The organism is Streptomyces sp. NPDC059895 (genome assembly GCF_042731035.1).
Lineage (GTDB): Bacteria > Actinomycetota > Actinomycetes > Streptomycetales > Streptomycetaceae > Streptomyces.
Genome location: NZ_JBHWKO010000002.1, coordinates 115344 through 173014, shown reverse-complemented (window position 1 = coordinate 173014; position 57671 = coordinate 115344). Strand labels below are relative to the sequence as shown.

Here is a 57671-nt window from a genome sequence, read left to right as displayed (position 1 = left end):
CCGTCATCGCGCTGCCGTTCCCTGCTCACCCGTGCGGCGCTCCGACCGCGCCCGCTTTCGAACGGGGAAGTCTACGGAGCGCCGGGCCACACCTCCAAACCCGCGCGGGTCAAGAGCCGCAGGCCGTGATGAGCGTCTCCATCTCCGTGGTCAGCGCCCGCGCGAACCGGTCGAGGTCGGGCACCGCCTCGGCGTCGGCGACCAGACCGTAGTGGACGCGGCCGCGGAAGGTGGAGACGGCGACCGCCAGGGCCTGGCCGCGGGCGAGCGGGGCGTACGGGTAGACCTCGGTGACCGGGTTGCCGCCGAGCTTCAGGCCGAGGCCGGGCAGGGGCACGCTGGTGACCAGGATGTCGAACCAGAGCCGGGCGGCCTGGCCGACCAGGGGCCCGCCGAGGCGGTGGCCGAGGGCGGGGACGTGGTCGGCGAGCAGGGCGACGGCGCCCGCGCCCCGGCCCGGCCCGGCGTCCTTGTTGCGGTTCATGGCGGCACGGACCGCGGCGAGCCGCCCGAGCGGGTCCGGGTCGTCGACGGGGAGCCGCACCAGGTATCCGGAGAGCCGGTTGCCCTGCGGGTGGGCGGTGCGCGGACGGCGCCGGGAGACCGGGATGAGCGCGCGGGGCGCCACCCCCTCGCTGCCGTCGCCGCGCTCGTCGAGCCAGTGGCGCAGGGCGCCGGCCACGACCGCGATGAGGACGTCGTTGACGGTGCCGCCGACGACCTTGCGCACGCGGTGCACGTCGTCGAGGTCGAGGGTGACGCCGGCGGTGCGGCGGGTTCCGGTGGGTCCGGCGGTGAGCGCGGCCGTCGACTGCCGGCCCAGGGTGTGCACGGCGACGGAGGCGCCGATGTCGAGGGCGCGGCCCACGTCCGACAGGGCGCCGCGCAGCAGCCCGGGAAGTCTGCGCACGTCGGGCAGCGTCGGACGGTCCGGTTCGGCAGGCCGGGGCCGGGGCGCGGGCAGGTCCAGGTCCAACGGGTCCAGCACGGCCGCGGCGAGGGTCAGGGCACGCAGGCCGTCGGCGAGGGCGTGGTGGAACTTGAACAGCACGGCGAAGCGCTCACCGCCCTCCTCCGGCAGGACGTGGGCCTCCCAGAGCGGGCGGCCGCGCTCCAGCGGGGACTCCATGAGCCGCCCGGCCGCGGCCTGGAGGTCGGCGGCCGGCGCGTGCAGCCGGACGTGGTGGAGGGGGTCGAAATCCGGGTCGGGCTCGCGCACCGCGCCGCCGAAGGCGAGGGGCTGCCAGATGTCCCGGATCCGCATGCGCAGCCCGGGGACGGCGGCCGCGCGGGCGGCGAGCAGATCGGCGGCGTGGGCGCCCGCGGAGGGGGAGGGCGCCGTGAACACGCCGAGCGCGCCGAGGTGCATGGGGTGCGCGGGCGACTCGATGTTCCAGAACGCCAGGTCGAGGGGTGCCAGCAGATCATCAGCAGTCACGGGCTTGCCTCGCGTCGATGAGGGGTGAGGCAGCAGTCAATCGCCTTGGGGCGATTACGGTCAAGCACCGTCACGTTACGCACAGTAAACAACTGGTGAAGGAGACAGTGCGTCCTCGACGACAGGGCCTCTAGGACACCCGCTGCCCCTTCCCGAGGGCGATCACCCCGCCCTTGGACACGGAGTACAGCTCGGCGTCCCGCTCCGGGTTGACCCCGATGGTGGCGCCGGGCGGCACCTCGACGTTCTTGTCCAGGATCGCCCCGCGCACCACCGCGCCGCGGCCGATGTGGACGTTGTCGTGCAGGACCGAGCCCTGGACGACGGCCCCGGGATCGACCACGACCCCCGGTGAGAGCACGGAGCGGGTGACCTGCCCCCGGATGAGGCAGCCCGCGCTGATGATCGACTCGCCGGCGATGCCGCCCGCGTTGAAGCGGGCCGGGGAGAGCTGGTTGGAGTGGGTGTAGATGGGCCAGCTGCGGTTGTACAGGTTGAACGCGGGGCGCTCGGCGATCAGGTCCATGTGGGCGTCGTAGTACGCGTCGAGCGTCCCGACGTCCCGCCAGTAGCCCTGGTCGCGGGTGGTCTCGCCGGGGACGTGGTTGTCGCCGAAGTCGTACAGGCGGGCCTGGCCGCGCCGGGTGAGCTGGGGCAGGATGGAGCCGCCCATGTCGTGCACGGAGGCCCCGTCCTCGGCGTCGCGGTGGAGCGCCTCGACGAGGGCCTTGGTGGTGAAGACGTAGTTGCCCATGGAGGCGAACACGCACTCCGGGTCGTCGGCGAGGCCCGGAGGGTCGGCGGGCTTCTCCAGGAAGCGCTCGACCGTCTGCCCGTCCGAGCCCGGGGTGATGACGCCGAAGGACGGCGACTCGGAGCGCGGCACCCGGATCCCGGCCACCGTGACGCCCGCCCCGCTGTCGATGTGCTGGGTGAGCATCTGGCGCGGGTCCATGCGGTAGACGTGGTCGGCTCCGAACACGGCGACGTACTCGGGCTGTTCGTCGTGGATCAGGTTCAGCGACTGGAGGATGGCGTCGGCGCTGCCGAGGTACCAGCGCGGGCCGAGCCGCTGCTGGGCCGGGACCGGGGTGATGTAGTTGCCGAGCAGGCTGGACATCCGCCAGGTGGTGGTGATGTGCCGGTCCAGCGAGTGCGACTTGTACTGCGTCAGGACGCAGATGCGCAGGATGTCCGCGTTGACGAGGTTGGACAGCACGAAGTCGACGAGCCGGTAGGTGCCGCCGAAGGTGACCGCGGGCTTCGCGCGGTCCGCCGTGAGGGGCATCAGACGTTTGCCCTCGCCGCCCGCCAGTACGATTCCGAGAACCGAAGGCCCACCACGACGCATCTCGCCGCTCCCCTCACCCAGGTCGTGCACCATGGTTGCCCCGTACGGGCCGCACTACGCCTGTTTGACGATCTCCTCGTACAGCCGGACCGTGCGCCGGGCCACCGCGTCCCAGCCGAACTCGCCCACCGCGCGGGCCCGTCCGGCCTCGCCCATACGGCGTGCGGCCTCCGGGTCGCCGAGGACGGAGTCCAGCGCCCGGGTGAGACCCGCCTCGAACTCCTCGTCCCCCTCGCCCAGGGGGACCAGCAGCCCGGTCGCGCCGTCCTCGACGACCTCGGGGATGCCACCGACCCGCGAGGCCACGACGGGGGTGCCGCAGGCCATCGCCTCCAGGTTGACGATGCCGAGGGGTTCGTACACCGACGGGCAGACGAACACGGCCGCGTGCGTGAGGAGTTGGACGACCTCCGGGCGCGGCAGCATCCGCGGGATCCAGTGCACGCCGTCCCGGGCCCGGCTCAGCTCCTCGAACAGCTCACGGAACTCCCGGTCGATCTCGGGCGTGTCGGGCGCGCCCGCGCACAGCACGACCTGGGCCGCCGGGTCGATGTCCCGGACGGCGCGCAGCAGATGGGGGACGCCCTTCTGCCGGGTGATCCGGCCGACGAACAGCACGTACGGGCGGGACGGGTCGAGGCCGACGCGGGCGAGGGCGTCGGTGCCGTGGTCGGGCCGGTACAGGGCGGTGTCGATGCCGTTGTGCACGACGTGGACCCGGTCGGCGTCCAGGGCCGGGTAGCAGGCCAGCACGTCCTCGCGCATCGCGCCGGAGACCGCGATCACCGCGTCGGCGGCCTCCACGGCGGTCCGCTCGGCCCAGCCGGAGAGGGCGTACCCGCCGCCGAGCTGCTCGGCCTTCCAGGGGCGCAGGGGCTCCAGCGAGTGGGCGGTCAGCACGTGCGGGACGCCGTACAGCTCCTTGGCGAGGTGACCGGCCAGGTTGGCGTACCAGGTGTGGGAGTGGACCAGTTCGCGGCCTTCGAGGGCGGCGGCCATGGCGAGGTCGACGGAGAAGGTGCGCAGGGCGTCGTTGGCCCCGTCGAGGGCGGACCAGGGGCGGTGGCGCAGCACCCCGGCCGCCCGGTCCGCCGAGGATGCCTCGCCCCAGCAGTGCACGTCGAGGTCGACCAGGCCCCGCAGCTCCCGGGCGAGGAACTCGACGTGGACGCCCGCGCCGCCGTACACGTCCGGGGGATACTCCCGGGTCAGCAGTCCCACTCGCACCCGTAACCCCCCAATCGTCGCGGCCGGTTCCCTCATGGTCACCCAGACGGGGCGCGCGGGGAAGAGCGCGGGGGCCGCGGGAAGCGACAGTCCCCGCAGACGCCCCCGCCGGGCACCCGGTAGTACAGGCAGCAGCTGCGGCGCCGGAAGGCGGTGCCGGCCCGGCGCGGGCCCACGGCCGTAGGGACGTCGTGGCCCGCTCCCGCGCCCTGACCGCGGCGCTGCCGAGCGCCACCGGCCACAGCCGGGCCGCCAGTCCCTGCTGCGCCACGGAGGCGGCCGTACGGGTCCATGGCCGCGGGTGGTGTGGTGGTGCGGTGGTGCGGTGGTGCGCGGGACGGGGAGAACCGGGGAGCCTCCGGCAATCCGCCGGCAACCGGTGGTGGACGGCGACAACCGGCGACAACCGGTGGCATCCGGCGAGTATCACCCCCCTTGGGGAGGACTGAGGTCCCCTCGTACTCCATCGGCAGTAGGACCCATTGAGTGCTCAGGTACGACGACGGGAACAGATCGACAAGGCATCGTGTTGGGTATGGAAGCCGATCGTTCGCCGCGCCGGGCCTCCGGCCCCCGCCTCGCGCAGAGGAGCAGCTCATGAGCGCCCTCGCGTTGTCCGTGGTCCTGTCACTCGTGTCCGCGGTCGCCTACGCGGCCGGGGCGATCGTGCAGGAGCAGGTCGCGGTCTCCTCCCCCGCCGAGCAGTACGCGCCGCTGCGCCGGCCGGCCTGGTGGGCGGCGGTCGGGCTGAACGGCCTGGGCGGGCTGCTGCACGTCGTGGCGCTGGCCTACGGTCCCCTCAGCCTGGTCCAGCCGCTGGGCGCGCTGACGATCGTGGTCGCCCTGCCGATGGCCGCCCTCTTCGTGGGCCGCAGGGCCGGGGCGACGGCCTGGCGGGGCGCCGTCATGGCGACGGTCGGTCTGGCCGGTCTGCTGTCCGTGGTCGGCACGGCCGACGCGCAGTCGCTCAGCACCCCGCAGCGGGTGGGCGCCGCTGTCGTCACCGGCGGCGCGGTGGTGGCCCTGATGGCCGCCGGGCGGGCGGCGCACCGGCACCCGGCGGTGCGCAGCACGCTGCTGGCGACCGCGTCCGGCATAGCCTTCGGCATGTCGTCGGTGTTCACCAAGACCGTGGCCGTCGACTGGGCCGGTGGCGTCTCGGCGGCCGACCTGCCGTCCCTCGCCGTGATCGGTGTGCTGGCCACGGCCGGCATGCTGCTGTCCCAGGCCTCCTACAAGGGCGGCGGCCTCGCGGCCCCGCTGGCCACGCTGACCGTGGTGAACCCGGTGGTGGCGGCCGCGGTCGGCATCACGATGTTCGGCGAGACCTTCCGCTACGGCAGCACGGGCACCGTGCTCGCGCTGGGCTGCGGCGTGGTCGCGGCCGGTGGCCTGATCCTGCTGACGACCGAGCGGCTCGCGGGCCCCGGGCCGCAGCCCCGGACCGAGCCGGAGCGGATGCCCGCGGCCGCGGGCGGGCTGCCCGGCGGTTCCCCGGAGCCGCAGGTCGCGCGGCGACGGGAAGAGGCTCCCCGGGAGGCCGGGGCGGGCGGCGTCCACGAGGGCGCGTTCGTACCGGCCCAGACCCGGGGCGAGCCGGTGGTGGCGGCGTCCGACGACGCCGCCGAACCACCGGCCGCCGGGTACGTACCGGTCTACGGCGGCCCGTACGTCCCGATGCCCGTCCTCGTCCGGCAGCGCGTGCGGATCAGATCGTGACGCCGCCGGCCCGCAGGTAGGCCACCGGATCGATGTCCGTACCGAACCCCGGCCCGGTCCGCACCTCGAAGTGCAGGTGCGGGCCCGTGCTGTTGCCCGTGGAGCCGGAGCGGCCGATGCGCTGACCCGCGCCGACCGACTGCCCCTCCCGCACGGAGATCGCCGACAGGTGCGCGTACTGCGAGTAGCGGCCGTCGGAGTGCCGGATGACGACCTGGTAGCCGAACGAACCCTCCCAGCCGGCGCTCACCACCTTGCCCGCCGCCACGGCCTGCACGGACGTGCCGGTGGCGACGGGGAAGTCGACGCCGGTGTGGTAGCCCTTCGACCAGGAGGAGCCCGTCGCGTGGTACGGCGTGCCCGTGGCCGCGCTGACCGGGGCGACGAGGGAGTGACCGGTCGACGACTTCTTCTTCCCGGTCGCCTTCTTCTCCGCGCTCTTGCCCGCGTCGTTCTTCTGCTGGGTGCTCTTCGCCTTGCCGCCCTGCTTGCCGGCCGTCGCCTTGCTGCTCGCCCCCTCGGTGCCCGAGGAGCCCTGTTGCAGCTTCAGCCGCTGGCCCGGCACGATCAGGTCGGGGTCCGCGCCGATGGTCGCCCGGTTGCCGGCGTACAGCCGCCGCCAGCCGCCGCCGACGTCCTGTTCGTCGGCGATGCCGGAGAGGGTGTCGCCGCGCACCACCGTGTACATCTCGGCGGTGCCGGCCCGAGACTGGGGCGTGGCCTGCGGCTGGACGTCCTTCAGCGAGTTCCCGGCCGTTTTCCCGGCGGATTTCCCGGCGGATTTCCCGGCGGTTTTCTTCGCCGTGCCGCCGGGGTCGATGTCGGGGGTGTCGCCGCCCCGGGTCAGTCCGGCGCGGACCGAACAGGTCGGCCAGGCGCCGGGGCCCTGGCCGTCCAGCACCTTCTCGGCCACGGCGATCTGCTGGTCCTTGGTGGCGAGATCGGCGCGCGGCGCGTACCGGGTGCCGCCGTACGCCTCCCACGTGGACTGGGTGAACTGCAGCCCGCCGTAGTAGCCGTTGCCGGTGTTGATGTCCCAGTCGTTGCTCGACTCGCACGCGGCGACCTTGTCCCAGGTGTCCACGTCGGCTGCCTGCGCGGCGCCGGTTCCGATGAGCGGGAGGGCCATGCCGGCGCCGCCCGCCGTGACGGTGAGCGAGGCGCGGTTGATCCTGTTCGGCTGATACCGGCGGTGCCGGCCGCGTACGGCCATGGAGATCCCCCTCGACATGCGTCAGGAGGGGCAAAAGTAAGGGCTGTCAAGCGGCCGGGACAAGACGACTATCGGTCGCCCTGTCTCAACTCGACCGGTACGCGCCCCCTGTTGCGCGACGGTGGGACACCGGAGGCCCGCGAGCCGGGTCCGCGTCGGCCGGCGCGTGCGAGGGACGGGCGTACCGCCGTGTCAGGACGTGCGGGCGGCCCACCGTCAGGCCAGGATGGTCGGCGGTGCAGGACCGACGGAGAACGAGCGGCACGGAACCGGCGGGAACGAGCGCGACACGACCGGCGGACGACGCACGGCACGAGAGCGGCGGGTAACAAGCGCTACGACCGGCACCACCGAGCACAGGACCACCAGACCACGAGAACCTCAAGAACCACGAGAACCACGAGAACCACGAGAACTACGAGAGCACGAAAGCCAGCAGAACCAGTAGAACCAGCAGAACCATCAGACCCACGAACCACCAGAACCACCATGACCACCAGGACCCCTGAGGAGCCAACAGCATGAGCACGTCAGCCCAGATCGGCGTCACGGGACTCGCGGTCATGGGCCGCAACCTCGCCCGGAACTTCGCCCGCAACGGCTACACCGTCGCCGTGCACAACCGGACGGTGGCGCGCACGCACGCGCTGGTGAAGGAGTTCGGGCACGAGGGCGACTTCGTGGCGGCCGAGACCGCGGAGGAGTTCGTGGCGGCGCTGGAGCGGCCCCGCCGCCTGGTGATCATGGTCAAGGCCGGAGGGCCGACCGACGCGGTGATCGAGGAGTTCGCCCCGCTCCTGGAGCCCGGCGACATGATCATCGACGGGGGCAACGCGCACTTCGCCGACACCCGGCGCCGGGAGCGCGAACTGCGCGAGCGGGGAATCCACTTCGTCGGCACGGGCATCTCCGGCGGCGAGGAGGGCGCCCTGCACGGACCGAGCATCATGCCGGGCGGCTCCACGGAGTCGTACACGTCGCTGGGCCCCCTGCTGGAGAGGATCTCCGCGAAGGCGGCGGACGGGGCGCCCTGCGTGACCCACGTCGGTCCCGACGGCGCCGGGCACTTCGTGAAGATGGTCCACAACGGCATCGAGTACGCGGACATGCAGCTGATCGGCGAGGCGTACCAACTGCTGCGCGACGTCGCCGGATACTCCCCCGCCGAGATCGCGGACGTCTTCCGCACCTGGAACACCGGCCGGCTCGACTCGTACCTCATCGAGATCACGGCCGAGGTGCTGTCGCACGTGGACGCGGCGACGGGGGCGCCCTTCGTGGACGTGGTGGTGGACCGGGCGGAGCAGAAGGGCACCGGGCGCTGGACCGTGCAGATCGCGCTGGACCTCGGCGTACCGGTGTCGGGCATCGCCGAGGCCGTCTTCGCACGCTCGCTGTCGGGCCACGCGGAGCTGCGGGAGGCGTCCCGGGGGCTGGCCGGGCCGAAGCCGGCCACGCTGGACCGGGCGGAGGCACAGGCGTTCGCGGACCGGGTGGAGCAGGCGCTGTACGCCTCGAAGATCGTGTCGTACACGCAGGGCTTCCACCAGATCGCCGCGGGTGGCGAGGAGTACGGCTGGGACATCGACCTCGGTGGTGTCGCCGCGATCTGGCGGGGCGGCTGCATCATCCGGGCGGCCTTCCTCGACCGGATCCGCGCCGCGTACGACGCGCGGCCGGACCTGCCCAGCCTGCTGTCGGACGAGACGTTCGCCTCGGAGATCGCCGCCGCACAGGACCCGTGGCGCGAGGTGCTGGTGTCCGCGACGCTTCAGGGTGTGCCCGCGCCGGGATTCGCGGCGGCGCTCGCCTACTACGACGCGCTGCGCGCCGAGCGGCTGCCCGCGGCCCTCACCCAGGGGCAGCGGGACTTCTTCGGGGCGCACACGTACCGGAGGGTCGACCGGGACGGGGCGTTCCACACCCTGTGGGGCGGGGACCGGTCGGAGGTGTCGGCGTAGCGCCCGAAGGAGGTTCCAGCTGCTGTACGGCGGGGGCGCGGGTGCCTGTGCCCCCGCCGTCCGCGGTCATTCCCCGGCCTCCTCCCGCCCCCGGTCAGCTCAGCGGCGGTCCCGGTTCCGGGGCGGGGACCGGCTCGGGACCCGGCGGGATCGGCGACGGGGAGGGCTCCGGGGGTGGGCCCGGGTGGGGTGGGGCCGGGGAGGGGGTGGGTTCGGGATGCGGCGGAACCGGCGGCGGGGTGGGGGTCGGGCCCGGCGGCTCGGGGATCGGGACCGGGGTGGGATAGGGGTCCGGACCCGGTGCCGGCGGGGGCTGTACGGGGTCGGGCTGCGGGCTGGTCATGGTGTCCTCACGTCCTCCGGCCAGTGGTGCAGCGTGGCGCTGGACTACTCCTCCGCGTACCCGCGGGCCGCGCGGACAGTCACCCGCCGGTGGCAGCGGGTGCGCCCTCCGGGGCCTGCGCGCTCGTGTCCCCGTCCGACCGCGCCGCCCGCGCTCCCGCCGCCAGCCCCGAGCGGGGGCTGCTCAGCACCGGGACCGGGGTACGCGTGAGCCGCTGGGCCGGGGCCATGGAGCCCTGGGCGAGGAGGATGGCGTCGGCGTCCCCGACCGCGTCGGCCGCGTCGGCCACGAGGCGGGCGCAGCCCTCCGTGTCGCCGGCCGCGAAACGGGACCAGGCGCCGTCGACGAGCACCGTGCGGACGCTCACGGCGCGTTCCGCGCGGCGGGCCTCCTCCCTGACCAGCCCGACGGTCGGCTCGAAAGTGCTCTCCACGGTCGCGAGGACGACGACGCGCGGGCCGGCGGCGACCGCGGCGGCGGCCATCGGCCGGTCGGCGCGCACCACCGGCACCCGCGTCCCGGCCGCCTCCGCCACCGCACCGAGGGTCGAGCAGGTGCACAGCACCGCCCGTGCCCCCTCGGCGACGGCCTGGTCGAGCACGGCCCGCACGTCGGCGGCGACCGCGTCGGGACCGTGCGCGCGGGCCCGGGACAGCAGGTCCTCGTCGACGAAGTGCCGCAGCTCCAGGCCCGGGTGGTCCTCGTCGCGCAGGGCCTCGAAGACCGGGACGTGGAGCGGCGAGGTGTGCAGGAGGGCCAGCATCCTCAGAACCGTCCGGGGTGCGCGCGCAGCCAGTCCTTGGCCGCGGCGAGCAGCGCGGGGTCGGCCGCCGGAGCCTCCTCGGGGTGACGCTCGGCCCACTTCACGACGTAGGGGCACAGCGGCGCGACCGGTGTCTCCTCGCGTGCGGCGACGGCGTACAGCTCACGGGCGAGGGAGCCCGCGATGCCCTGGCCCTCGTGGGCCGGTTCCACGACGGTGTGCACCGGGACCAGGGCGCGGCCGGGCGACTCCAGCACGAAGTACTCGATACGGCCGACCACGTCGCCGCCCTCGTCGAGGGCCTCGAGGCGGCCGGCCGCCCGGTCGTCGCGGATCCGGATGTCACTCATGGGCAGGCTCCTGGTGCGAGGGGTGCGAGGGGTGCGATGGCCACGGTGGTCGCCGTGGCAGGGGCGGTCAGACCGACACGGCCTGCGGGCTGCGCTCCTGGTCGGAGCCCGGCACCGGCTCGGCGGGGTCGGCACCCAGGCTCACGATGCGGTTGTCGCGGTCCACGTGCACGACCCGCGGCTGCATGGTCCGTGCCTCGGCGTCGGTCACCTGAGCGTAACTGATGATGATCACCAGGTCTCCGGGGTGCACGAGGTGGGCGGCGGCCCCGTTGATCCCCACGACACCCGAACCACGCTCACCCTCGATGACGTACGTCTCCAGCCGCGCCCCGTTGGTGATGTCCACGATGTGGACCAGTTCACCGGGCAGCAGGTCGGCGGCGTCCAGCAGGTCCGCGTCGATGGTCACCGATCCCACGTAGTGCAGGTCGGCCTGGGTGACGGTGGCGCGGTGGATCTTGGACTTGAACAAAGTACGCAGCACTTTGGACTCCTGGAAGATGGCTCCCTGCCTGCTTTGTGCAGGTCAAGGGCGGTCTTCACTCTACACGGGCGCGCGTCGAAGTCGACGGTTGCGAGGAACATCGCTCCTCTGCGGAGACAAGGCTCCCTGCCTGGGCTTCCGAGCGAGCCAGGTTGTTGTGACATCGCAGACCGTGCACCCACTCAGACACTCTTCGCAGAATGCGCCAGGACGTAGATCAGCCTCGAGCGGTGGCCGGGTCTGTAGCAGGTCAGGGCGGCGATGGAGATGCCAAGATTTTCGTGAAGCGGTAACGAAGTGTCATGAGAGGAGTACCCGCTTGCACAGGAGCGGGAGCGAGGCCCGTCCATACATCTGTCGTTTCAGCATGTTGATCCGGTTGACGTGGCCTTCGACGGGGCCGCTGCTCCAGAGCAGGGTGAGACCTGCGATGACGGCGTCCATATCTCGTTCGAGCCCGTCGCTGAAGGCGTGCAGATGCGGTAGGTCATCGGCGCGGACGGCACGGATCCATGCCGGGAGATCGGTGCCGGTTCGGTCGCACATCATGCGGGCGAAGCGTGGACGTGGCTTCGGAGTGCGGTCAACTGCGGGCAGCGGGAGAGAAGATCGTCGAGCTGTTGTTCCTCCTCAGCACGTAGGTGTCCGGGGTGACGCGTGATCCACGCGCTGAGGTCCTGGGGCTTTGGCGGCGGTGCCGACGCCGTCTTCACGGTGCCGCGTAACGGGCGCAGAAGACGGCGGACCGCTTGTGGTGTGCGGCCTGGGTACCCCTGGGCCTGGATCTCCCGGAACGGTGGCCTGCCCCTGTCGGTCGTCATCTCCGCCGCAACCTCCACGACAGTCTGACCCTGATCCCGCTGGTGAGCGGATTCCGCCCATCCGTACCCATCGCGACCCGCGACGTCGACGGCCCGGCAAACTGCATGGCGGCAAGGGCTACGACTACCACCACCTGTGGCGATGGCTCGCTTCCCACGGCATCCGGCACCGCCTCGCGCGTAAGGGCATCGAGTCATCACGACGCCTTCACCACCGCTACGATCGCAAGCCGGAACACTTCCTCGCCTTCACTGCAAGCGCAGCGACCCTCATAAGGCCGCGGGTCAGAAGAGTGCACATAGCCGGCGTACAGCCCGACTCGTCTGCCGCTACCTGCGACTTACTGATCGTTTGTGAATGCGGCGTCGGACGGGCATTCGTCGTCGAGCCGCTGGAGAACCTGTGTGAAGTCGCCGTCGTCGAGGAGGCCGGCCAGCACCTGAGTCATGCTGTCGATGCCGGGATCCCGGACGATGAGGCCATCGGAGCACCAGAAGTAGCGGCCGCCCAGCGCCTCGCCAGTCGCCGTCGGTCCGGTGGCCGACCTCGCCCTTGATCACCGGGACACGGGCTTCGGGCCGAGCGAGGGTTGTCGATCCCGTGGCCAGGACGTTCACTGCCAGGGCGACGCCTCTCAGCCGTTGCGACGCACGAGGGCGGCCTTGCGGGCCTCGGCGAGCTTGCGGGCCTCGCCGGTCTTTCGGGACTTGCCGCCGGCGCCGCGGGAGGCGTCCTTGCTGGTGCCGAGGCCGCGGAAGGGAGCGTTGGTGTTCTTGGGCCGGGGGACGGCGGGCCCGCCGTCGAGCGGAATCCCGGAGGGAGCCTTGGCGCCGGTGATCCGGCTCAGCTCCGCCTCGCCCGAGCGCACCTTGGTGACGGCCGCCTCGATGCCGGCCCCGGCCATCATTCGGCTCGCCTCACGGCGCTGGCCCGCCAGCACGAGCGTGACCACCCTGCCGGACTCACCGGCGCGGGCGGTGCGGCCCGCCCGGTGCACATAGTCCTTGGGGTCGGTGGGCGGGTCGACGTTGACCACGAGATCGAGGTCGTCGACGTGCAGGCCACGGGCCGCGACATTGGTCGCCACCAGAGCGGTGATCTGGCCGTTCTTGAACTGCGCCAGGGTCCGTGTGCGCTGTGGCTGGGACTTGCCGCTGTGCAGGGCCCCGGCGTGCACCCCGCTGGCCCGTAGATGCCGGGTGAGCTGGTCGACGGCGTGCTTGGTGTCGAGGAACAGCAGTACGCGGCCGTCGCGGGCGGCGATCTCCGTGGTGACGGCGTAGCGGTCAGGACCGTGGACGACCAGGACGTGGTGCTCCATCGTCGTGACCGTGCCCGCGGACGGGTCGGCCGAGTGGACGACGGGGTCGTGGAGGTAGCGGCGGACCAGCTGATCGACGTCGCGGTCCAGAGTGGCCGAGAACAGCATCCGCTGACCGTCGGGGTGCACCTGGTCGAGGAGGTCGGAAACCTGCGGCAGGAATCCCAGGTCGCACATCTGGTCGGCCTCGTCCAGCACGGTGATCCTCACCCGTCCCAGGCGGCAGGCGTTGCGCTCGATCAGGTCGTGCAGGCGTCCGGGGGTGGCGACGACCACCTCGGCTCCCTGGCGCAGCGCGGCGACCTGCCGGCCGATCGACATGCCGCCGACGACCGTGGCCATCCGCAGCCCCAGTGCCTCGGCGTACGGCTCCAGCGCCTGGGTGACCTGTTGGGCCAGCTCCCGGGTGGGCACGAGGATCAGCGCGAGGGGCTGCTTCGGTTCGGCGCGCCGCCCGGCCGTACGTGTCAGCAGCGGCAGACCGAAGGCGAGCGTCTTGCCTGATCCGGTGCGCCCGCGCCCCAGGACGTCGCGCCCCTCCAGGGCATCGGGCAGCGTGGCGGCCTGGATCGGAAAGGGCTCGCGCACCCCGAGTCCGCTGAGTGTCCGCAGCACCTCCGCCGGCAGTTCCAGACCGGCGAAGGAGACAGCCGGGGGCGGCGCCGGGGTCGTGGCCGCTGGCTGGGCGGGGTCGCCGTGAGCCGTGCCGGAGTCATCGGGATGCTTCATGAACTGCCTTCCGCAGAGGAACGTACCGAGGAAGGCCCGGCGGGATCGAACAGCCCACGCACAAGCGGAACCGAACACGCAGAACCGCCCACCGCGACGACCACGCAAACGCGTGACACTAACACACGGCACAACATCGCGCCGTGACATCGCCACCGCGGCGGGCTGGGACGCCCAGTTCACCCAGGCCGAGTACGCCGCCGCGGTCCGCGCGATCGAGGCCCAGAAAGCGCCGGTGCAATACACCACCTTCCGCGCGGGAACCGTCGCCGGAACCAGCGGCGGCGCCGGTTCCGAGCACAACGGCACCTGGAAGTACGCCTACAGCATTCCAGGTATTCGGGACTGGCTCTTCCGCCAGTCCCTGTAAATCACCATCGAGATATGTTCAGGCGGTTGTGCGTTCGGCGAACCGGGCGCACAACCAGACCTTCGTGCACCGTGCCTATGTGCGGTCAGCTCGACCGCACCGGTCGGTCCTACTTCTTCTGCTGGAAGATCCAGTCCTGTGCGCGTAGCCGTTCGTCACCGTGCGGTCGGTGACGTCGAACGACGACAGCGAGAGGCTCGAACGGTCGATGTCCGTGTCGTATTCCACGGCGACGGCGGTGAGCCGCTGACCGTTGCCGAACACCTCTGTGATCGCGGTCGCCCCGGTCATGTGCCCGCTCGACACGGCCGGCTGCGCCGCGTTCGCCTGGGTGGCGCTCTCCTCTCCGGAGTCCGGGGAACAGGCCGCGATCGTCGGCGCCGCGGCGGTCGCGGCCAGGCCCATCAGGACAGTGACTCGCTGTAGGACCACACTGTCGAAGAGTCAACTGCTGACTGTTTCCGAGTTCACGGCTGATCGCGCATCGCCGGTCTGTATGTCTCCTGGACGCTTCATACGGGTGGCTGGCACCGAGCCCGGCGGGCCGACGCGTGGCGCCACCTGTCGCGCCACGGCGGCGAGGGCCGCGAGCGACGCCGCGACCAGCAGCGGATGCCCGACCAGCCACGTCTGGACGCCCTCGAACGGGTCGGACGGCGTCAGCGTCGCCCGTTCCAGCATCCAGGAGACCGAGAACAGCAGGCCGAGGGCGGCGATCCCGATCCGGAAGGCCGGGTAGAAGGCCGTACGGGACAGGACGATCAACGAGGGCATCATCAGCGCGACGACGAGCAGCTGGGTCACCTCGATGCCCAGGTTGAACCCGAGCAGGGTCGTCACGAGCGAGCCCCGGTCGACACCGAGTTCCCCGACGATCGAGGCGAACGCCAGCCCGTGGACGAGCCCGAAGCCGGCGGCGATCAGCGGTTCGCCCCGGGCCACCAGGGGCCGGATCGCGTGCACCGCGGACACCGCGATCGAGAAGGCGATCAGCGTCTCGACCGGCCGGGCCGGCGCGTCGATCACCCCGAAGGCCGCCAGGGCCAGAGTGAGCGAGTGGCCGACGGCGAACGCGGACACCACGTGCACGACACGCACGACGCCGCGCCGCGCCGACGGCGCGGCGGCGGTGCGCCAGCGCCCCCCGGAGGCCGACAGGGGCGCCGGGACGAGCAGCATGAGGAGGAAGAGAAGATGGTCGGCGCCCTCACCGACGTGCTGGATGCCGAGGCCGGCGGTGGAGAGGAACCCCCGCACCCAGGAGCCCTCACCCGCCGGAACCCTCAGGCTCGTGGTGTCCCGGTCGATGATTCCCAGGGTCTCCGCGTCGTCGGAGCCGATGATGGACCGGTCGAAGTCGTAGCGGACGGTCACGACGATGTCGTGGGTGAGCAGCTCCTCGACGATGACGTCGTAGCGCAGGTCGAAGTCGGTGACGTCGCCGCCGTCGGGCGGTGTGATCTTCAGGGGGTAGACGAGGTGCGCAACGCCGTCGATCGTGCGGACAGCGCCCGTGCCGAGCGTTGCCTTCCAGGTCGTGCCGCTCTCGCCGACGGCGCTGATGTGCTGTGCCGCGTACCGGTGGAGGAAGGCCCGGTCGGCGCCGAGGACACTGGCGCGGGTGAGGTCGCGGTCCACGGCGACGGCGAGGCGGTCGATGGGCAGTTCGATCTCGCCCTCGACGCGGTCGTCGTGGATGTCGAGGAGGACGGCGGACGTGCTCATCGGGTGCGCGCCGGCCGGCGACGCGAGGCCGCCGACCAGCAGGAACGCCGAGATCAGCAAGGTGGTGAGGAGGCGGCGCACAGGTGGGTCTCCGTCATTGCCAGCCGTAGTCGGCGGTCTCGTCGCGGAAGATCGTGTGCTGGTGGATCTCGTCGGTCGAGGCGCCGGGCTGGTTGGAGAACTCGACCCAGGCGGACGGGCCGTCGAGGCGGACGTACGTCTGCGCGTTGTCGATCGTGGTGCCGCCGCTCCAGCCGATGTACGTCTCGTCGTACTCGGACACGTACTTGGCGATGAGCCTCGCGGCGGCCTTCTCGTCCAGGTCGCCCACCCAGGTCTTCAGCATCGCGGTGACCTTGGCCTGCTGCTTCTTGGTGAGGCTGCTGACCAGGACGCCCTCGGGTTCCTCCGGGAAGGGACCGTCGTTGCCGGGGCCGAGGTAGAGGTCGTCGAAGCTGCCGTCGATCTCGGCCGCGGCCAGCTCGTCGTCGGTGAGGGACTGGATGGCCGCCATGGTGGTGGTCCGGGTGTCCTCCAGCGGGGTGTAGTCCACCCCGTCGACGGTGAACTCCGTCGGCTCGACCCCGGTCAGGGTGGGTGACAGGCTCACGTTGTCGCCCGCGTAGGTGATGTTGTACGCGGCGTGGTGGCCGCCGTACTGGACCATGAACTCGCCGGTCTTGCTGGGCCGGCCGAAGAAGGAGATGTAGTACCACTCCGAGCCGAAGTTGGCGCCACCGCCGGCGCCGCCCCCGGGCCCTCCGCTCGGCGCACCGCTCGGCGCACCGCTCGGCGCACCGCTGGGCAGGGCGGTGGAGGTGGGACTGGGCCGCGTGCCGCCACTGGCGGCGTCCGTCTCGGAGGCCAGGTAGTCGTCCGCCTTGCGGATCTCCACGAGCTCCTCGTAGCCGTGCTCGCTGAGCGCGGCCTCCATGACCTTCATCGCCGCGGCCTCCTGCTCGTCGGTGAGGTCACCGAGCTTGAGGCCGTTGCGGTCCACGACGCCGGTCGGGAAGTTGGACCAGCCCGTCTTCTTGGCGTCGTCGTCGAAGTCGTAGAGGACGGTCTCCTTCTGTTCGTCGGACAGTGTCGCGAGGAAGGCGTTGGCGGCCTTCACGACCTGGGCGGTGTTGGCCCCACCGGCTCCGGTGCGGGCCGCGGAGGCCGGGACGGCCTTCTCGGCCACCGTCGCCGAGGCGGACCCGGGATCGAACGCGAGATAGCCGACTGTGCCCAGGGCGACGCTGAGGCAGGCGGCGAGCACCACAGGCCTACGCAGTACCGGGCGGTTGTGGGACGGCATGACACTCCTGTGAAGAGGGCTAAGGAAAGCGTGGTCAGATGCCCATGCTGGGAGGGAGCACTGAGAAACCGTCCGGAACAAGTCGGGAAGCGGATGAGAACCGAGTCAAGGGGCGCCCGAGGTCTCCGGAGCCGTCAGGGGGTTCATGGTGAGGAGTACACACATGGCGCAGATATCAGGCCGGACGATGGCCAGGACGACGAGCTGCCGGCCGGACGAGTCGCGGCGGGTCCTCGTCGCCGACGACGACCGTGCGGTACGCGAGGCGCTCGCCCGGGCGCTGGAGCTGGCGGGGTACGAGGCCGTCACCGTCGCCGACGGGGTGCAGGCGCTGGCCCGGGCCGGGCAGGACTCCTTCGGTGTGCTGGTCGTCGACGTGGCGATGCCGCACGTCGACGGCGTGGCCGTGTGCCGCGTGCTGCGCGCCGCCGGTGACCGCACTCCGGTACTGATGCTCACCGCCCGCTCCGGCCTCGCGGACCGGGTCGCCAGTCTGGACGCGGGCGCCGACGACTACCTTCCCAAGCCGTTCGAGGTCCCCGAGCTCCTCGCGCGCATCCGGGCGTTGCTGCGCCGGGCCGCGCTGGCACCGGGCTCCGCACCAAAGGCCCAGGAGCCGGACCGGCCCGAGGAGGTGCTGCGGATCGCGTCGCTGCGGATCGTCCCGGCCGCCCGGCTCGCCCGGTGGGGCGAGACCGAACTGGCCCTCACCAGAACCGAGTTCGACCTGCTGGAGCTGCTCGTACGCAACGAGGGCCTGGTCCTGGACCACGCGGTGCTGTACCGGCAGGTCTGGGGGTCCGACGCCGCCGTGGACGTCAAGAACCTGGCGGGTTACATCGGCTACCTGCGGCGCAAACTCGCCGACGCGGGGGCACCCGCCCTGATCCACACGGTGCGCGCTGTCGGCTACGCGGTACGGCGGCCATGAGTCTGCGCTCGCGGTTCGCGCTGGCCTTCGCCACGGTCGGCGCCGTGGTGGCGGCGTTGGTCGGGGTGCTGAGCTACGACGCCGTCCGGGACCGCGTCCTCGCGGAGACCGACCGGAGCCTGCGGTCCCAGACCACGGCCGTGGCGGGCGCGGGGACACAGGCGGCGGCCGTCGCCGAGGCGCTCACCCAGAGCCCCGACCTGTTCCCCGGGGCGGATCTGCCGGGACCGGGCGACGAGGAGGAGCGCCGACCGGTCGTACGGGCCGTGGCCCCCGACGGCACGAGCACCCGCCTCGGTGGCCCGCCGGTCACCCTGCCGGTGCCGGACGCCGCCCGCGCCCTCGCCGCGACCGGGACGGCGGGAGAGTCGTTCACCACCGAGGTCGTCGTGAGCGACACCACCTACCGCGTGCTGACCACCGCGCTGGGCGAGGAGCGCGGGGCTCTGCAGACAGCCGTCGAGGTCGACCAGACCCATCGCGTGCTGCGCGGCATGGCCTTGGAGATCACCGGTGTCAGTCTCGCCGTCACCCTCGTCGCGGCGGGCACGGGCCTGCTGGTCGCGGGGCGCATCACCCGGCGCCTGATACTCCTGACCGAGGCCGCCGAGGAGGTCGGTGCCCATGACCGGACCGACATCGACGATGGGGGTCCGGCGGACAGGCGCGACGAGGTGAGCCGGCTGACCGCTTCGTTCCGCCGGATGCTGGCCCGGCTCACCGCCGCCCGGGAGGCCCAGGAGAGACTGGTGCAGGACGCCGCCCACGAACTGCGGACCCCGCTGACCAGCCTGCTCACCAACGCCACAGTCCTGCGCCACATCGCCGACCTCCCCCCGCACACCCGCGAACGGCTCCTGGACGACGTCCAGGGGGAGACCCGCGAGCTCGGCCGGCTGGTCGACGAACTCGTCGAACTGGCCCTGGCCGGCGGTCGCGACGAGACCGAGGAGCCCGTCGACCTGGCAGTGGTGGCCCGGCGGGCCGCACAGCGTGCGTACCGGCGTACCGGCCGGCTTGTCCACATCGAAGCCGACGACCGCCCGGTCCTCGGCCGCCCCCAGGCACTCGAACGGGCGGTGGACAACCTCCTGGAGAACGCCGCCAAGTTCACCCCGGACGACAGCGAGCCGATCGAGGTGCGCGTCGAACGGGGGACGGTCACCGTCAGCGACCGCGGACCGGGCATCGCCGACACCGACCGGGGCCGCGTGTTCGACCGGTTCTACCGAGCTGACACCGCGCGTTCCCTGCCCGGCTCCGGGCTCGGCCTCGCCATCGTCCGGGACGTCGCCCGCACGCACGGCGGCACCGTGTTCGCGCGAACCCGGCCCGGAGGCGGTGCGGCGGTGGGTTTCGACATGGCGCCATCGCGCGTCCTGCCCGGGCGTCGCGGAACCCGGGAGCCGGGGGCACGTACCGGAGCGTCCCCGGCGGACGGGAAGGCGGCACCGTCATAGCGTTCGGCCGGTCCACGATGTCCTTTGGGCGTGTCCCCCGTCGGCTTGGTCACTGGTCCGGGCTTGTGCCGAGGGTGGTCGTCGGCCTCGCTCCGCGTCGGGGGCAGGCACTGGTACGGGCAGCGGTGACGTGGTGGCGGCCGACGTGGAACGCGTGGGACCGGGCACGTCCGTGGGGGCGAGCCGCCCTCGTGGTCCGGCGTTCGTGTCCGAACCACGGGAGTCGTCTCGCGAGTCCGGGCACGCGGCCGGTGCCCGCGGCCTCGGCGACTCGTGCGGCCACCCTGGCCCGGATGCTCCGGGCGATCCGTGCTCCGTCGATCGTGGTTGTCATGCCGGCGAACCGCTTTCCGCTGGTGACGATCCACCCGGTGAAATGGACCGCGTACCGGGGCCGTGCGCGGGCCCGGCTGTACGGCGCCGGAGGGAACAGGGGCGGCGGCGCCGGAGGGAACCGGCGCGGCGGTGCCGCGACCGGGTGGGGACGGCGCGCCGGGTGCGCGCCGTCCACGCCCTGCGCCGCCCCGGGGATCCGGCGCACGACGAGACCACCGGTCCCTGTGCCGGGCGGTTTCCCTGTCGGGTGCGTTCGGGTGCGTGGGGTGGGGCGGAGGATGTGCCGGTCAGGCGAAGACGATGGTGTGGTTGCCGTTGCGGATGACGCGGTCCTCGGCGTGCCAGAGAACGGCGCGGGAGAGGACGGCGCGTTCGACGTCGGCGCCGCGGCGGGTGAGGTCGGCCGCGGTGTCGGCGTGGCTGACGCGCACCACGTCCTGCTCGATGATCGGGCCCTCGTCGAGGTCCTCGGTCACGTAGTGCGCGGTCGCGCCCACCAGCTTCACCCCGCGTTCCTTGGCCTTGGCGTACGGGCCGGCGCCGATGAAGGCGGGCAGGAAGGAGTGGTGGATGTTGATGATCGGCACCCCGACCTTCTCGATGAAGCCGGCGGAGAGGATCTGCATGTATCGGGCCAGGACCACGAAGTCGACGTTGTCCTTCAGCAGCTTGAGGTGCTCGGCCTCCGCGGCCGACTTGTCCGCCCCCATGGACGGGACGTGGAAGAAGGGGATGCCGAAGCCGCGCACCTCCTCCGCGGTGTCGGGGTGGTTGGAGATCACCATGGCGATGCTGACCGGGAGTTGGCCCTGCCGGTGGCGCCAGAGCAGGTCGAGCAGGCAGTGGTCGGACTTGGAGGCGAAGATCGCGACCCGCTTCGGCACCGACAGGTCGCGCAGGATGTAAGTGAGCCCGTACTTCTTCACCAGTTCCTCGTCGAGGTCGGCGCGCAGCGCGGGCAGGGCGGCCTGGAGGCCGTCCAGGCCGAAGACGGTGCGCTGGAAGAAGGCGCCGCCCTGCGGATTGTCCGAGTACTGGTCGAGGGAGACGATGTTGGCGCCGTGCCGGCCGAGGACGGAGGTGACGGCCGCGACGATGCCGGTGGCGTCGGCGCCCTGCACGATCAGCGAGGCCTGGTGCGCCGGCCCCTGGGCCTTCCTGGCGGCGGGAACCGGTGCGGCCTGGGTGGCGGTCATACGAGGTTGTCCTTCCTGAACTGGGCGATCCACTCGGACGTGGCGCGCAGGCCGCCGAACGTATAGAAGTGGATCTTGATGTCGCCGTGGCGGGCCGGGTCGTAGCCCTCGGCCAGAGCGCGCAGGAACGTGTCGGGACCGGCGGTGCCCATGAGGTTGGTGATCGACAGTCCGTACTTCTTGGCGATGGACGCGCTGGTGCCCACACCGAAGCGGGCGGCGTAGGACATCAGCCGGCGTACGCCGGCCGGGCCGGGGACGCCGATCCGCACGGGGAGACCGATGCCCTGCTCGCGCACCTTCTCGATCCAGGAGAGAACCGGGTCCACGTCGAAGCCGAACTGGGTGATGACGCTGCCTTCGAGCTGCTGCGCGGCGATGGCCGCGGACTTGTCCCGCAGCGCGGACCACAGCACGTCCCCGGTGATGCCGGGGTGGCCCTCGGGGTAGCCGCTGATACCGACGTGCCGGACGCCGTGCTCCTGGAGCAGGCCCGTCTCGATCAGCGCGAGGGAGTCCTCGTAGGGGCCTTCCGGCTTGGCGGGGTCGCCGCCGACGGTGAAGACGTTGTCGCTGGTGCCGTCCGTCTGGAGGGCGGCGAGGAACTCCTCGAACTCGGCCCGCGAGCCGAGGCGGCGGGCGGAGATGTGCGGCACCGGCACGAAGCCGAGGCGCTTGACCGCGCGAGACGCCTCCAGCCGCATCCGCAGGTTCTCGTTGCCGAGGAAGGTGACGTTGATCCGGGTGCCCTGCGGGATGAGTTCGCCGGCCTCTTCCAGTCTCGGGACGTCCTTGCCGGTCATCTCCAGGGAGAAGTCCTCCAGCAGCGAGGTACTCACCGCCGTCCGGGCTGTGCTGAGGGGGTTCATCGTGCTCCTGTTCGACAGAGGAGGGCGGGCCGCGGGGCGCGTGGCCCGAGCGCTGTCGCGGCGGGCTCTTGCCCCTTGGAAAGGGAAGAGAGGGAGGGGTCGGACGGTCGGCCGGAAGCTGGTGACCGCACGCTCCCCCGCCGAAGCGGCCGGCGCCGAGCTCCGCCCGGCCGCCCGGCTCGGGGTGGCCGGCCGGGCAGCCGGGGTCCGCCGGCGGGTTACGCGTTGCGGCGGTACTCGGTGCGGGCGTGCCGGTCGAAGGGGCTCGGCTGGACGGTGGCGCGGATGCGCGGGAACCCGAGGTCGGCCTCGGGGTCGGTACCGAGTCCGGGGTGTTCACCCCAGACCACGGTCACCTCGGTGCCGGGCTCCGCGTGAGCGGAGTCGATCAGCGTCTGCGCCAGGACGGTGCCGACCGGGTCGATCGACGCGGTCTGCATGGTGGTGCCGACCAGACCGGCCGAGGTCTCCACCCGGTGGCGGGCGTAGGTGAGGACGAAGCCGGGGTCCTCGCCCCCGCCGATCACCCGGCGCACGTCATCGATGTCGAACACCAGGGTGGCCTTGGTGCGGCGGGGCTCGTCCTTCGCCTTGAGCAGGGCGTCACGGCCGTGGAAGTCGTGGCCGAAGTGGATCAGCTTGCCGTAGCCCAGCTCGTAGGGGGAGACGTAGTAGTCCTCGATGTCCTCGGAGAAGTAGCTGCCGTGCAGCGGGCGCTTGCCCTCGATACCGAACAGCGGCAGCCAGGCACGGTACTCGGCCAGCTCGGGGTCGCTGTAGATGCCGGGGACCGGCGAGGGGATCCAGCCGCTCTCCACGCTCGGTGTCGCGTAGGCCAGCGCGCCGACCTGCACCAGGCCCAGCGGCTCACCCGCCTCGAGGAACGCCTCATGGACGTACGCGGCGTGCTCCCAGGGGCCGATGAACTCGTAACCGGCCTGACCGGCCATACCGTGGCGCAGGGCCTTGAAGGCGCGGCCGTCCAGGGTGACCGGCGTGGAGTGGAAGAACTTCGTCTCCGGGACCGGGCCGCCGAAGACCTTCCCGATCAGTTCCAGTGCCAGCGGCCCCTGGATCTGATAGCGGAACAGCTTCGGGTCGCCGCCACCGGGACGGAAGGCGGAGGACGGGTCGGTGGTGAAGGAGACGTCGTAGCCGGCCTTCTCCGCGTGGTACCGCACCCAGTGCTGGGAGGCGGGGACACCGCTGAGCACGTAGGCGTTCCCGGCCTCCCGGGAGAGGATGCCGTCGGTGACGATGTGGCCGTGCCGGGTCACCGGGACGTACTGCTTGGCCTGGCCGATCGCGAACGCCTCGAAGTTGTTCGCACCGTACTCGGCCAGCACGCGGGTGGCGTCCGGGCCCTCGATCCACATGTCGAACATGTGGTGCGAGAGGTCGAGGAGCGCCACGCCCTCGTGCCAGGCGCGCTGCTCGGCGCGCCAGCCGACGAACTCGCGGTCCACGACCTCGGGCGTCCACGGCTCGGCACCCGGCTGCCACAGCAGGCCGATGGGCGAGCCGGCCTCGTCGATGCCGTCCTGAAGGCTGGGGGCTGTCATGCGACTCCTTCTTTCAAGCGGTGTTCAAGCGACGCCTCAAAAACTAGATCGATCTAGTTCACTGCGGTTCTCGTGCGGCCCAGTGGGGGCGGATCATCGATCAGCCCGGGTGCTGAGACGTCATCGATCACTCGGGCGCTGAAACGTCATTGACCACCCGGGCACTACAACGATCTGAAGCTGAAGCAATCTGGGGCTGTCTGGGGCTGTCTGGGGCTGTCTGGGGCTGTCTGGGGCTGTCTGGGGCTAAAACGATCTAGCGCACGCTAGCAGAAGGGGCTCGTCCTGGCGAGACGCGCGTGACGCCCGCCGCGGCTCGCGGGTCACGGGGCGCCGGGACGCGGCTGACCCAGGCCGCGGCCATGCACACCGCGTGAAGGCTGGAGCGGACATCGTGCACCCGCACACACATGACCCCTGCGGCCGCCGCGAGCGCGGAGACGGCCGCTGTCGCGGCGTCCCTCGCGTCCGGCGCGCAGGCGCCGCCTGCCCAGCCGCTCAGGGCGGCCCCGATGAAGCGCTTCCTGGACGCGCCCACGAGCAGCGGGAAGCCCGCCGAGCTCAAGGCGTCCAGGCGGGACAGCAGTTGCCAGTCGTGGTCGGCACGCTTGGCGAAGCCGAGGCCGGGATCGAGGATGACGCGCCCGGGGTCCACGCCGGACGCGGTGAGGCTGTCCACGCGGGCCAGCAGTTCGGAGGTGACCTCGCCGACGACATCGCGATAGAGGGCGTAGTGCTCCATCTCGCGGCTGGGAGCGCGCCAGTGCGTGACGACGTAGGGAACCTCGGCCGCGGCCACGGTCGCCGCCATGTCGGAGTCGGCCAGACCACCGCTGACATCGTTGACCAGGCACGCACCGGCCTTCACCGCGGCATGGGCGACTTCGGCGTGCATGGTGTCCACGCTGACGGCCACACCTTCGCGCACCAGCTCGCGCACCACGGGCACGACCCGGGACAGCTCCTCGTCCACCGGAGTGGGCTCGGCTCCCGGCCTGGTGGACTCCCCGCCGACATCGACGAGGTCGGCGCCCTCCCGGGCCATCCGCAGGCCGTGGCGGACCGCCCGCCCGGTGTCGGCGTACCGGCCACCGTCGGAGAACGAGTCCGGGGTCACGTTGAGGATGCCCATCACCAGGCACCGGCCGGGCCGCGGGAGTCCGTCGAGCGGACCGGGTGACGGCCGCGCGCCGACGAAGGGGACTGTGTCGATCACGGCGGGAGAGACCTCCTCCGCCCGCGGGCCGCCGGCCCGCGCGCTGGAAAGCTGAATCGAGATGGCGGACACGTTACAACGGATTACTAAATCGTTCTAGCCCGGCGGATGTCTTTTCGTCGCCTCCAGCGTCGGAGGCGGCTGGCGCGCGATGGGAACGGGTCACCTCGCGTGCGGTGACGGGTGCGGGTCGGCCCGACCGGGCCGGTTCCCGGTCAGGTCTCAGTGCCGCCGAGGGGCGTACGTGAGGGTCTTCACCTGCCGGAGGGTGGGCACCGTTTCGACGGCTCTTACGCCCTGTATCGAGCCGACCCGATCGGCCAGGTAGGTGAACAGTTCCGCCGTGGTGCGGCAGAGCACCGAGACCACGACGTTGGCCTCGCCGCTGACGACGGCCGCGAAGCGGACTTCGCGGTGGCCGGCGAGGGCCTGACCGGTCGAGCGCAGGCGGTTCGGTTCCACCCGCAACCAGAGCACCGCTTCGGTGCCGTGTCCGAACGGCTCGTGGTCGTACTCGATGTCGAAATAGAGCACCCCTGCCCTGCGGAGTGCTCGGACGCGCCGCTTGATCACGGACTCCGTCTGCCCGGTCGCCGACGCGAGGTCGATCGCTGTCGTACGCCCGTCCTGGCGCAGCAGTTCCAGCAGCTTCTCGTCGAGCGCGTCCAGGACGACCGCCTCCGCCGCTGTCTCGGGCGGGGCCGGCCGCAGAGCCGCTTCCTGCGCCGGGTCCAGCGCGTCGATCTTGTGGAGCCAGCCGAGCGGTCCGCCGTAGAAGTGGTGCAGGACGCAGTAGGCGCCCACCGAGGTGACGCGGCGGGTGCGGGGGAGCCGGTCCAGGAGCAGTTCGTCACGATCCTGCTGGTTGCGTGGCTTCATCGCGCACATCACCTCGGTGCCGCCGGACATCAACCCGATGTACGAGGTGTCGGGACGGCGGGCCAGAGCGTCCGCCAACGGCTCCGCCGCGTCGGGGTTGCAACGCAGCCGGACGATCCAGTTGGTGCGTCCCAGCCTGCTGTGGTCGGCCGTACCGAGCACCTTGAGCCGGGCCTCGGTGCGCAGCCGCCGGTAGCGGCGGGCGATGGTCTGGTCGGAGACGCCCAGGACGTCGGCGATCCGGCTGAAGGGCGCACGGCCGTCCAGTTGCAGGGCCTGCAGCAGGCGCAGGTCGAGTGCGTCGGGCTGGTACACGGGGCTGTCTCCCAGGGTCACGCGGTTGTTCTGCTGCGGAGAGTCCCACGGAGCCGGGTTGTCCGTCGCGAGCGGTTCGACACGCGTGGCTGTGCCCCGGCCCCCCATGGCGGGGGCCGGGGACGTGCGCGGCCGGAGCCCGCCCCGTCCCCACGGGTGGGCCCGGCATCGCCCCGCTGCTCCGCTCCCGCGGGGCGACGATCCACGGGCGCCCGGCGTGCGGCCTTGCGCGAGTCCGTGGAGACCGGGTGCTAGGGGTGCTGATGGGGATCGGTTGCGGCGGTGGGGGCGGGTCTGCCGTGCCCGGTTCCGGCCGTGCGGACTCCCGCCGTGCCGACTCCGGCCGTAGGGGCTCCGGCCGTGCCGGCTCCCGCCGTGCCGACTCCGGCCGTAGGGGCTCCGGCCGTGCCGGCTCCCGCCGTGCGGGCTCCCAACGCGCCGGCTCCCGCCGTGCTGCCCGAGGCGACCGGAGCGGCGGAGCCGCCCTGGGCGGGCCGCAGAAGCAAGGCCGCCACCGCGGCGCCGAACAGCATGACGACGCCCGACACCACCAGGCACCACTGGAGTCCGTCCAGGAAGGACTGCGACAGAGCGTTCAGAGCCGGTCCGGTGGCCTGGCCCAGCGGCAGGCCGGCGACGGCTCCGAGGCCATCGGCGTCCACGGCTTCCAGGACCTCGCCACTGGTCGAGCCCGGCAGCCCGGCGGCCGCGAGGTGGTCCGGCAGCGTGTCGGCCGCCCTGCCGGTCAGCAGTGCGCCCAGGATGGCGGGGCCGAGGGCGCCGCCGACCTGACGGAAGGCGTTGTTGCCCGCCGCCGCCATGCCCGCTCGGTGGTGCGGGACCGAGGAGACGGCGGTCGCGGTGATGCAGGGGAAGGCCAGTCCGAGCCCGAGGCCCAGCAGAGCCAGGCGCCAGGCCAGCGAAGCGAAGGACGTGTCGGTGCCGACGTTCGTCAGCGCGAAGAGGGCCGCGGCCGTGATGACCAGACCGCCGGCGATCAGCACACGCGGCGACAGGTACCGCATCAGCCGCCCCACGGCCGTCCCCAGGACCATCGGCGGCACGGTGACCATCAGCAGCCGCAGGCCGGCCTCCAGGGTACTGAGCTGCTGCACCATGCCCAGATACAGGCTGAGGACGAAGAAGAAGCCGATCAGACCGAGGAAGCTGATCATGACGACCAGTGCGGAGCCGGTGAACGCGGCACTGCGGAACAGCGTCAGATCGAGCATCGGGCTCGGGCAGCGCCGCTCGAACACCACGAACGCCGCGCCGGAGCAGACCGCGACGGCCAGGGCGACGAGGACCCGGACGTCGGCGAAGGACGTGGCCCCACCCTCGATGACACCGTAGACCAGGGCCACGATCGCGACGGCGGCGGTGATCTGACCCGGCCAGTCCAGCTTCCGCTCGACCTGGGACGTGGACTCCTTGAGTACGAAGGCCGCGATCACCATCGTCAGAAGCGACAACGGGATGGGCAGCAAGTAGATCCAGCGCCAGGCGAAGTGCTCGACGACGACACCGGCGATGAGCGGGCCGACGGCCAGGGAACCCATCATCGACGTCGTCCACAGACCGATGTACCTGCCCCGCTCACGCGGATCCGGAACGGCGTGGCTGATGAGCGCCAGGGTCATGGGCAGCAACGCGGCGGCGCCCGCCCCGAGCAGGGCCTGTCCGATCCACACCTGGGCGATGGACCGGGCGGACAGGGCGACCGCGGCGCCCACCACGCAGAAGCCGAGACCGGCCTGGAAGACCCTCTTGCGCCCGTGAACGTCACCGAAGACCCCGGCGGTCAGGATCAGCGCGGCCACCGGCAGCACGAACGCGTCGGACACCCACGACAGATCCGCGGTCGACGCGTCGAGGGCCTTCTGGATCACCGGAAGGCTCACGGAGACCGTCGTCACCGGGAAGTACCCGACGAACACCCCCAGACAGGCCATGGCCAGGGTCGCTGAACGCCGGTCACGGCGTCGTTCCACCACTGCTGCACTCACTCAGGACTCCTTCGCGGCGGTGGACGGGCCACCGTCGGTCGTACGACTCGGGAACTATGGAGTCCGTACGGCGAGCGGGGCGAGCCAGGTGCGCTCCCGGGACCGAATCCGACACGACAGGCAGCCGCGAACTCGGAAAACGCCACCGCCGGGCGGCGGGGAGCGGCTGCGGCAGGAGGTCGGCGGGGCGGTGGCGGGCGCACCGGTGTCCGGCGGATCCCTAGAATGGCGGTGCGCCGTCCCCGAGGAGGGGCGACAACGCATCGGAGCAGGGGTGATGGGCAGTTCCGGAAGAGTCACGCTGAACGACGTGGCGGCGGCCAGCGGTGTTTCCCGCGCCACCGTGAGCTTCGTCCTCAACGACGATCCCCGCCAGACCATCTCGGCGGCGACCCGGGACCGGGTCAGGCAGGCCGCCCGTGACCTCGGCTACGTACCGCACGGGGTGGCGAGGGCGCTGCGCGAGGGCTCGTCCCGCGTCGTCGTGCTGAACATCGAGGCGGGCATGGAGGGCAAGTACTCCCGCAGCTACGTGCACGGACTCGACGCGGAACTGGCCGCGCACGATCACGTCCTGCTCGTCCGGCACGGCCACCACACTCCGCAGTCCACCCAGCAGGTCCTGGACGCCATCGCGCCCCGCGCGGTCATCCGTTTCGGCGAGACCTACCTCACCGGCCGGGAACTGGACGACCTCGGCGGGGGCTGGCGCGACGGCCTCGCCGCCCACTCCGCACTGCAGCTGCGTCATCTGGTCGAGCACGGCCACACCCGTATCGCCATGGGCCTGCCCGACACCGAGTCCCCGCTCGCCGCGGCCCGCCTGAAGTTCACCGGGCACGCCGCGCGGAACCTGGGCGTTCCCGTCCCGGACTCGTTCGTCACCCCGCTCGAGCGCTCGGCCTGCGCCGAGGCCGTCGAGGCGTTCCTCACCCGGGCGCCCGAGGTGACCGCGATCGCCGGATTCAACGACGATGTCGCGCTGCGCGTGCTCCGGGCCGTGTGCGACCTGGGTCGCCGGGTGCCGGACGACGTGGCGGTCATCGGCTTCGACGACAACGGCTACGGCGCGTACACCACTCCCGCGCTGACCACGGTCAACGTCGACGCCGAAGCCCACGGCCGGCTCAGCGCCCGCCTCGCCCTGGGACTCGCCACCGAAGGCCTCCGCCCGCCGCCCGCGCAGGTCGTCGTCCGCCAGTCGGTCTGACCCGCACACCTCCGCCGTCCGTGTCCCGACGTCCGGACAGCACAGGCAGGACGACGCGCCCGCGTCGCGGCTCACAGCCTGCTGGAGCGGTGCCTCACGGGTAGCGTTCAGCCCTCGGAGTCTCACCAGCCAGGCGTCCCGCGGAGTCTCACCAGCCAGGCGTGCGGCACCACGCCGGCGCAGTGCCCCGTCCGCACGGCGGAAGCCTGAGCGCCGGGCCGCCCGCGATGCGGTTCCCCAGCGGGTCCCGCAATCCGTCATCGCGCCCGCAGCCGCCACCATGGCCGCTACCTCCGGCATCGCCGCCGACGGCTGGTACCTGGCGGGAGGCCCTGATGCCGCGCGGTGCCTGCCCGGCACCGCGCGGCAGCTCAGCTGCGCCACCGCAAGGGACATGACCCACCCCCGGCCATCACCACCGAGTCTCACCCCCGGCACCCACCACCGGCACCCACCACCGGCTACCGATAACGACACCCGCCACCGACACCCGACCCCCGACCGTGAGACCGCACATAGACCTCCTTTGACACCCTCAAAGCTTTACGTATAGCTTCCGTGCCCAGTTGGACATTCTCAGTGGACGCTATGGCGTGCATCAGATAGGTGGTTCCCGTGCATTCGGAGCTGAACGGACACTTCGGTCGACGCACATTCCTGCGCGCGACGGGAGCGGGTGTCGGTGTGCTCGCCGCCTCGGCGATCCTCTCCGCGTGTTCGCCTCAGCCGAGGGACGGCACGGGCGGCGACGGCGCGACCACTCCGGCCCAGGGCACCGATACCCCGATCGACACCCTCACCCTGGCGCTGCCCTCCTCCATCTCCACCCTGGACGTCAGCCGCGAGTCGGGCATCCTCAACTACGTCGTGGCGTCCCTGGTGCAGGAGTCCCTGCTCTCGATCAGCCCCACCGGACAGCTCCAGCCCGGCCTGGCCGAGTCCTGGAAGCAGCCCGACGCGAAGACGTACGTGTACACCCTGCGCCGCGGCGCCCGGTTCTCCGACGGCGCCGCCCTCACCACCGACGACGTGCTCGCCTCGATAGAGGCCGCCCGCGACGGGTCGAGCACCCTCGCCTACGCCTGGGCCGGCGTCGCCTCCGTCAAGGCCACGGGGGCCCGCGAGATCACCGTCCGGCTCAAGGAGCCCGACGCCGCCTTCGCCTGGACCCCGACGCCCGGCTCCCTGCTGATCAGCAGCAAGGCGTTCCTCAGCCGGCACAAGGGCTCCGTGGGCACCCCCGAGACGCTGCTGCTGGGCTCCGGTCCCTACAAGGTCACGGCTTTCGCCGCCGACGACCACGTGCGGCTGGAACGCAACGACGCCTGGTGGGGCGACAAGCCGTCACTGCGCTCGCTGACGCTGTCCTTCATCCCCGACGCCGGGACCCGGCTGGTCGCCATGAAGTCGGGGTCCGTCGACGGGGCCCTGGACCTGCCCTCCGACGAGGCCCGCACCTGGGAGTCGGCCGCCCAGGTCACCTACACCGGCGACCGTTCGGTGGTCGCCCTGGCCTTCGACACCGCCCAGGCCCCCTTCGACGACGTCCACGTCCGCCGCGCCTTCGCGTACGCCGCCGACCGGACCGGCATGACCGACGGCCTCCTGCACGGCAAGGCGGACGTCGCGGGCACCCTGGTCTCGCCGGAGATGTGGGGCGACCTGCTCTCCGACGCCGAGGTGAAGAGCGCCTACGACGCCCTGCCCGACTACGCCTTCGACCTGGACAAGGCGAAGGCGGAGCTGACGAAGTCGGCGCACCCGGACGGCATCTCCCTCTCCCTGACCTACCCGAGCAGCGGCCCCCAGCTCGGCAAGGCGGCGCTGGCCCTGGCCGCCTCCCTGAAGAAGCTGGGCATCACGCTCGACGTCAAGGAGGTGACACTGGAGCAGTGGATCGCCGACCTCGTCCCTGGCAAGAAGCCCCTGCAGTTCCTGTGGTACTTCCCGGTCACCGGTGATCCGTCCGAGCTGACCAACGCCTATCTGGACAGCTCGGCCACCGCGACGAACCTGGCGCACTACGACAACGCGACCGTCGACGGCGCCCTGGCCGACGCCCGCACGACGACCGACCGGACCGAACGCGGCAAGCACCTGCTGACCGCCGTCCGCACAGCCGCGGCCGACCTGCCGTACCTGCCGCTGTGGTGGGCGCAGACGGCCACGGCCCTCTCCCAGGACCTCGTGCTGGAGCAGCCCGGCGCGTTCGCCCTGATCGGCCCGTGGGCGGCGCGGCTGAAGAAGGCCGCCTCCTGAGACCGGGTGCCGGGCCGCTCCCCCCGCGGCCCGGCACCCACCCGCCCCCCGACGACCTGATGAACGGAACCCGCATGCCCACCACCACCGCCCGTCCCCCTGACCCCGCCGCGACGGTCCGCCGGGTCCGGGAGGCGATGTCGGACCTGTGCGGGCCGTCGGAAGCCAGGATCAGCCCGGACGGTCACCAGGTGGCGGTCACCGTCTCGGGTCCCCGGGGCACCGACGTCCTCGTCGTCCCCGCGGACCCGGACCAGGAGGCCGCGGAGCCGCCCCGTCCCGGCGCGCCGGCCCGCCACACCCCGCGCTGGCTTCCGGACTCCCGGACGGTGCTGCTGATCGCCGAACCGGACCGCCCCGGGCCGCCGCTGCTCACCGCCTGGGACACCCTCACCGGCGCCCGGAGCACCCTGGCGTCCGTCCCGGGCGCCGTCGAGGACCTGCTGGTCTCCGACGACGGCACCGAGGTGCTGCTGCTGACGGCGGACGACGGCGCCGAGCGCGACGGCATGACCCTGGGGCTGCCCGTCCGGCTGGGACCGGATCCCGCCCCCGAGTCGTTCCGGCCCGGCAGCGGGCGGCGCCGCCTGCTGCACGGGCTGCTCCCGTCCCCCGACGCCCTCACCGGCCAGGCCGCGGCGGAACGGATCGCACTGCGGGACGCCGGGCCGCACGGGCTGACCGTCTGGAACGCGGCCTGGCGCGGCGGCCGGACGGCCGTCGCCACCGTCTCCGAGGAAACCCTGCCCGCGGGCTACTACCACGCCCGGCTGGCCCGTATCGACCTCGCGGACGGCAGCGCCGTCACCCTCCACCAGCCCCGCGGGCAGCTCGCGGCACCCGCGCTCAGCGCCGACGGACGGCGTGCGGCCGTCGCCGAGGGCATCTCCATCGTGGCCGGGCGCCCCCTGCTGGCCGATCTCGCGGACGGCACGGTGACGACCCAGGCGGCCGCCGAGGACGTCACCTGGCTGCTGCCCGACCCGGACGATCCCGCGCGCCTGCTCACGGCCGGGCCGCGCGGCACCGGCACCCGGATCGCCGAGGTCCGCCTCGACGGCGCCGCGCCCGGCGGGGCCGCGGTGACCGTGGTGCGGGAGGAGCAGGCCTGGCTCACCGGAGCGGCGTTCCAGCCCGTCCTCACGCTCAGCGCCGACGGCCGGACCGCCGCGACCGTGAGGGAGGCCCCCGGGTCGCCACCCCGGGCCGTGGTGGCACCGACGACCGGGCCGCACGCCTGGTCCTGGCGCCCCGTCACCGCCCCCGACCCGGCCGCCGCGCGCGGCGAACGGGGCTTCGGCGACCTGGCCCGGGTCCGCACCCGGCAGACCACGTGGACCGCGTCCGACGGCCGTCCCGTACACGGCCTCCTGCTGGACGCCCCGGACGTCCCCGCGCCCACCGACGGGAACGGCACCCGGCCGGGGCCGCGTCCGCTGGCCGTCGTCCTGCACGGCGGCCCGTCCTGGCTGTGGTCGGCCGGGTACGCGCCGGCCGACGTGCTGGGCGTGGGCCCCGCGCTGGCCGCGGCCGGCTGGCTGGTGCTGCTGCCCAACCCGCGCGGCAGCAGCGGCTACGGCCTCGACCACGCCCGGGCCGTGATCGGCGCCTTCGGCGACGGAGACCTCGACGACGTCCTCACCGGCGTCACGCACCTCACCGCCGCGGGCGCGGCCCTGCCCGGCCGGGCCGCGGTGCTCGGCCACAGCTACGGCGGCTGGCTCGCCGCCCTGGCCGCCGCCCGCACCGACGTCTTCCGCGCCGCGGTGGTGGTCTCCGCGCCCGCAGACTGGCTCAGCTTCGCCCACACCTCCGTGATCGGCGGCGGATACGAGCGCACGTACGACATCGGCGATCCGGACACCGCCGCCGGACGGTCCGCGCTGATCGACCGCTCCCCCGTCTTCGCGGCCGGCGGAGCCGGCACGCCCACGCTGATCCTGCACGGCGAGCGGGACCGCGTGACGCCCGCCGGGCAGGCGCACGAGCTGTACCGGGCGCTGGCCCGGCGGGCGACCGCCCCCGTCGAACTGCACGTCTATCCCGGCGAGGGCCACGAGTTCACCGACCCCGGCCACCTGCTGGACGCGGCCGTCCGCGCCGAGGCCTGGCTCGCACGGCACGTCGTCGTCCCCCGGACCGCCCGGTCCGCGAGTGCTGGTCCGAGATCCGCGGATGCCGGCCCGAAGTCCGCGGATGCTGGTTCAGAGTCCGCGGATGCCGGCCCGAAGTCCGCGGATGCTGGTTCAGAGTCCGCTGGTGCTGGTCCGAAGTCCGCGGACGCCTGCCCGAAGGACACACCGTGACCGCCCCGAGCCGGCCCGAAGCCCCGGCCGCCGCGCCCGCCTGGCACGCCCGGCTGCGCGCCGCGCTGCCCGCCCGCCTCGTGCTGCGCCGGCTGGCCGGCACCCTCGGACTGCTGTTCGTCCTGTCCGTCGCGGTGTTCGCGCTGCTCCGGCTCGCCCCCGGCGACCCCGCCCGCACCCTGCTGGGCACCCGCGGCGCCACCCCCGAGGCGCTGGCCTCGGTGCGTGCCGCCCATCACCTCGACGACCCCGTCGCGGTGCAGTACGGGCGGTGGCTGGCCGACGCGCTCCACGGCGACCTGGGTACCTCCATCCGTACCGGCGAGGCCGTCTCGGCCGCGCTCGGCGACCGGCTCGCGCTCACCGCGGAGCTGGTCCTGGCCGGGTTCGCCGTTGCCCTGCTGCTCGGTCTGCCGCTGGGCGTCCTCGCGGGTCTGCGGGCCCGCAGCGCCGTGGACCGCGCCGTGCAGGGCCTCGGCGTGCTCGCCCTGTCCACCCCCGCCTTCGCCGGCGGGCTGGTCCTCATCTACGTCTTCTCCCTGATGCTGGGCTGGCTGCCCGCCTACGGCCCCGGCACCGGCGGCACGGACCGGCTGGCGCACCTGGTGCTGCCCGGGATCACCCTCGGCCTGGCCGTCACCGCCGTCCTGCTCAAGCTCACCCGGGCCGCGGTGGTGCGCGAACTGGGCCGGGAGCACGTCACCTTCGCCCTCGCCCGGGGCGTGCCCACCCGCACCGTCCTGCTGCGCTACGTGCTGCGCGGCGCCGTCGTCCCGGTCACCACCGGCATCGGCCTCGTCCTGGCCTACCTGCTGGCCGGCACCGTCATGGTCGAGCAGGTCTTCGCGCTGCCCGGGCTGGGGCAGCTCCTGGTGCAGTCGGTCACCTTCAAGGACGTACCCGTGGTGCAGGCCGAGGCACTGCTCATCGCGGCGCTGGTCTGCCTGGCCAACCTCGTCACCGACCTCACCCACCCCCTCGCCGACCCCAGGCTGCGCACCTCGAAGGGACAGGCATGAACACCAGGACCACCCGGCGCGGCTCCCGGGTCCTGACCTCGGTGTGCTCGGTGGTCGGACTGCTGCTGCTCGTCGCCGCCGTCGCCGGCCAGTGGGTGTTCCCCGACTGGGGCCGGCAGGACCTGATGACCGGCGCGGCCATGCCCGGCGGTGGCCATCCGCTGGGCACCGACGCACTCGGCCGCGACATCCTCCAGATGGTGGTGGCCGGTGCCCGCGGCACCCTCCTGGGGGCCGCGCTCGTCGCGCTGGGCTCCATGCTGATCGGGAACGTGCTGGGCCTGGCGGCCGGCTACCTGGGCGGCCTCACCGACGCCGTGGTGCGCCGCTGGGCCGACCTGCTGCTGGCCCTGCCCGCGCTGCTGGTGACCATCGTGGTGGCCGGTGTCGGCGGCGGGGGCTACGCGCTCGCCGTCGGCGTGCTCGTGGTGCTGACCTCGCCCGGAGACATCCGACTGGTCCGCTCGGCGGTCCTGGAACAGCGCCACCGCGCCTACGTGGAGGCCGCCCGCACCCTCGGCCTGCCGCAGGTGACGGTGATGGCCCGGCACATCTGGCCCAACGTGCTGCCGGTCGCCGTGGCCAACACCATGCTCAACTTCGCCGGTGCCGTCGTCGCCCTGTCCTCGTTGTCCTTCCTGGGCCTGGGCGTGCCGCCCGGGGCGCCCGACTGGGGCCGGATGCTCGCCGAGAACCGCACGCTGCTGTACGACAACCCGTCGGCCGCCCTCGCCCCCGCCGTCGCGGTCGTCGTCTCCGCGGTGGTGCTCAACCTGCTCGGTGACCGGCTGTTCGAGGCCCGCTCCGACCGGAGGTCCTGATGTCCGACGCACCCGACACCGCTCCCGCCGCCGGGCGGAACGCCGTCCCCCTGCTGGACGTCACCGGGCTGCGCGTCGTCGCGCGGCGCGCCGGGGCCGAGCCCGCGACGGTCCTGGACGGGATCGGCCTGTCCGTGGCGCCCGGGGAGTGCGTGGGCGTGGTGGGCGAGTCCGGCAGCGGCAAGTCCCTGGCGGTACGGGCCGTCGCGGGGCTGCTGCCCGACGGCGTGAGTGTCACCGACGGCAGTGTCCGGCTGGCCGGCCAGGGGGTGCTGGGGCTGGCACCGGCCGCCCGGCACGCGCTGCGCGGACGGCGCGTCACGCTGCTCATGCAGGACCCGTTCACGATGCTCCATCCACAACTCACCTGCGGCCGGCAGATCGCCGACGGGCTGCGGGCGGACCTGCCGGTCCTGGCCGCCGCCCGCGGCCGCCGGGCCCGGCGCCCGGCCGTACGCGCCGAGGTCGTCCGCCGGCTGTCCGAGGTGGGTCTGGAGCCGGGCGTCGCCGACCGGTACCCGCACGAGCTGTCCGGCGGCATGCGGCAGCGGGTCGCCGCCGCGGCGGCGCTGGCCGGCGACCCGGACCTGCTCATCGCCGACGAGCCCACGACCGCGCTGGACGCGGCCAGCCAACGCGCCGTCCTGGACCTGCTGCGGGGGCTGCAACGCCGGCGCGGCATGGGCCTGCTGCTGATCACCCACGACCTCTCCGTCGCGTTCTCCACCTGCGACCGGGTGTACGTGCTGTACGCGGGCTCGGTGCTGGAGGAGGGTGCCGCGGCCGAGCTGCGGCACCGGCCCCTGCATCCGTACACCGCGGCGCTGCTCGCCGCCGAGCCGTCGGTGCGCACCCGCTACGAGCGGCTGCCCACGGTGCCCGGTTCCGTGCCCCCGCCGGGTGCCCGCGGTACCGGCTGCCCGTTCGCCGGCCGCTGCGCCCACACCGCTGCCGAGTGCCGCACCGGCCCCGTACGGCTGCGGCCCCCGCGGCCCGGTGGCGCACCGGCCGCGGAGGGGAGGCTGTCCGCGTGCGTGCGCCTGGCGGAGATCGGTACGGCGCTCGCCACGGCTGTCCCGCCCGCGTCGGCGCCGCACGGTCCCGGACCGGCTGACGGGCCGGCGGCGCTGCGCGTGACGGGCGTGCACCGCACCTTCCGCGGGGACGGCGGGAGCCACCCGGCGGTGCGGGACGTGTCGCTGACCGTGCCCCGGGGCCGGATCACCGCGCTCGTCGGGGAGTCCGGGTCCGGCAAGACCACGCTGGCCCGCATCGCCGTCGGTCTGGAACGGTTCGACGAGGGCCGGGTCGAGGTGGGCGAGGTCGCCCTCGCGCCCGGACGGCTGCCCACGGGCGCGGAGCGGTCCCGGCTCGCCGACGAGGCGCAGATCGTCTTCCAGGACCCCTACTCCTCGCTCAACCCGCTGCGCACCGTGGGCGCCACGCTCACGGAGGCGCTGGCCGCCGCGGGCCGGGACGCGGACGCCCCGCGCGGCGATCGCCGGCGGCGGCTGCGGGCCCGTGCGGAGGAACTGCTGACCCAGGTGGGCCTGGACCCCGCGTACGCCGCCCGTCGACCGGGCGGGCTCTCCGGCGGTGAACGCCAACGGGTCGCTCTGGCCCGTGCGTTGGCGGCCCGGCCCCGGCTGCTGATCTGCGACGAGGCGGTCGCCGCGCTGGACGTGTCGGTGCAGGCCCAACTGCTGGACCTGCTGGCCGACAGACAGCGCGCGGAGGGTTTCGCCGTCCTGTTCATCACCCACGACCTGGGCGTGGTGCGGCAGATCGCCGACGAGGTGGCCGTGATGTACCGGGGTGAGCTGGTGGAGCACGGATCGGTGTCCGACGTGCTGGACCGGCCCCGGCACGCCTGGACCCGGCGGATGCTCGACGCCGTCCCCGCCGGCGCGCACGCCGGTCCCGGTAGCAGCGCCTAGACTGACGCCGACCAGCGAGCATGTGCCCGAACGACGACCAGTCACGTTCCGCCGACCGAGCCGCCGAGGAGGAAGGGTGCCGTCCACCCCCGCCGTCCCAGCCCAGCCGGAGGACCCGTCCGCCGCGCCGCGCGTCCCACGCCCCCCGGCCGGCGAGAGCTCCGTCCGCGACGCCCTGTCGGTGAACCTCAACCGCAGCCGTCTCGCCCGGGGTTGGAGCCTGCGCGAGCTGTCCGCGGCCACGGGCGTCAGCAAGGGCCTGCTGTCGCAGATCGAGCGCGGCGAGGCCAACCCGACGCTGGACGTCGTCACCCGCATCGCCGGCGTGCTGGAGACCGACCCGGCCGAACTGCTGCGCCGCTCCCTGCGCCGGCCGGAGATCCTGCGCGCCGCGGAACTCGCCGAGCCCGAGGGGGAGTCCGCCGTGAACCTGCTGTTCGCGGCGTACGGCCACGGCCGGTTCGAGGTCTACCGCTCCCGTCTGCATCCCCATGCGCACAGTCAGCTCAGCTCGCACGGTGCCGGGTCGGTCGAGTACGTGATGGTGGTCTCCGGCCGTGTGACGCTGATCGTCGACGACCTCCCGTACCACCTGCACGCCGGTGACAGCGCCCGCTTCGACGGACGGGCCAGCCACTACTACACGACCGAGGAGAGCCCGGCCACCACCCACAGCATCGTGGCCTACCCCCTCGCCTGACCGCACGGACGGCGACACGGCTGTCGACCGGGCCTCCGATGCGATGTCGGAAAGGCCACGCCGCCCGGGCCGCAGGTGGTCACGAGGCGTCGCTGACCAGGCGTCACGAGGCGTCGCTGACCAGGCGTCGCGAGGCCTCCGCTGCGCGCAGGCGACGGTCGAGGGTGTAGCCGCGCTGGATGAGGAGGGCGAGCAGCATCAGGGCCGCCGGCAGCAGTCCGAAGCCCAGGCGCAGGGCGGTGAGGGCGGTGCCGGGCTGGGTCACCGTCTGGCCGGCCGTGCTGGCGGCAAAGCCGCTGAGGGCGAGCAGTCCGGCGTAGAGGTAGGGGCCGAGCGCAGCGCCGGTCGCCTCGGCCGCGGTCCAGACCCCGGTGTAGGCGCCGGCCGTGGAGGTGGCTCCGTTCGCCTCGATCACGTCCGGCATCATCGAGAAGGGCAGCAGTTGCATCGCCGCGAAGGCGATACCCAGCACCGCCACCGCGCCGACCAACGCGGGCAGTCCGAGCGGCCGCCCGACGGCGAGGGCCAGGGAGCCGAGCGTGAAGACCCCCTGTGCGACGAGGAGCAGCGGCTGCTTGCCGAAGCGGCGTGCGGCGGCGACCCAGGCCGGGGTGGCGACCACGGCCGGCGCCACGAAGGCGGCGACCAGGACAGTGGTGAGCCGGGGGCGGCCGAGTTCGTACTCGGCGTAGTAGGGCACGGCGGCAAGCACCAGGTGGCTGGTGGTGGACATGGCCAGGTACGAGCCGGTGAGCAGTCGGAACTGGCGGTCGCGCAGCGCGGTACGCAGGGCGCCGAGGCCGCCGAGGCGGGCAGCCGGGACCGGTGCGGGCACCGCGGCGGTGAGGCGGCGTACGCCGTGGATGCCCAGTGCCATCGTGGCCAGCATGCCGAGGCCGAGCATCACGCCCATCCGCACATAGCCCCCGCGGGTGGGGTCGTCGTGCCCGGTGATCAGCGGCGCGACCAGGCCGCAGACCAGGATGCCCGCGGTGAGCACCACCATCCGGAAGCCCATCAGGCGGGTGCGCTCGGCGTAGCCGATGCCGAGGTCGGCCGGGGCGGCGAGGTAGGGCACCTGGTAGAGGGCGAAGAGCAGGTTGCCGCAGACGCAGGCGACGGCCACCCAGGCCGCCGCGGCCGGACCGGTGGTGCCGCCTGGTGGTGCGAAGAGCAGGGCGAAGGCGACCGGCAGAGCGCAGGCGGCGGCCATCAGCCGGCGCCGGTGGCCGCGGCGGGCCAGGTCGGCGTCGGAGAGCCGGCCCACCCACGGGTGGAGCAGCACGTCAGCGATCTTCGGCAGCAGCAGCACCAGCCCGGCCAGGGCAGGGGCGACTGCCAGAACGTCGGTGAGGAAGTAGAGCAGCAGCAGGCCCGGCACGGTGACCCAGGCCCCCATGGCCAGTGAGCCGCCGGAGAACATCAGCAGCCCGCCGAGGGGCAGCCGGTTCCCGCGCGCGGGCGCGTCAGGCGCCACCGTCCGGTTCGCCTGCGACACGTGTCCACCCCTGCCCATAATCCAACGTTCGCTGGATAGTAAGGCAGGATGGCGGATATGACGACTCCCCGGCGCCGCCCAGGGCGGCCACGCCTCGCCGAGCAGCGCGCCACCGCCGATCTGATCGTGGAGGCGGCCACCGGACTGTTCGCCCGGCACGGCTTCGATGCGGTCGGGGTCCGCGACATCGCGACGGCGGCCGGAGTGGACGTGTCCACCGTCCATCACCACGTGGGCACCAAGGCCCAGCTGTACGACGCCTGCTTCGCCCGCGTGTTCGAGGCCGAGCGGGCCGCACTGCGCGAGGCCGCCGAGGCGGCGCTGGGCGCGGTGGCGGCCTACGGTGAGGCCGCCGGGGACGCGGCGGCCCGTGCCGCACTCGCGGCCCTGCACGAACTGCTCGACGCCTTCGTCGACTTCCTCGAGGACCGTCCGGAGACCACCGCGCTGTGGCTGCGCCGCTGGCTGGAGCCGGAGCGGCACGCGGAGTTCGACGCCCGGTACGCGACCCCCCTCTACCGCCAGGTCGAGCAGGCGCTGGCGGAGGCGGACGCGGCGGGCCTGCTGACCGAGCCGGTTCCGCACATCGCCGTGCGCAGCCTGGTCTGGGCGGTGCACGCGCATGTGGTGAGCCTGCTCTCCGGGCGGGCCGGCGCGCGGGAGCGCCGGGAGCTGCGGGCCTTTCTGCACCGCTGGATGGACCGGATGTACGGGCCGGGCGCCGGCTGACCCCGCCCCTTCCGTCCCCGGCGTGCCTTGACGCGCCCACCGGCGCGGCCGCATGATGCCTGGGCCATCAATCCAACGGCTGATGGATTAATTGCCACCAAGTGCGTCAGGGAGGCCGGCATGCTCGGGGAGCCCCGGGTCGTGGTGATCGGTGCGGGACCGGCCGGACTGGCGACGCTCAAGGCGCTCGCCGACCGGGGGGTGTCCGCGCTCTGCTTCGACTCCGGCGACCGCCCCGGTGGCCTGTGGGTCCTCGGAGCGCCGGGTTCCTCCGCCTACCGGACCCTGCACCTCAACACCTCCCGGCGGCGCACGGAGTTCGCCGACCACCCGATGCCCGTCGAGTGGCCGGACTATCCGGACCACACCCGGATCGCCGAGTACCTCGCCGGCTACGCCGACCGCTTCGGGCTCGGTGACTCGATCCGCTTCCGGCACACCGTGCGGCAGGTCACCCGCTGCGACGACGGGTCCTGGCGGGTCACCGCCGACGGCCCGGACGGCCCGGTCACCGTGGCCGCCGAGGCGGTCGTGGTCGCCAACGGGCACAACAGCACCCCCCGGCTCCCCACGCCCCCCTACCCGGGCACGCCCGCGGTCGAGCAGTTGCACAGCCACGACTACCGCGGTCCGGAGCAGCTCGCCGGACGGCGGGTGCTGGTGGTCGGAGGCGGCAACTCCGCCATGGACATCGCGGTCGACGCCTCGCACACGGCCACGGCCACCCTGCTCTCGCTGCGCCGAGGGGTCTGGATCGTCCCCAAGTACCTGCTCGGCAAGCCCTCCGACAGCCTCAACGGCGCGCTTGCCCGGCGGCTGCCCTGGCGGGTGCGCCAGCGGATCAGCCAGGCCATGATCACCGCGGCCGTGGGGCGGCCCGGGCGCTACGGGCTGCCGGCCCCCGCCCATGGTTTCCTGCAGGACCACCCGACCCTCTCCGACACGGTGCTGAGCCGGATCACCCATGGCGAGATCGGGGTCCGCCCGGGGATCAGCCGGATCGACGGCTCCACGGTGACCTTCACCGACGGCCGTACCGACCCGGTCGACCTGGTGGTGTGGTGCACCGGCTACCGGGTGGAGATCCCCTTCCTCGACCCGGCGCTGCTGAGCCCGGGCCCGGACGCGCTCCACCTCTACCGGCACGTCTTCCCGCTCGACACCACCGGGCTGTTCTTCGTCGGGCTGATGCAGTCCACCGGCTCCGCGCTGCCGGTGGTCGAGGCGCAGGCCCGGCTGGTCGCCGCCCACCTGGCCGGCGAGTACGCCCTGCCGGACCCGGCCGCCCAGCGCGCCGACTGCGCGGCGGACCTGCGCGCTGCCACCGCCCGGTGGGGCGGACGCCGGCCCGCCATGCGGATCGACTTCGACGCCTACCTCGCCCTGGCCGCCCGGGAGCTGACCGAGGGTGTCCGACGCCGTCGCGCGGGCCGCGGGGTGACGTACGGAGCGCCGCCGCGCCGGGCGGCCCCGACCGCTGCCGTGGCCACCAACCAGGGAGAATCCGCATGACCACGCTCACCGGCCGCCGCGTGATCGTCACCGGCGCGGCAGGCACCTTCGGCCGGCTGCTGTGCGAGCGGCTCACCGCCGCCGGCGCCCGGGTGGTCGGGCTCGACCTGCGGGACGGCGCGGTCGGCGAAGTGCCCGTACTCGGCGCCGACCTGACCGACCCGGAGGCAGGCCCGGCCGCCGTGGCCGCCGCCGTGGAGCGCCTCGGCGGACTCGACCTCCTGATCAACAACGCCGGGGTCGGCGGCCCCGCCCCGGCCGAGCTGCCCCCGGACGCGGCGGTCCACCGGCAGCTGGAGGTCAACCTGCTGGCCGCCTGGCGGACCACCGCCGCCGCGATCGGAGCGCTGGAGACCTCGCGCGGACGGATCGTCTTCGTCGCCAGCCGGATGGCCTTCATGGCGCTGCCGCTGGCCGCCGGGTACGGCGTCAGCAAGCGTGCGGTGACCGCCTACGCCGACGCACTCCGGCTCGAGGTCGGCACCCACATCGGGGTGAGCGTGGTCCACCCGAGCATGGTCGCCTCACCGATCCACGACGCCTCGGCCGCCGCCGGACTCTCTCTCGACGGCGTCTCCCGGCACGAGCCGCTGGAGGGCGTGGTCGACGCGATCCTGCGTGCCGCCACCGCCCGCAAGGCGCCGCGCGACGTGGCCACCACCGGTCGCGGCCGGATCGAGATCGCGCTCGCCCGGCACTGCCCCGGTCTCGCCGACCGGCTGGTCCGGCGCACGGTCGCGGGCCGGATCCGGGCCGGCGACCTCGACCGGGCACCGCTCGCCGCAGGCATGGTCCGGCGGCACCGCGCCACCGCCTCGGGCTCGGGTCTTCCCGGCCGGCCGTAGGCCGAGCGGGCCGGGTCAGCGGGCGCCGGCCGGGGCGATGCCGTGGAACAGGGTGGCCACCGGGTTGCCGGCGGCCTGCTTCTTCGCGGGGGCCAGCGACTTGGAGCAGGTGGCCTTCGTCGTCGAAGCCCGTCCCGCGCGGAAATCCCCGTTCGCACCGTTGACCAGGTCGTCTGTCCGGGAGGGGGCAGGCTGCTCGCCGGTACTCGTTGATGACACGCCCGCGGGTGCGCCGTGACGCTCCCGGCCGGCGCCCGGTGTCAGTCCGGGTCGGTCGTCGGGATCACCATCATCCGGGTCACGGTGCCGTCGTCGCCGACCACGTCGCGTACGTGCCGGAAGCCCATGCGGCGGCACAGTGCCAGGCTGGCGGTGTTGCCGGCGCCGACCATGCCGTAGGCCTCCTTCAGGCCCAGGTCGGCGGCGGCGTGGCGGAGCAGGCCGCGGACCGCTTCGGTGCCCAGGCCCCGGCCCCAGTGCCCGGGGGCGAGGGCGGTGATCAGTTCGTGGCCGTCGACGTTGCCGGTCTTCTTCACCTCCGCGTGGCCGACGTAGACCTCCTCGCGCCACAGTCCCCACACGTCGAACCTGCGCTGGGGGTAGACGTCGGTGAGGATGGCGCGGAACAGCGTGCGGAGGTCGGCTTCCGGCACGCGCTCCTGGCCCATCCAGCGGCAGACCTCCTCGTCGCGCAGCAGGGCCACGAAGACGTCCTCGTCCTCGGGGCGGTAGGGCCGGAACGTGAGTCGTTCGGTGTGCAGTACCGGTGTCATGACGGCTCCTCGGGACGGGCCGGCGGCGGGCGGGGCGCGGGCCGGGGCGCGGTTGCGGGACGCACCCCGGCCGGTCCTTCGCGGTCGCGCGGGACGTGTCAGGCTTCGACGTTCTCCATGCGCTCCCGCAGGCTGCGCGGGCGCATGTCGGTCCAGACCTCGTCGACGTAGGCGGAGCACTCCGCCTCCGTGCCCTCCTTGCCGACGGGCTGCCAGCCGGCGGGCACCTCCACGTCGACGGGCCACAGCGAGTACTGCTCCTCGTCGTTGCGCAGCACCTGGTAGCGGGTGTTCTCGTCCATGTCTGTCGGTCTCGCTCTCTCGGGTTCGGTGGGGGTCGGGCGACGGGCCGGTGGCGGGGTGTCCGGCGGTGGGGCGCGGGCCGCGGGGCGGGGCGTCACCGGCTGTTCCTGGCGTGCTGGGCGATGTGGCGCAGGGCCTCGGCGAAGTCGTCCGCGACACGTCGCACGGTGTCCGTGGCGTGCAGGGCGGGGCGGTGGTGCCAGGTGAAGGACAGCCGGCCGCCCTGCACCGCGCCGACGACCTCCAGCGGGTGGGAGCCGCTGTCGCGCGGGTCGTGGTGCCGTCCGAACGAGCCGTGCTCGGCGCGGACCAGGCCGTCGCCGGGGTTCTCCGGGCGGGCGTCCCACTGGCCCAGGTAGTTGAAGACGACCTGGCCGTGCGCGGCCCGTCCGAGCCGCTCGCGCACCTCGGGCGGGCCGAAGGTGCGCAGCGCGCCGAAGCCCAGGCCGTTGCCGGGCACCGCGCGCAGTTGACGCCGCACCGACTTCACCAGGGTCCGCCAGTCCCGGGCGGGGCCGGGTTCGGCGGGTTCGGGCACCCGGAGGGCGACGGGGTGGACGGTGGTGAACCAGCCGACCGTGCGGGACAGGTCCACGTCGTCGAGGACGTCCTCCCGGCCGTGCCCCTCCAGGTCCAGGCGGACCTCCTCGCGGCCGGTCCAGCGGGCCAGGGCCAGGGCGAGGGCGGCGAGCAGCACGTCGTTGACGCGGGTGCGGTAGGCGGTCGGCGCGGCGCGCAGCAGTGCCTCGGTGTCCGCCTCGTCCAGGGCGACGGTGAGCGTGTCGACGAGGCCCGTCTGCGGCCCGCCCGGTGTCCCGGCAGGCGGCGGCCCGGCGTCGACCGCCCGCTCCCAGTAGGGCAGTTCGTCGTCGAGGGCGCCGGACTCGACGTGCGCGGCGAGTCCTCGGGCCCAGTCGCGGAAGGAGGTGGTGCGTTCGCCGAGCGCGACGGGCTCGCCCTGGGCGGCCTGCCGGTAGGCGGCCTCCAGGTCGTCGCGCAGGATGCGCCAGGACACGGCGTCCACGACGAGGTGGTGGGCGACCAGGAGGAGGAAGGCGGGCCGGTCGGCGTCCCCGGTGAACAGGGCCGCCCGCAGCAGCGGGCCGCGCGCCAGGTCGAAGCCGGTGTGCAGGTCGTCGGCGGCCTTCTCCATCGCCGTGTCGGCCTCGGCGGGGGTCAGCCCGCCCAGGTCGTGGCGGTGCAGGAGCCGGTCGCGGTCGGTGTCGGACGGCGGCGGGGTGAACTGGCGCCAGCCGCCCGTGCCCGTGCCCGTGCCTGTGCCCGTGCCTGTGCCCGTGCCCTCGCCCTCGCCCTCGCCCTCGCCCTCGCCCTCGCTCTCGCTCTCGCTCTCGCTCTCGGTGAAGCGCATGCGCAGGGCGTCGTGGTGGTCGAGCAGGGCGTTCAGGGCCGTTTCCAGGGCGGCGTCGTCCAGGGGGGCGCCCAGTTCCAGCAGCAGCGACTGGTTGAAGTGGGCGTGGCTGGCGCGCGGGCTGGTCAGGAACCACTCCTGGATGGGGGTGAGCGGCACGTCCCCGCTCACCGGCCCCTCCCCCAAGTGCCGGGACGTGCCGGCGACAACGCCGACGACGCCGGCCAGTTCGGCGACCGTCTGGTGGGTGAACAGGTCGCGGGTGGCCAGGTGCAGTCCGTCCCGCCGCAGCCGGGAGACGACCTGCATGCTGAGGATGGAGTCGCCGCCGAGGTGGAAGAAGTTGTCGTGCGCGCCGACGTCGGCCACGCCGAGGACGTCGGCCCAGATGCGGGCGATGCGGCGTTCGGTGTCGGTGCGCGGTGCCGTGCGCGGTCCGGCGGCGGTGTGCGCGGGGCCGGGTTCGGGCAGGGCGCCGCGGTCGGTCTTGCCGTTGGGGGTGAGCGGCAGTCGCTCCAGCGGCACGAACGCGGAGGGGACCATGTGCGGCGGGAGCAGCCCGGCGAGGTGGTCGCGCAGCTCCGGCACCGGCAGTTCGTCCGGGGTGCCCTCGGCGGGCACGACGTAGGCCACGAGCCGTCCGCCGGACCGGCCGTCCGGGTCGGTGCCGCCGCCGCGCACGGTGACCACCGCGTCGCGCACCCGCGGGCCGCGGCGCAGCGCGGCCTCGATCTCCGCGGGCTCGATGCGGAAGCCCCGCAGCTTCACCTGGTCGTCGGCGCGTCCGGCGAAGCGCAGTGCGCCGGAGGCGTCCCAGCGGGCCAGGTCGCCGGTGCGGTACATCCGCTCCCCCGGCGCGCCGAACGGGTCGGCGAGGAAACGCGCGGCGGTCAGGCCGGGCCGGTTCAGATAGCCGCGGGCCAGTCCGGGTCCGGCCACGTACAGGTCGCCGGTGACGCCGGGCGGCACGGGGCGCAGGGCGGCGTCGAGGACGTGGACGCGGGTGGCGCCGGCCGGGCGGCCGATCGGCGGGGCGCCCGTGCCGGGGGCGAGGGGGCCGGTCCAGGTGGCGACGACGGTCGCCTCGGTCGGGCCGTACGAGTTGATCATGCGTCGGCCGGGTGCCCACCGTTCGACGAGGTGGGCCGGGCATGCCTCGGCGCCGACGATGAGGGTGCGCAGGTGCGGCAGGGCGTCGGCGGTCGCGGGGTCGAGCGTGGCCAGGGCGGCGGGCGGGATCAGCGCGTGGCTGACCAGCCGGTCGGCGAGGGCCTGGGCGAGCCGCTCGCTGACGAGCGGGCCCTCCTCCCCGGTGACGAGGGTGGCTCCGGCGAGCAGGGACACGCACAGCTCCAGCACCGAGGCGTCGAAGCTGGGCGAGGCGAACTGCAGGACCCGGGCGCCGGGGCCCGCCGCGTAGCGGTCGGCGGCGGCCGCGGCGAAGGCGGCCAGGCCGCTGTGCGTCACCGTCACGCCCTTGGGTGTGCCGGTGGAACCGGAGGTGTAGATCACGTACGCCGGGTGGTCGACGGTCAGCGCGGCCGTGCGGTCGGCGTCCGTGGGCGCGGTGTCCGGCCCGTCCGCGTCCCGTACGGCGGCGGGGTCGTCCAGGACGAGCCAGGCGTCCGCGTCGCGCAGCATGAACTCCCGCCGCCGCTCGGGGTAGTCCGGGTCGACGGGCAGGAACGCGCCGCCGGCCTTGGCCACGGCGAGCTGCGCCACCACCGTCTCCGCGCCGCGGGGCAGGGCCAGCGCCACGATCCGCTCGGGTCCCACACCCCGGGCGATGAGCCGGTGCGCCAGCCGGTTGGCGGCGCGTTCGACCTGCGCGTAGGTCAGCTCGCGACCGTCGGCGTCGGCCAGGGCCACGGCGTCGGGGGTGCGGGCGGCCTGCCGTTCGAACAGCTCCGGCAGCGTCGCCGCCGGTACCGGGCGGGCGGTGCCGCGGCCCTGGTCGAGGACGGCCTTGAGCGTCTCGTCGGCGGCGAGGGGCAGGGCGCCCAGGGTCCGGTCGGGGTCGTCGGCGACGGCGGTCAGGAGCGTGCCGAGCTGGTCGGCCATCCGTTCGGCGGTGGCCGCGTCGAACAGGCCGGTGTTGTACGTGAGCAGGCCGTGCAGTTCCCCGGTGCCGGTCTCGGCGAACTCCAGGGTGAGGTCGAACGCCGCGTGCCGCAGGTCCGTGTCGACGTCGGTGACCTCGACGCCGGGCAGGTCGAGGCCGGCGGCCGGGGCGTTCTGCAACACCACCATGACCTGGAACAAGGGGGTGCGGCTGGTGTCGCGGACCGGCTGCACCTCGTCCACCACGCGCTCGAACGGCGCCTCCTGATGGGCGAGGGCGTCCAGCACGGTGGCGCGCACCTCGGTGAGGAACTCGGGGAAGGGGCGGTCGGGTTCGACGCGGGTGCGCAGGACGAGGGTGTTGACGAAGAACCCGACGAGGTTCTGGGTCTCGGCGCGGTCGCGGCCGGAGGTGACCGTGCCGACGGTGATGTCCCGGCCGCCGGTCAGCCGGGCCAGGTAGGCCTGTGCGGCGGCGACCAGCGTGGTGAACAGGGTGGCCTGCCGGTCCCGGCCCACCTGGACGAGGCGGCGGGCGGTGCCGCGCGGCAGGACGAGGCGCACGGTGGCCCCGTCGTGGGTGCGCACCGCGGGACGCGGCCGGTCGGTGGGCAGGTCCAGCGTCTCCAGACCGGTCAGGTGCTCCTTCCAGTACGCGAGGTGTTCGTCGGTGCCGTTGCCGCGCTGCCAGTGGGCGTAGTCGGCGTAACTCACCGGCAGCGGCGGCAACTGCCCCGCCTCCTCGCCCAGTTCGGCGCGGTAGAGGTGGGCGAGGTCACCGGTGAGCACCGCGGTGGACCAGCCGTCGGTGACGATGTGGTGCAGGGTCAGCGTCAGGACGTGCTCGTCGCCGGAGAGCCTGATCAGCCCCGCGTGCAGCAGCGGGCCCCGCCGCAGGTCGAACGTGCGGGCCCGCTCGGCCTCCAGCAGCTCCTCCAGCCGGGCCGCCCGTTCGTCCGGCGCCGTTCCCGACAGGTCGTGCAGCGGCAGCGGCACGTCCGGCGCCGGGTGGACGATCTGCACGCCGTGGCCGTCGACCGCGTCGAAGGTGGTGCGCAGCGCCTCGTGCCGCTCGGCCAGGGCGCGCAGGGCCGCGGTGAGCGCGGGCACGTCGAGCCGGCCGCGCAGGCGCAGGGCCAGCGCGGTGACGTACTCGCCGCTGCCCGGCGCGAACTCCTCCAGGAACCACAGGCGTTGCTGGGCGTACGACATCGGGGCGGGCGTGTCGCGCGGGACCGGGACGATCGCGGTGGGCGCGGCGTCGCCGGACGGCTCCGCGGTGAGCAGGGCGGCGAGGGCGGCGGGGGTGGAGTGGGTGAACACCGCGCGCGGTGACACGTCGGTGCCGAACGCCTCGGACAGGCGGGCGGCCAGCCGGATGCTGAGGATGGAGTCGCCGCCCAGCCGGAAGAAGTCGTCCTCCACGCCGGGCCGGGCCATGGACAGGACCTCCGCGAAGACGTCGGCGGCGCGGCGCTCGGCGTCCGTGCGCGGTGCCGTCGGCGCGCCCTGCCGGTCCTCGCCGGAGGTCTCCGGCGCCGGAAGGGCGGCCCGGTCGACCTTGCCGTTGCCGCTGAGCGGCAGCGCGGGCAGGGCGACGAACGCCGAGGGCACCAGGTAGTCGGGCAGCGCGCGCCGGGCGAACTCCTCTACGGCCGCGAGGTCTTCGGGGCCGACCAGGTAGGCCACCAGGCGCCGGGCGCCGGGCCGGTCCTCGCGGGCCAGCACCGCCACGTCCGCGACCTCGGGATGCGCCGCGAGGGCCGCCTCCACCTCGCCGGGTTCGACGCGGAAGCCGCGGATCTTCACCTGGTCGTCGGCGCGGCCCAGGAACTCGACCGTGCCGTCGGGGCGGCGGCGGGCCAGGTCCCCGGTGCGGTACATGCGGGTGCCGGGCGGGCCGGCGGGGTCGGCGAGGAAGCGGGCGGCGGTGTCGCCGGGACGGCCCAGGTAGCCGCGGGCCACGCCGTCGCCGGCGAGGTACAGCTCGCCGGCGCAGCCCGGCGGTACGGGCCGCAGCCGGCCGTCGAGGACGTGGACCCGCATGTCGTCGAGCGGGTGGCCGATGGGCACGGTGTCGGGGACGGCCGTCGCGTCGGTGAGCGCGAAGGACGTCGCGAACGTCGTCGTCTCGGTGGGTCCGTAGCCGTCCACGACGGTCAGGCCGGGGCAGGCGGACAGCACGCGGCGTACGGCCGCGGCGGGCACCACGTCGCCGCCGGTCCACACCTGGCGCAGGCCGGCGAAGCAGTCCGGCGCGTCCTGGGCCAGCAGCCGGAAGAGACCGGCGGTCAGCCACAGCGCGCTCAGGCCGCCGCCGCGGACCAGGTGCCGCAGCAGTGCCGCGTCCACCGGCCCGGGCGGTGCCACGACCACGCAGCCGCCGCCCAGCAGGGGCGCCCACACCTCGAAGGTGGCGGCGTCGAAGGCCACCGGGGAGTGCAGCGGCACCCGGTCGCACACCCCGCCGGTGAAGCGGCTGTCGGTGGCGAGGGCGGCCACGTCGCGGTGGCGCACCGCGACCGCCTTGGGCTCGCCGGTCGAGCCGGAGGTGAACATCACGTACGCCACCCGGTCGGCGTCCGCGGGCACGGCCGTGGGCGCGCCCGGCACGGGGGTGCGGGCGGCGGCGACGTCCGCGGCGGTCAGCCGGGCCGTCGCGCCCGCCCGCTCGGTCAGCGTGCGGCGCCGCTCCTCGGGGGCGCGGGCGTCCACCGGCACGTAGGCGCCGCCCGCCTTGAGGACGGCGAGCTGGGCGACGACGAGTTCGGCGCAGCGGTCCATCGGCAGCGCCACCCGGTCCTCCGCCCGCAGGCCGCCGGCGAGGAGCCGGGACGCCACGGCGTCGGACCAGTCGTCGAGGCGGCGGTACGTCAGCTCCGTGTCGCCGTCGCGCAGGGCGGGCGCGTCGGGGGTGCGGCGGGCCTGCTCGGCGAACAGCTCGACGGGGCTGCGCGGCACCGTCCGCCGGGCGGGGGCGTTCCACCGCCGGAGCAGGGCGCGGTCGTCCTCGGTCAGCAGCGGCAGGCCGGTCACGTCCGCGTCGGTCCCGATGGCGTCGGCGAGGGCGGTCAGGACGACCGCGAGCCGGGCGGCGAGGCGTTCGGCCGTGTCCGCGTCGAACAGGTCGGCGTCGTAGGCGAGGTCGATGCCGAGCCGGTCGCCGAGGTGGGCGCGCAGGCACAGCGGGAACGTCGGCGCGTCGTCGGCCCGCACCTCCTCGACGCGTACGCCGGTGCGGGCGGTGGCGGACTCGTCGACGGGGTAGTTCTCGAACACCACCATGCTGTCGAACAGCGCCTCGCCCGCCGGGACCTCGCTCAGCGCCTGGATGCGGGGCAGCGCGAGGAAGTCGAAGCGCCGGGCGTCGCTCTGCCGCTCCTGCACGTCCCGCAGCCAGGACGCCGCTCCCCCGCCCGTGGTGCGGATCCGGGTGGGCACGGTGTTGATGAACATGCCGATCATCGACTCCACGCCCGGCAGTTCGGCCGGACGCCCGGAGACGGTCGTGCCGAACACGACGTCGTCGCGTCCGCCGTGGCGGGCCAGCAGCAGCGCCCAGGCGCCCTCGACCACGGTGTTCACCGTCAGCCCGGCGCGGGCCGCCGTCTGCCGCAGCCGCGCCAAGACCCGCTCGTCCAGCTCCCGGCGCACGGTGGCGGCGGCGCGGGCGCGGTGCGCCTCGGCCGGTGTGCGGTCGTACGGCAGCGGGGTGCGGGCCGGGAAGCCGGCGAGGGCGTCGGCCCAGTACGCCTCGGCCGCCTCCTCGGCCGAGGCGTACTGGTCGCGCAGCCAGCGCAGGAAGTCGGAGAACGGGCGCCGGACCGGCGCGGGGGCTTCGCGGCCGCCGGTGAGCGCGGCGTAGCGCTCGCACACCTCGGTGAGCAGCTGCCCGGTGCTCCAGCCGTCCAGGATCAGGTGGTGGGAGGACCACAGCAGCAGGATCTCGTCGCCGGGCAGGGCGGCCAGGGTGACGCGGGTGAGGGGTGCGGTGGTGAGGTCCATGCCCGCCGCGCGGTCGGCGGCGATCAGGGCCTCGGTCTCCCTCTGCCGTTCCTCGGGGGTCAGGTGCCGCCGGTCCAGGTGGGTGACGGGCAGCTCCACGCGGTGGTGGACGACCTGGACCGGGTGCGGCAGGCCCTGCCAGTGGACGCTGGTGCGCAGGGCCTCGGTGCGGTCGGCGACCTGCTGCCAGGCCGCGGCGAAGGCCCGCGGGTCGCTCACCCCGGACAGGCGTACGGCCGTGCGGTCGAAGTAGGCGCCCGCCGTGTCGACCAGGCCGTGGAAGAGCATCCCGGCCTGCAGGGGCGTCAGCGGCAGGACGTCGGCCACGTGCCGGCCGTCGCCCACGAGGCGGTCCAGCTCCGGCCCGCCGAGCCCGGCGAGGGGGAAGTCCGACGGGGTGCGGCCGCCCGCGTCGGGGCGGGCGCAGTGGGCGGCGATGTCCCGCAGCGCCGCGCACATCTGGTCGGCTAGTTCGCGGACGGTGGCCTCGTCGTAGACGGCCGGCGGGTAGGTCCAGCCGAGTTCGAGGCGGCCGCCCTGGACCACGCCGGTGATGTCCAGCAGGTAGGGGCGGGGGGCGTCGGGGTCGGTGTCGGAGCCGGCCGGGGGCAGGGCGGCGCCGTACAGGCCGCCGCGGTTGCCGTCGGTGTCCCACCGGCCGTGGTAGTTGAAGCCGACCCGCGGCGCCGGGGCGGCGGCCAGGGGGCTGTCGGGCCGCAGGTGGCGCAGCGCGCCGTGGCTCAGGCCGTGCAGCGGCACCGCGCGCAGCTGCTCCTTGACCGAGCGCAGGGTGTCGTGCCAGCCGGCGTCGGGGGCGACGCTCAGCGCGAGGGGGAACTCGGCGGTGAACCATCCGACCGTCCGGGACAGGTCCACGTCGTCGAAGAGGTCCTCGCGGCCGTGGCCCTCCACCCCGATCAGCACGGTGTCGCGCCCGCACCAGCGGGCCAGGGTGCGGCCGAGGGCGCTGAGCAGGACGTCGTTGACCTGGGTGCGGTAGACCTCCGGGACCCGGCGCAGCAGGGCCTCGGTCGTCTCCGTGTCCAGCGTGACGGTGACCGTGGCGGCGGTGCCGTGGGGGTTGGGGCCGGGCCGGCCCGCGGGCAGGTCGGCGGGGGCCTTCGCGGTGCGTTCCCAGTAGGGGAGGTCGCCGTCCAGGGCGCCGGACCGGGTGTGCGTCTCCAGGCGGGCCGCCCAGTGGCCGTACGCGGTGGTGGCCGGGGGCAGGGCGACGGGGCGTCCGCCGGCGGCCGAGCGGTGGGCGCTCTCCAGGTCGGCCAGCAGGATCCGCCAGGAGACGCCGTCGACGACCAGGTGGTGGACGGTGATCACGAGTTGCGCGGGCAGGTCGGGGCCGCGGTCGAAGAGCAGGACGCGCGCCACCCGGCCCTCGGCCGGGTCGAGGGAGTCCCGGGCCGCGTCCGCCGTGCGGCGCACCTCGGCCTCCAGCGCGGGGCCGTCCAGGCCGGTCACGTCGTGGTGGGTGAGGACGCCGTCGGGGACGTCCGGCAGGACTTCCTGGCGCCGGCCGTCGTCGGTGCGGGGGAAGCGGGTGCGCAGGGCCGGGTGGTGGCGGACGAGGGCGTCCACGGCGGGGCGCAGGGCGGACAGGTCGGTGCCGGGGGCCAGTTCGATCCGCTGCGACATGGTGAAGCGCAGCGGGTCGCCGGGGCGGCGGCCGTCGAGGTACCAGCGCTGGATCGGGGTGAGCGGTGCCTCGGCGGGTGCGGCCGGGTCCGCCGCGGCGGGAGCCGCCTCGGTGACGCGGAGGGCGAGTTCGGCGACGGTCTGGTGGCGGAAGACGTCCTTGGTGGTCAGCGCCAGTCCGGCCTGGCGGGCCCGGGAGACGATCTGGATGCTGAGGATGGAGTCGCCGCCGAGCGCGAAGAAGTTGTCCCGCGCGCCCACCCGTTCGGTCCGCAGGACGTCCGCCCAGATCGCGGCGAGGGTCTCCTCGGTGCCGGGGCGCGGTGCCACGTACGCGGTGGCGGGGTCGGGCCGCTCGGACGGGGCGGGCAGGGCGCGCCGGTCGGTCTTGCCGCTGCTGGTGCGCGGGATCCGCGTCAGCGGGACGAACGCCGCCGGCACCATGTGGTCCGGCAGGGTGCGCCGCAGCGCGAGGCGCAGTTCGTCGGCGGTCGGGACGGTGCCCCGGGCGGGCACCAGATGCGCCACGAGCATGAGCCGGCCCGCGTGTTCGCGTGCCGTCACCACCGCCTCGGACACGTCCGGGTGGGCGAGCAGCGCGGCCTCGACCTCGCCGGGTTCGATGCGGAACCCGCGGATCTTGATCTGCTCGTCGGCGCGGCCCAGGAACTCCAGCAGCCCCCGCTCGTCCCAGCGGGCGCGGTCGCCGGTGCGGTACATCCGCTCCCCCGGCGCGCCGAACGGGTCGGCGGGGAAACGCGACGCGGTCAGGCCGGGGCGGCCGAGGTAGCCGCGGGCCACCTGGGCGCCGGCCAGGTACAGCTCGCCGGGCACGCCGGGCGGCACCGGGCGCAGGGTGCCGTCGAGGACGTAGGCGCGCAGGTTGCGGCCGGGCCGGCCGATGACGGGCCGGTCCGGGTGGTCGGTGACGCGCCCGTACGTGGCGTCGACGGTGCACTCGGTGGGCCCGTACATGTTGTAGGCGGTGACGCCGGCGCCGGCGGCGGCGCACAGCTCCCGCCAGGTGTCGGGGCCGGTCGCCTCGCCGCCGACGAGCAGGACGCGCGGGTGGTGGCGGCCGGGTGCGAGGAGTCCGGCGGCGGTGAGTTCGCGCAGGAAGGACGGGGTGACGTTGACCAGGTCCAGGCCGCGCTCGGCGATCTGGGCGCAGAACGCGTCCGGGTCCAGGCGCGTGTCCTCGTCGACGAGGTGGACCTCCTGCCCGAGGGCGAGCAGCAGGGGTCCCTCCCAGGAGGTGTCGAAGGAGAACGAGGCGCTCAGCGCGGCGCGCAGCCGGCGGCCGTCGGCGGTGTGCGGGGCGACGAGCCCTTCGCGGTGGTCGTGGCAGAGGTTGACCAGGTGGCGGTGTTCGACGACGACGCCCTTGGGCCGGCCGGTGGAGCCGGAGGTGTAGACGATGTAGGCGGCGTGGTCCGGGCGCAGCGGGGCCGGGCGGTCGCGGTCGGTGGGGTCGTGGGCGGGCAGCCGGTCCCAGGGCGTGTCGCTCAGGGCGTCCTCGGTGAGCACGGTGTGCGGGGCCGCGTCGGCGAGGAGGTGGGCGGCGCGTTCGGCGGGCAGGTCGGGGTCGAGGCAGAGCAGGGTGCCGCCCGCCTTGGCGACGGCGAGCACCGCCACCGGCAGGTCCGAGGTGCGCGGCAGCCGTACGGCGACCACCCGCTCGGGGGCGGCGCCCTGGGCGAGGAGGTGGTGGGCGAGCCGGTTGGCGCGCTCGTTGAGGGCGGCGAAGTCGAGTGTGGCGTCCCGTGCCACCAGGGCGGTGAGGTGCGGGGTGCGGGCCGCCTGCGCCTCGAAGAGGGCGGGGAAGGTGGCCTCGGGAACCGCGAGGCGCGGCCCCTGCCAGTCGTGGAGCACCCGGCGCCGCTCGTCGGCGGTCATCAGCTCCAGCGCCCGCACGTCCCGGTCGGGGTCCTGCGCCGCGGCCTCCAGGAGCAGCCGCAGGCGGGCGGCCAGGGTCCGGACGGTGTCCTCGTCGAACAGGGCGGTGTCGTACTCCAGGTGGCCGGTGACCCCGCCGTCGCCCTCCACGAAGTCGAAGGCCAGGTCGAACGTGGCGTGCCGGACCGGCGGGGTGACCGGCTCGACGTCCAGGTCCGGGAGCGCGGGAGCCTCGGCGCCCAGGTTGTGCAGGGCGACCATGACCTGGAACAGGGGGGTGCGGCTGGTGTCCCGCTCGGGCTGGAGGGCGTCCACCAGCCGCTCGAAGGGCACGTCCTGGTGGGCGAACGCCTCCAGGACGGTGCCGCGCACCCGCTCCAGCAGCGCGCGGAACGACGTGCCGGGGCGCACCCGGTTGCGCAGCACCAGTGTGTTCACGAACATGCCGACCACGTCGTGCAGTTCGGGGCGCTCACGGCCCGCGGTGACGGTGCCGACGGCGAAGTCGTCCTGGTCGGCCCAGCGGGACAGCAGGGCCGTGCAGGCGGTCAGCAGCGTCATGTACAAGGTGGCGTCGGCCTCCCGGCCCCGCTCGCGCAGCCGGTCGGTCAGCCCGGCGGGCAGGGTGAAGGTCACCAGCGCGCCGTCCCGGGTCCGTACGGCGGGACGCGGCCGGTCGGTCGGCGGCTCCAGCGGGGGCACTCCGTCCAGCACCCGGCGCCAGTGGTCGAGTTGCCGCTCGACGTGGTCGGTGCGGGCGCGCTGCCAGGCGGCGTGGTCGGCGTACCGGACGGGCAGCTCCGGCAGTTCGGGGCGGCGGCCCTCGTGTGCCGCGGCGTACAGCTCGCCCAGGTCCCGGCCGAGGACGCCGAGCGACCAGCCGTCGGTGACGATGTGGTGGACGGCGAGGACGAGGACGTGCTCGGCGTGTTCGGCGTGCTCGGGGTACTCGGCGTGCTCGGCGTGCTCGGCGTGCTCGCCGTGTTCGGCGTGTTCGGCGTGTTCGGCATCGGCCGGCGCGCGGGCCAGCCGGGCGCGCAGCAGCGGGCCGGTGGCCAGGTCGAAGGGGGTGGCGGCCTCGCGCTCCAGCAGCGCGTCCAGGGCCGCCCGCCCGTCCGGGGCCGTGGTGAGGTCGTCCACGGGCAGGTCGACCCGGTGCGGCGGGTGCACCACCTGCCGTACCTGTCCGTCCTGTTCGGCGAACGTGGTGCGCAGCGCCTCGTGCCTCGCGACCAGGCCGTCCAGCGCGGTGCGCAGGGCTCTCACGTCGAGCGGTCCGCGCAGGCGGAGCACGGACAGCGTCGTGTACTCGGTGCCGCCGGGCTCGAACCGGTCGAGGAACCACAGGCGTTGCTGGGCGTACGACAACGGCGCCGGCGTCCGCGGGGCGGTCGCCGGTATCGCGTCGGCCGGTGGGGCGGGCGCGCCGGCGGCCGGTTCGCCGAGCTCGGCGGCCAGGGCGGCCACCGTGGGGCGGGTGAACAGCAGCCTCGGGGAGACGTCGGGGCCGAACGCGGCGCGCAGCCGGGCGGTGACGCGGACGGCGAGGATGGAGTCGCCGCCGAGCGCGAAGAAGTCGTCGCCGGCGTGCACCTCCTCGACTCCCAGGACGTCCGCCCAGGCGGCGGCGACCAGCCGTTCGGCGGGTGTGCGCGGCGCGGTCCGGTCGGGGCCGGCGGCGTAGCCGTCCGCGCCCGGCGCGGGCAGGGCGCGCCGGTCGAGCTTGCCGTTGACGGTGAGCGGCAGCGCGTCCATCGGCACGTAGGCGGCGGGCACCATGTGGGCGGGCAGCAGGCGCTCCAGGTGGGCGCGGAGCCCGGCCGCCGCGGGGGCCGCGCCGCCGGAGCCGACGACGTGCGCCACGAGCCGGCGGGTGCCGGAGGCGTCCTCGAACACGCCGACCGCGGCCTCGGCGACGCCGGGGTGGGTGTGCAGGGCCGCCTCGATCTCGCCGGGTTCGATGCGGTAGCCGCGGATCTTCACCTGGGCGTCCGTGCGGCCCAGGTACTCCAGGGTGCCGTCGGCCCGCCATCTCGCCCGGTCGCCCGTGCGGTACATGCGGGTGCCGGCCGGGCCGAAGGGGTCGGCGAGGAAGCGGGTGGCGGTGAGGCCGGGGCGGCCCAGGTAGCCGCGGGCCAGGCCCTCGCCCGCCACGTACAGTTCGCCCCTCGCGCCAAGCGGCACGGGTGCCAGGTCCGCGTCGAGCACGTACGCCCGCAGGTCCGGTATGGCCGTGCCGATGGGGCTCGCGGGGCCGTCGGCGGCGGTGTCGGGGCCGAGCGGGGCGTGGGTGACGTGCACGGTGGTCTCGGTGATGCCGTACATGTTGACCAGCCGCGGTGCGGCGGCCGGGTGGCGCGTCCACCAGTCGGCGAGCCGGCCGACGTCCAGGGCCTCGCCGCCGAAGACCACCGTGCGCAGCGCGAGGCGGGCGCCGGTCCCGGGGTGTTCGGCGTCGGCGCGGATCAGCGGGTGGAACGCGGACGGCGTCTGGTTGAGGACGGTGACCCGCTCGTCCGCGAGCAGGCGCAGGAAGTCCTCCGGGGAGCGGGCGGTCTCGTCGGGCACGACGACGAGCCGGCCGCCGTGCAGCAGCGCGCCCCACAGCTCCCACACGGAGAAGTCGAACGCGTAGGAGTGGAACATCGTCCACACGTCGTCCGCGCCGAAGCCGAACCAGTGGCGGGTGCGGGTGAACAGCCGCACCACGTTGGCGTGCGGGATCACCACGCCCTTGGGGTGGCCGGTGGAGCCGGAGGTGTGGATGGCGTAGGCGGGGCTCTCCGGCAGCGGCCGGCGGGCCGGGGCGGGTCCGGTGGCCGGGCGCCCAGCGAGGTCGGCCGCGACCCGCGGGTCGTCGAGGAGCAGCAGGGGTACGTCGGTGCCGTC

General features: G+C 73.9%; 39 protein-coding genes and 3 pseudogenes (2 of these 42 cut by a window edge). 16 read left to right on the top strand and 26 right to left on the bottom strand.

Annotated features, from left to right (window positions below):
• From ACFV9M_RS02760 to ACFV9M_RS02740, 5 genes and pseudogenes are all read right to left on the bottom strand, one after another.
• Positions 1-7 carry the start of an SDR family NAD(P)-dependent oxidoreductase gene (locus ACFV9M_RS02760; protein ID WP_385064930.1) on the bottom strand. Its footprint begins 1535 nt before the window's first position, so 7 of the gene's 1542 nt are visible here — the first part of the coding sequence; the start codon lies at positions 5-7; its stop codon lies beyond the left edge, outside the window.
• A gap of 102 nt (positions 8-109) precedes the next feature.
• Complete coding sequence (locus ACFV9M_RS02755) at positions 110-1438, bottom strand: wax ester/triacylglycerol synthase family O-acyltransferase (RefSeq protein ID WP_385064927.1); 1329 nt, start codon at positions 1436-1438, stop codon at positions 110-112.
• Positions 1439-1568: 130 nt separating this feature from the next.
• Positions 1569-2789 (bottom strand): glucose-1-phosphate adenylyltransferase, encoded by a 1221-nt coding sequence (gene glgC / locus ACFV9M_RS02750; protein WP_385065024.1) that lies wholly within the window; start codon positions 2787-2789, stop codon positions 1569-1571.
• A 54-nt stretch (positions 2790-2843) separates the two neighbouring features.
• Positions 2844-4016, bottom strand: coding sequence for a glycogen synthase (glgA, locus tag ACFV9M_RS02745; protein ID WP_385064924.1), 1173 nt, complete (start codon positions 4014-4016; stop codon positions 2844-2846).
• 38 nt (positions 4017-4054) lie between these two features.
• Positions 4055-4174, bottom strand: a pseudogene (locus ACFV9M_RS02740) ((2Fe-2S)-binding protein); the annotation flags it as partial.
• Between the two features lie 439 nt (positions 4175-4613).
• On the opposite strand from ACFV9M_RS02740, the gene ACFV9M_RS02735 reads away from it, so the two are divergent.
• A complete protein-coding gene (locus ACFV9M_RS02735; RefSeq protein WP_385064922.1) occupies positions 4614-5735 on the top strand; it encodes a DMT family transporter in 1122 nt (373 codons plus the stop codon).
• Here ACFV9M_RS02735 and ACFV9M_RS02730 read toward each other — a convergent pair.
• The gene (locus ACFV9M_RS02730; protein WP_385064920.1) at positions 5725-6948 is read right to left on the bottom strand and encodes a transglycosylase family protein; all 1224 of its coding nucleotides are present in this window, start codon (positions 6946-6948) and stop codon (positions 5725-5727) included. The genes ACFV9M_RS02735 and ACFV9M_RS02730 overlap by 11 nt on opposite strands.
• Before the next feature lie 521 nt (positions 6949-7469).
• Here ACFV9M_RS02730 and gndA point away from each other — a divergent pair.
• A complete protein-coding gene (gene gndA, locus ACFV9M_RS02725) occupies positions 7470-8909 on the top strand; it encodes an NADP-dependent phosphogluconate dehydrogenase (protein WP_385064917.1) in 1440 nt (479 codons plus the stop codon).
• Positions 8910-9331: 422 nt separating this feature from the next.
• Here the strand turns inward: gndA and ACFV9M_RS02720 are convergent, their stop codons facing one another.
• From ACFV9M_RS02720 to ACFV9M_RS02705, 4 genes are all read right to left on the bottom strand, one after another.
• Positions 9332-10015, bottom strand: a complete 684-nt coding sequence (locus tag ACFV9M_RS02720) for an aspartate/glutamate racemase family protein (RefSeq protein WP_385064914.1) — start codon at positions 10013-10015, stop codon at positions 9332-9334.
• A 2-nt stretch (positions 10016-10017) separates the two neighbouring features.
• Positions 10018-10365, bottom strand: coding sequence for a GNAT family N-acetyltransferase (locus tag ACFV9M_RS02715; RefSeq protein WP_385064910.1), 348 nt, complete (start codon positions 10363-10365; stop codon positions 10018-10020).
• 67 nt (positions 10366-10432) lie between these two features.
• On the bottom strand, positions 10433-10852 hold the full coding sequence (gene panD, locus ACFV9M_RS02710; protein ID WP_385064907.1) for an aspartate 1-decarboxylase: 420 nt from the start codon (positions 10850-10852) through the stop codon (positions 10433-10435).
• Between the two features lie 300 nt (positions 10853-11152).
• The gene (locus tag ACFV9M_RS02705; protein WP_385064904.1) at positions 11153-11401 is read right to left on the bottom strand and encodes a transposase; all 249 of its coding nucleotides are present in this window, start codon (positions 11399-11401) and stop codon (positions 11153-11155) included.
• A 249-nt stretch (positions 11402-11650) separates the two neighbouring features.
• On the opposite strand from ACFV9M_RS02705, the pseudogene ACFV9M_RS02700 reads away from it, so the two are divergent.
• A pseudogene (locus ACFV9M_RS02700) lies at positions 11651-11948 on the top strand (IS5/IS1182 family transposase); the annotation flags it as partial.
• A 66-nt stretch (positions 11949-12014) separates the two neighbouring features.
• Here the strand turns inward: ACFV9M_RS02700 and ACFV9M_RS02695 are convergent.
• Both ACFV9M_RS02695 and ACFV9M_RS02690 read right to left on the bottom strand, forming a co-directional pair.
• A pseudogene (locus ACFV9M_RS02695) lies at positions 12015-12200 on the bottom strand (hypothetical protein); the annotation flags it as partial.
• A gap of 108 nt (positions 12201-12308) precedes the next feature.
• Positions 12309-13724, bottom strand: a complete 1416-nt coding sequence (locus tag ACFV9M_RS02690; protein ID WP_385064901.1) for a DEAD/DEAH box helicase — start codon at positions 13722-13724, stop codon at positions 12309-12311.
• A 112-nt stretch (positions 13725-13836) separates the two neighbouring features.
• Here ACFV9M_RS02690 and ACFV9M_RS02685 point away from each other — a divergent pair, with 112 nt between their 5' ends.
• Positions 13837-14094, top strand: coding sequence for a hypothetical protein (locus ACFV9M_RS02685; protein ID WP_385064899.1), 258 nt, complete (start codon positions 13837-13839; stop codon positions 14092-14094).
• Positions 14095-14169: 75 nt separating this feature from the next.
• Here the strand turns inward: ACFV9M_RS02685 and ACFV9M_RS02680 are convergent, their stop codons facing one another.
• From ACFV9M_RS02680 to ACFV9M_RS02670, 3 genes are read right to left on the bottom strand one after another with little or no spacing between them, the layout of a single operon-like run.
• Positions 14170-14526, bottom strand: a complete 357-nt coding sequence (locus ACFV9M_RS02680; protein WP_385064896.1) for a hypothetical protein — start codon at positions 14524-14526, stop codon at positions 14170-14172.
• A gap of 12 nt (positions 14527-14538) precedes the next feature.
• Complete coding sequence (locus ACFV9M_RS02675) at positions 14539-15900, bottom strand: HupE/UreJ family protein (RefSeq protein ID WP_385064893.1); 1362 nt, start codon at positions 15898-15900, stop codon at positions 14539-14541.
• Positions 15901-15913: 13 nt separating this feature from the next.
• The gene (locus ACFV9M_RS02670; RefSeq protein WP_385064891.1) at positions 15914-17122 is read right to left on the bottom strand and encodes a DUF3500 domain-containing protein; all 1209 of its coding nucleotides are present in this window, start codon (positions 17120-17122) and stop codon (positions 15914-15916) included.
• Between the two features lie 187 nt (positions 17123-17309).
• On the opposite strand from ACFV9M_RS02670, the gene ACFV9M_RS02665 reads away from it, so the two are divergent.
• Positions 17310-18053 carry a response regulator transcription factor gene (locus ACFV9M_RS02665; RefSeq protein WP_385065020.1) on the top strand — a complete coding sequence of 248 codons (744 nt, stop codon included), beginning with the start codon at positions 17310-17312 and terminating at the stop codon, positions 18051-18053.
• Positions 18050-19513 carry an ATP-binding protein gene (locus tag ACFV9M_RS02660; RefSeq protein ID WP_385064888.1) on the top strand — a complete coding sequence of 488 codons (1464 nt, stop codon included), beginning with the start codon at positions 18050-18052 and terminating at the stop codon, positions 19511-19513. Before ACFV9M_RS02665 ends, ACFV9M_RS02660 begins: the two co-directional genes overlap by 4 nt.
• Positions 19514-20136: 623 nt before the next feature.
• Here the strand turns inward: ACFV9M_RS02660 and purU are convergent.
• The 6 genes from purU to ACFV9M_RS02630 all read right to left on the bottom strand — a co-directional run bounded on the left by purU (position 20137) and on the right by ACFV9M_RS02630 (position 27838).
• A complete protein-coding gene (gene purU / locus ACFV9M_RS02655; RefSeq protein WP_385064886.1) occupies positions 20137-21045 on the bottom strand; it encodes a formyltetrahydrofolate deformylase in 909 nt (302 codons plus the stop codon).
• Entirely contained in the window at positions 21042-21914 is an 873-nt protein-coding gene (locus ACFV9M_RS02650; protein WP_385064884.1) for a methylenetetrahydrofolate reductase, read from the bottom strand. The genes purU and ACFV9M_RS02650 overlap by 4 nt, the downstream gene beginning before the upstream one ends.
• Before the next feature lie 218 nt (positions 21915-22132).
• On the bottom strand, positions 22133-23476 hold the full coding sequence (locus ACFV9M_RS02645; RefSeq protein ID WP_385064881.1) for an aminomethyl transferase family protein: 1344 nt from the start codon (positions 23474-23476) through the stop codon (positions 22133-22135).
• 256 nt (positions 23477-23732) lie between these two features.
• Complete coding sequence (gene folP, locus ACFV9M_RS02640; RefSeq protein WP_385065018.1) at positions 23733-24608, bottom strand: dihydropteroate synthase; 876 nt, start codon at positions 24606-24608, stop codon at positions 23733-23735.
• A gap of 306 nt (positions 24609-24914) precedes the next feature.
• Positions 24915-25907 carry an Lrp/AsnC family transcriptional regulator gene (locus ACFV9M_RS02635; protein WP_385064879.1) on the bottom strand — a complete coding sequence of 331 codons (993 nt, stop codon included), beginning with the start codon at positions 25905-25907 and terminating at the stop codon, positions 24915-24917.
• A gap of 230 nt (positions 25908-26137) precedes the next feature.
• Positions 26138-27838 carry an MFS transporter gene (locus tag ACFV9M_RS02630; RefSeq protein WP_385065016.1) on the bottom strand — a complete coding sequence of 567 codons (1701 nt, stop codon included), beginning with the start codon at positions 27836-27838 and terminating at the stop codon, positions 26138-26140.
• Positions 27839-28202: 364 nt separating this feature from the next.
• Between ACFV9M_RS02630 and ACFV9M_RS02625 the strand changes: the two genes are divergently transcribed.
• The 7 genes from ACFV9M_RS02625 to ACFV9M_RS02595 all read left to right on the top strand — a co-directional run bounded on the left by ACFV9M_RS02625 (position 28203) and on the right by ACFV9M_RS02595 (position 38144).
• The gene (locus ACFV9M_RS02625; protein WP_385064876.1) at positions 28203-29102 is read left to right on the top strand and encodes a LacI family DNA-binding transcriptional regulator; all 900 of its coding nucleotides are present in this window, start codon (positions 28203-28205) and stop codon (positions 29100-29102) included.
• 615 nt (positions 29103-29717) lie between these two features.
• Entirely contained in the window at positions 29718-31361 is a 1644-nt protein-coding gene (locus ACFV9M_RS02620) for an ABC transporter substrate-binding protein (RefSeq protein WP_385064874.1), read from the top strand.
• Between the two features lie 74 nt (positions 31362-31435).
• Positions 31436-33667, top strand: coding sequence for an alpha/beta fold hydrolase (locus ACFV9M_RS02615; RefSeq protein WP_385064871.1), 2232 nt, complete (start codon positions 31436-31438; stop codon positions 33665-33667).
• Positions 33664-34686 carry an ABC transporter permease gene (locus tag ACFV9M_RS02610; protein WP_385064868.1) on the top strand — a complete coding sequence of 341 codons (1023 nt, stop codon included), beginning with the start codon at positions 33664-33666 and terminating at the stop codon, positions 34684-34686. Before ACFV9M_RS02615 ends, ACFV9M_RS02610 begins: the two co-directional genes overlap by 4 nt.
• The gene (locus ACFV9M_RS02605; protein WP_385064865.1) at positions 34683-35507 is read left to right on the top strand and encodes an ABC transporter permease; all 825 of its coding nucleotides are present in this window, start codon (positions 34683-34685) and stop codon (positions 35505-35507) included. The genes ACFV9M_RS02610 and ACFV9M_RS02605 overlap by 4 nt, the downstream gene beginning before the upstream one ends.
• The gene (locus ACFV9M_RS02600) at positions 35507-37444 is read left to right on the top strand and encodes a dipeptide ABC transporter ATP-binding protein (RefSeq protein ID WP_385064862.1); all 1938 of its coding nucleotides are present in this window, start codon (positions 35507-35509) and stop codon (positions 37442-37444) included. The genes ACFV9M_RS02605 and ACFV9M_RS02600 overlap by 1 nt, the downstream gene beginning before the upstream one ends.
• Before the next feature lie 76 nt (positions 37445-37520).
• Positions 37521-38144: a helix-turn-helix domain-containing protein gene (locus ACFV9M_RS02595; RefSeq protein ID WP_385064859.1), complete on the top strand. Its 624-nt coding sequence runs from the start codon at positions 37521-37523 to the stop codon at positions 38142-38144.
• A 103-nt stretch (positions 38145-38247) separates the two neighbouring features.
• Here the strand turns inward: ACFV9M_RS02595 and ACFV9M_RS02590 are convergent, their stop codons facing one another.
• Positions 38248-39642, bottom strand: coding sequence for an MFS transporter (locus tag ACFV9M_RS02590; RefSeq protein ID WP_385064856.1), 1395 nt, complete (start codon positions 39640-39642; stop codon positions 38248-38250).
• Positions 39643-39699: 57 nt separating this feature from the next.
• On the opposite strand from ACFV9M_RS02590, the gene ACFV9M_RS02585 reads away from it, so the two are divergent.
• The 3 genes from ACFV9M_RS02585 (at position 39700) to ACFV9M_RS02575 (ending at position 42728) form a co-directional block, all read left to right on the top strand.
• The gene (locus tag ACFV9M_RS02585) at positions 39700-40371 is read left to right on the top strand and encodes a TetR/AcrR family transcriptional regulator (RefSeq protein WP_385064853.1); all 672 of its coding nucleotides are present in this window, start codon (positions 39700-39702) and stop codon (positions 40369-40371) included.
• A 120-nt stretch (positions 40372-40491) separates the two neighbouring features.
• Positions 40492-41883 carry a flavin-containing monooxygenase gene (locus ACFV9M_RS02580; RefSeq protein ID WP_385064850.1) on the top strand — a complete coding sequence of 464 codons (1392 nt, stop codon included), beginning with the start codon at positions 40492-40494 and terminating at the stop codon, positions 41881-41883.
• Entirely contained in the window at positions 41880-42728 is an 849-nt protein-coding gene (locus tag ACFV9M_RS02575) for an SDR family NAD(P)-dependent oxidoreductase (RefSeq protein ID WP_385064847.1), read from the top strand. Before ACFV9M_RS02580 ends, ACFV9M_RS02575 begins: the two co-directional genes overlap by 4 nt.
• Before the next feature lie 15 nt (positions 42729-42743).
• Here ACFV9M_RS02575 and ACFV9M_RS02570 read toward each other — a convergent pair whose 3' ends face one another.
• The 4 genes from ACFV9M_RS02570 to ACFV9M_RS02555 form a co-directional block, all read right to left on the bottom strand.
• Positions 42744-42947 (bottom strand): hypothetical protein, encoded by a 204-nt coding sequence (locus tag ACFV9M_RS02570; protein ID WP_385064844.1) that lies wholly within the window; start codon positions 42945-42947, stop codon positions 42744-42746.
• A gap of 41 nt (positions 42948-42988) precedes the next feature.
• Positions 42989-43501 (bottom strand): GNAT family N-acetyltransferase, encoded by a 513-nt coding sequence (locus ACFV9M_RS02565; protein ID WP_385064841.1) that lies wholly within the window; start codon positions 43499-43501, stop codon positions 42989-42991.
• Positions 43502-43599: 98 nt separating this feature from the next.
• Positions 43600-43803, bottom strand: a complete 204-nt coding sequence (locus ACFV9M_RS02560; protein ID WP_385064838.1) for an MbtH family protein — start codon at positions 43801-43803, stop codon at positions 43600-43602.
• Positions 43804-43898: 95 nt separating this feature from the next.
• On the bottom strand, positions 43899-57671 hold the 3' portion of the coding sequence (locus tag ACFV9M_RS02555; protein ID WP_385102316.1) for a non-ribosomal peptide synthase/polyketide synthase. 6729 nt of this gene lie beyond the right edge of the window; only the last 13773 of its 20502 coding nucleotides appear in the window; the start codon falls outside the window, past its right edge — the gene reads right to left on this strand; its stop codon occupies positions 43899-43901.

Excerpts from the sequence above, each read along its gene's own strand:
- ACFV9M_RS02705 (WP_385064904.1), bottom strand. The coding sequence starts at position 11,401 with ATGATGTGCGACCGAACCGGCACCGATCTCCCGGCATGGATCCGTGCC.
- ACFV9M_RS02650 (WP_385064884.1), bottom strand. The coding sequence starts at position 21,914 with ATGAACCCCCTCAGCACAGCCCGGACGGCGGTGAGTACCTCGCTGCTG.
- ACFV9M_RS02645 (WP_385064881.1), bottom strand. The coding sequence starts at position 23,476 with ATGACAGCCCCCAGCCTTCAGGACGGCATCGACGAGGCCGGCTCGCCC.
- ACFV9M_RS02600 (WP_385064862.1), top strand. The coding sequence starts at position 35,507 with ATGTCCGACGCACCCGACACCGCTCCCGCCGCCGGGCGGAACGCCGTC.
- ACFV9M_RS02730 (WP_385064920.1), bottom strand. The coding sequence starts at position 6,948 with ATGGCCGTACGCGGCCGGCACCGCCGGTATCAGCCGAACAGGATCAAC.
- ACFV9M_RS02735 (WP_385064922.1), top strand. The coding sequence starts at position 4,614 with ATGAGCGCCCTCGCGTTGTCCGTGGTCCTGTCACTCGTGTCCGCGGTC.
- folP (WP_385065018.1), bottom strand. The coding sequence starts at position 24,608 with ATGGGCATCCTCAACGTGACCCCGGACTCGTTCTCCGACGGTGGCCGG.
- purU (WP_385064886.1), bottom strand. The coding sequence starts at position 21,045 with ATGACCGCCACCCAGGCCGCACCGGTTCCCGCCGCCAGGAAGGCCCAG.
- gndA (WP_385064917.1), top strand. The coding sequence starts at position 7,470 with ATGAGCACGTCAGCCCAGATCGGCGTCACGGGACTCGCGGTCATGGGC.
- ACFV9M_RS02560 (WP_385064838.1), bottom strand. The coding sequence starts at position 43,803 with ATGGACGAGAACACCCGCTACCAGGTGCTGCGCAACGACGAGGAGCAG.
- ACFV9M_RS02580 (WP_385064850.1), top strand. The coding sequence starts at position 40,492 with ATGCTCGGGGAGCCCCGGGTCGTGGTGATCGGTGCGGGACCGGCCGGA.
- ACFV9M_RS02715 (WP_385064910.1), bottom strand. The coding sequence starts at position 10,365 with ATGAGTGACATCCGGATCCGCGACGACCGGGCGGCCGGCCGCCTCGAG.
- ACFV9M_RS02690 (WP_385064901.1), bottom strand. The coding sequence starts at position 13,724 with ATGAAGCATCCCGATGACTCCGGCACGGCTCACGGCGACCCCGCCCAG.
- ACFV9M_RS02585 (WP_385064853.1), top strand. The coding sequence starts at position 39,700 with ATGACGACTCCCCGGCGCCGCCCAGGGCGGCCACGCCTCGCCGAGCAG.
- ACFV9M_RS02615 (WP_385064871.1), top strand. The coding sequence starts at position 31,436 with ATGCCCACCACCACCGCCCGTCCCCCTGACCCCGCCGCGACGGTCCGC.
- ACFV9M_RS02630 (WP_385065016.1), bottom strand. The coding sequence starts at position 27,838 with ATGGCCTGTCTGGGGGTGTTCGTCGGGTACTTCCCGGTGACGACGGTC.
- ACFV9M_RS02575 (WP_385064847.1), top strand. The coding sequence starts at position 41,880 with ATGACCACGCTCACCGGCCGCCGCGTGATCGTCACCGGCGCGGCAGGC.
- ACFV9M_RS02565 (WP_385064841.1), bottom strand. The coding sequence starts at position 43,501 with ATGACACCGGTACTGCACACCGAACGACTCACGTTCCGGCCCTACCGC.
- glgC (WP_385065024.1), bottom strand. The coding sequence starts at position 2,789 with ATGCGTCGTGGTGGGCCTTCGGTTCTCGGAATCGTACTGGCGGGCGGC.
- ACFV9M_RS02660 (WP_385064888.1), top strand. The coding sequence starts at position 18,050 with ATGAGTCTGCGCTCGCGGTTCGCGCTGGCCTTCGCCACGGTCGGCGCC.
- ACFV9M_RS02720 (WP_385064914.1), bottom strand. The coding sequence starts at position 10,015 with ATGCTGGCCCTCCTGCACACCTCGCCGCTCCACGTCCCGGTCTTCGAG.
- ACFV9M_RS02670 (WP_385064891.1), bottom strand. The coding sequence starts at position 17,122 with ATGCCGTCCCACAACCGCCCGGTACTGCGTAGGCCTGTGGTGCTCGCC.
- ACFV9M_RS02665 (WP_385065020.1), top strand. The coding sequence starts at position 17,310 with ATGGCCAGGACGACGAGCTGCCGGCCGGACGAGTCGCGGCGGGTCCTC.
- ACFV9M_RS02605 (WP_385064865.1), top strand. The coding sequence starts at position 34,683 with ATGAACACCAGGACCACCCGGCGCGGCTCCCGGGTCCTGACCTCGGTG.